General features: G+C 69.0%; 30 protein-coding genes and 6 pseudogenes (2 of these 36 only partly in view). 13 read left to right on the forward strand and 23 right to left on the reverse strand.

Going from position 1 to position 57671, the window contains the following annotated elements:
* The 14 genes from OHA11_RS00290 to cysD form a co-directional block, all read right to left on the reverse strand.
* On the reverse strand, positions 1 to 1077 hold the 5' portion of the coding sequence (locus OHA11_RS00290; protein WP_266490762.1) for a tryptophan 7-halogenase. 402 nt of this gene lie to the left of the window's left edge; the window shows 1077 of its 1479 coding nt (coding positions 1–1077); it begins with the start codon at positions 1075 to 1077; the stop codon falls past the left edge of the window.
* A gap of 70 nt (positions 1078 to 1147) precedes the next feature.
* A complete protein-coding gene (locus OHA11_RS00295) occupies positions 1148 to 2368 on the reverse strand; it encodes a cytochrome P450 (protein WP_266490765.1) in 1221 nt (406 codons plus the stop codon).
* Between the two features lie 27 nt (positions 2369 to 2395).
* Complete coding sequence (locus OHA11_RS00300) at positions 2396 to 3229, reverse strand: sulfotransferase domain-containing protein (RefSeq protein WP_266490768.1); 834 nt, start codon at positions 3227 to 3229, stop codon at positions 2396 to 2398.
* Between the two features lie 54 nt (positions 3230 to 3283).
* A complete protein-coding gene (locus OHA11_RS00305) occupies positions 3284 to 4510 on the reverse strand; it encodes a cytochrome P450 (RefSeq protein WP_266490770.1) in 1227 nt (408 codons plus the stop codon).
* Positions 4511 to 4533: 23 nt separating this feature from the next.
* Complete coding sequence (locus OHA11_RS00310; protein WP_266490774.1) at positions 4534 to 5739, reverse strand: cytochrome P450; 1206 nt, start codon at positions 5737 to 5739, stop codon at positions 4534 to 4536.
* 123 nt (positions 5740 to 5862) lie between these two features.
* Positions 5863 to 6072, reverse strand: coding sequence for an MbtH family protein (locus OHA11_RS00315; RefSeq protein WP_266490775.1), 210 nt, complete (start codon positions 6070 to 6072; stop codon positions 5863 to 5865).
* Positions 6069 to 11660, reverse strand: coding sequence for a non-ribosomal peptide synthetase (locus OHA11_RS00320; RefSeq protein WP_266490776.1), 5592 nt, complete (start codon positions 11658 to 11660; stop codon positions 6069 to 6071). The genes OHA11_RS00315 and OHA11_RS00320 overlap by 4 nt, the downstream gene beginning before the upstream one ends.
* 10 nt (positions 11661 to 11670) lie before the next feature.
* Positions 11671 to 23994: a non-ribosomal peptide synthetase gene (locus OHA11_RS00325; RefSeq protein ID WP_266490778.1), complete on the reverse strand. Its 12324-nt coding sequence runs from the start codon at positions 23992 to 23994 to the stop codon at positions 11671 to 11673.
* Between the two features lie 195 nt (positions 23995 to 24189).
* Positions 24190 to 25281 carry a prephenate dehydrogenase gene (locus OHA11_RS00330; RefSeq protein ID WP_266490779.1) on the reverse strand — a complete coding sequence of 364 codons (1092 nt, stop codon included), beginning with the start codon at positions 25279 to 25281 and terminating at the stop codon, positions 24190 to 24192.
* A gap of 45 nt (positions 25282 to 25326) precedes the next feature.
* Positions 25327 to 34809 (reverse strand): non-ribosomal peptide synthetase, encoded by a 9483-nt coding sequence (locus tag OHA11_RS00335; protein WP_266490780.1) that lies wholly within the window; start codon positions 34807 to 34809, stop codon positions 25327 to 25329.
* Positions 34806 to 36764, reverse strand: a complete 1959-nt coding sequence (locus tag OHA11_RS00340; RefSeq protein WP_266506832.1) for an ABC transporter ATP-binding protein — start codon at positions 36762 to 36764, stop codon at positions 34806 to 34808. The genes OHA11_RS00335 and OHA11_RS00340 overlap by 4 nt, the downstream gene beginning before the upstream one ends.
* Before the next feature lie 211 nt (positions 36765 to 36975).
* Positions 36976 to 38061 carry a methyltransferase domain-containing protein gene (locus OHA11_RS00345; protein ID WP_266490781.1) on the reverse strand — a complete coding sequence of 362 codons (1086 nt, stop codon included), beginning with the start codon at positions 38059 to 38061 and terminating at the stop codon, positions 36976 to 36978.
* A 259-nt stretch (positions 38062 to 38320) separates the two neighbouring features.
* Entirely contained in the window at positions 38321 to 39583 is a 1263-nt protein-coding gene (locus tag OHA11_RS00350) for a sulfate adenylyltransferase subunit 1 (protein ID WP_266490782.1), read from the reverse strand.
* A gap of 2 nt (positions 39584 to 39585) precedes the next feature.
* Positions 39586 to 40491: a sulfate adenylyltransferase subunit CysD gene (gene cysD, locus OHA11_RS00355; RefSeq protein ID WP_266490783.1), complete on the reverse strand. Its 906-nt coding sequence runs from the start codon at positions 40489 to 40491 to the stop codon at positions 39586 to 39588.
* Between the two features lie 411 nt (positions 40492 to 40902).
* Between cysD and vanY-N the strand changes: the two genes are divergently transcribed.
* Positions 40903 to 41466 (forward strand): D,D-peptidase/D,D-carboxypeptidase VanY-N, encoded by a 564-nt coding sequence (gene vanY-N, locus OHA11_RS00360; protein ID WP_266490784.1) that lies wholly within the window; start codon positions 40903 to 40905, stop codon positions 41464 to 41466.
* 19 nt (positions 41467 to 41485) lie between these two features.
* Here the strand turns inward: vanY-N and OHA11_RS00365 are convergent, their stop codons facing one another.
* The 5 genes and pseudogenes from OHA11_RS00365 to murF form a co-directional block, all read right to left on the reverse strand.
* Entirely contained in the window at positions 41486 to 42451 is a 966-nt protein-coding gene (locus tag OHA11_RS00365) for a ParB N-terminal domain-containing protein (protein WP_266490785.1), read from the reverse strand.
* A 401-nt stretch (positions 42452 to 42852) separates the two neighbouring features.
* Complete coding sequence (locus OHA11_RS00370; RefSeq protein WP_323186499.1) at positions 42853 to 44073, reverse strand: MAB_1171c family putative transporter; 1221 nt, start codon at positions 44071 to 44073, stop codon at positions 42853 to 42855.
* Positions 44074 to 44111: 38 nt separating this feature from the next.
* A complete protein-coding gene (locus OHA11_RS00375; protein WP_266490787.1) occupies positions 44112 to 44621 on the reverse strand; it encodes an ImmA/IrrE family metallo-endopeptidase in 510 nt (169 codons plus the stop codon).
* A complete protein-coding gene (locus OHA11_RS00380; RefSeq protein ID WP_266490788.1) occupies positions 44618 to 45139 on the reverse strand; it encodes a helix-turn-helix domain-containing protein in 522 nt (173 codons plus the stop codon). Before OHA11_RS00380 ends, OHA11_RS00375 begins: the two co-directional genes overlap by 4 nt.
* A 133-nt stretch (positions 45140 to 45272) precedes the next feature.
* Positions 45273 to 46091: pseudogene (murF, locus tag OHA11_RS00385) on the reverse strand (UDP-N-acetylmuramoyl-tripeptide--D-alanyl-D-alanine ligase); the annotation flags it as partial.
* On the opposite strand from murF, the pseudogene OHA11_RS00390 reads away from it, so the two are divergent.
* Positions 46089 to 46745 (forward strand): annotated as a pseudogene (locus OHA11_RS00390) (enoyl-CoA hydratase/isomerase family protein); the annotation flags it as partial. The pseudogenes murF and OHA11_RS00390 sit on opposite strands and share 3 nt — an antisense overlap.
* Positions 46746 to 47044: 299 nt before the next feature.
* On the opposite strand, the gene OHA11_RS00395 reads toward OHA11_RS00390, so the two are convergent.
* Positions 47045 to 48244, reverse strand: coding sequence for an IS701 family transposase (locus OHA11_RS00395; protein WP_266506834.1), 1200 nt, complete (start codon positions 48242 to 48244; stop codon positions 47045 to 47047).
* Positions 48245 to 48443: 199 nt separating this feature from the next.
* Here OHA11_RS00395 and OHA11_RS00400 point away from each other — a divergent pair.
* Positions 48444 to 48647, forward strand: a pseudogene (locus OHA11_RS00400) (transposase); the annotation flags it as partial.
* A gap of 94 nt (positions 48648 to 48741) precedes the next feature.
* Positions 48742 to 48831: pseudogene (locus OHA11_RS48265) on the forward strand (hypothetical protein); the annotation flags it as partial.
* A 90-nt stretch (positions 48832 to 48921) separates the two neighbouring features.
* Here the strand turns inward: OHA11_RS48265 and OHA11_RS00410 are convergent.
* Positions 48922 to 49323 (reverse strand): DUF6009 family protein, encoded by a 402-nt coding sequence (locus tag OHA11_RS00410; protein ID WP_266506836.1) that lies wholly within the window; start codon positions 49321 to 49323, stop codon positions 48922 to 48924.
* Positions 49324 to 49347: 24 nt separating this feature from the next.
* Positions 49348 to 49770 (reverse strand): annotated as a pseudogene (locus tag OHA11_RS00415) (primase-like DNA-binding domain-containing protein); the annotation flags it as partial.
* A gap of 284 nt (positions 49771 to 50054) precedes the next feature.
* Between OHA11_RS00415 and OHA11_RS00420 the strand changes: the two are divergent.
* Together OHA11_RS00420 and OHA11_RS00425 are read left to right on the forward strand one after the other, a co-directional pair.
* Complete coding sequence (locus tag OHA11_RS00420; protein WP_266490791.1) at positions 50055 to 51158, forward strand: L-dopachrome tautomerase-related protein; 1104 nt, start codon at positions 50055 to 50057, stop codon at positions 51156 to 51158.
* 176 nt (positions 51159 to 51334) lie between these two features.
* Positions 51335 to 52009 carry a YbhB/YbcL family Raf kinase inhibitor-like protein gene (locus tag OHA11_RS00425; protein WP_323186500.1) on the forward strand — a complete coding sequence of 225 codons (675 nt, stop codon included), beginning with the start codon at positions 51335 to 51337 and terminating at the stop codon, positions 52007 to 52009.
* A 129-nt stretch (positions 52010 to 52138) separates the two neighbouring features.
* Here the strand turns inward: OHA11_RS00425 and OHA11_RS00430 are convergent.
* Positions 52139 to 52336: pseudogene (locus OHA11_RS00430) on the reverse strand (transposase); the annotation flags it as partial.
* A 314-nt stretch (positions 52337 to 52650) separates the two neighbouring features.
* On the opposite strand from OHA11_RS00430, the gene OHA11_RS00435 reads away from it, so the two are divergent.
* The 7 genes from OHA11_RS00435 to OHA11_RS00465 form a co-directional block, all read left to right on the forward strand.
* A complete protein-coding gene (locus tag OHA11_RS00435; protein ID WP_266490794.1) occupies positions 52651 to 54099 on the forward strand; it encodes an ATP-binding protein in 1449 nt (482 codons plus the stop codon).
* Positions 54100 to 54230: 131 nt separating this feature from the next.
* Entirely contained in the window at positions 54231 to 54713 is a 483-nt protein-coding gene (locus OHA11_RS00440) for a nuclear transport factor 2 family protein (RefSeq protein ID WP_266490796.1), read from the forward strand.
* Positions 54710 to 54973, forward strand: coding sequence for a hypothetical protein (locus tag OHA11_RS00445; RefSeq protein WP_266490798.1), 264 nt, complete (start codon positions 54710 to 54712; stop codon positions 54971 to 54973). The genes OHA11_RS00440 and OHA11_RS00445 overlap by 4 nt, the downstream gene beginning before the upstream one ends.
* Positions 54974 to 54978: 5 nt before the next feature.
* On the forward strand, positions 54979 to 55608 hold the full coding sequence (locus OHA11_RS00450) for a response regulator transcription factor (protein ID WP_266490800.1): 630 nt from the start codon (positions 54979 to 54981) through the stop codon (positions 55606 to 55608).
* A 127-nt stretch (positions 55609 to 55735) separates the two neighbouring features.
* Positions 55736 to 56059 carry a DUF485 domain-containing protein gene (locus OHA11_RS00455; protein WP_266490802.1) on the forward strand — a complete coding sequence of 108 codons (324 nt, stop codon included), beginning with the start codon at positions 55736 to 55738 and terminating at the stop codon, positions 56057 to 56059.
* 6 nt (positions 56060 to 56065) lie between these two features.
* Positions 56066 to 57580, forward strand: a complete 1515-nt coding sequence (locus OHA11_RS00460) for a cation acetate symporter (protein ID WP_266490804.1) — start codon at positions 56066 to 56068, stop codon at positions 57578 to 57580.
* A 1-nt stretch (position 57581) separates the two neighbouring features.
* A protein-coding gene (locus OHA11_RS00465) for an alpha/beta fold hydrolase (RefSeq protein ID WP_266490805.1) crosses the window boundary here: on the forward strand, positions 57582 to 57671 show its 5' portion. It continues 798 nt past the right edge of the window; the window shows 90 of its 888 coding nt (coding positions 1–90); its start codon is at positions 57582 to 57584; the stop codon falls past the right edge of the window.

Below are 57671 nucleotides of genomic sequence, written 5' to 3' on the forward strand. Positions count from 1 at the left end.
GAACACCTGGTACTCGCGGCGGTACCGGGCCTCGAACTCGGTCAGTACCGTCTTCTCATCCAGCTCGCCCGCGAGGACGCTGTTGATCGACCGGGCCGCGAGCAGCCCGCTGTAGGTCGCCAGATGCACCCCGGAGGAGAACACCGGGTCCACGAAGCACGCGGCGTCGCCGACCAGGACCATCCCCGGCCGCCAGAAGTGCGTCTGCTGGTACGAGTAGTCCTTGCGGATCCGCAGTTCCCCGTACGTGCCGGTCGTCACCCGGGTCGCGTCCGACAGGTATTCCGAGATCATCGGGCACTCGGCGATCAAGGAGTTGAGCGCCTTCTCCCGGTCTCCCTGGACCTTCTCGGCGTCCTCCCTGCGCACGACCGCGCCGACGCTGGTCAGCGTGTCGCTCAGCGGGATGTACCAGAACCAGCCGCTTTCGAAGGCCACGCTCAGGATGTTGCCCGAGACCGGCTCGGGCAGCCGCTTACCGCCTTCGAAGTAGCCGAACAGCGCCAGGCTGCGGAAGAACTCCGAATAGTTCCGCGCGCCGCCGACGTTCCCGTACAGCCGGCTCTTGTTGCCCGACGCGTCTACCACGAAGCGCGCCGACACCGCACGCTCACTGCCGTCGGGATCGGTGTAACGCAGACCGGTGACACGATCGCCGTCTTCCATGACGTCGGTGACCGCGCACCCCTCCCGCACGACCACGCCCTTGCGTCTGGCGTTGTTCAGCAGAATCTCGTCGAATCGCGCCCGCTCGACCTGATAGGCGTACGACGTCGAGCCGGCCATCCGGGCGGAGAGGCCGAAGTGGAACGTCCACGGCTCTGGGCGAGCGCCCCAGCGGAACGTGCCGCCCCGCTTCACCGGGAACCCGGCACCGGCCAGTTCGTCCGCGACGCCGAGCATCCGGCACACGCCGTGCACCGTGGCGGGCAGCAACGACTCACCGATCTGGTACCGGGGGAAGTTCTCCTTCTCCAGCAGCAGCACCCGATGGCCCTGCATGGCCACAAATGTGGCCACGGTCGAACCACCCGGCCCGCCGCCGGCCACCACTACATCGAATTCTTCGACCGACATCTCGCCACCGTTTCCTCTGTTGCGGGTCAATTTGTTGCGACTGATTCTCAAAGCGTGCGCCGCTCGATCGCTACCAAGTGACTGGCACCTGGTCCGGACAGTCGACGAACGCGTTCCGGTACTTCACTTCGCCGATGGGCACTGCCAGCCGCAGCCCGGGGAACCGGCGCCAGAGGGCCTGATAGGAAATGCGCAGTATCGCCCTGGCCAGCGCCGCGCCCAGGCAGTAGTGGATGCCGTGCCCGAATCCGACGTCCGAGACCGGTTCGCGGTTCGCGTCGAGGATGTGGGGATTCGGCGTCAGCGCATCGTCCCGGTTGGCCATGAGAACCGAGCACAGCACATAATCCCCCGCCTTGATCAACTGTCCGTCGATGACCACGTCCTTGATGGCCAGACGGGGATTCGGCCCCTGCACGGGCGACAGATAACGCACCAGTTCGGCGACTACGCGGTCGGCCTTCTCGCGGCCCGCGAAAAGCAACGGTATCTGGTCGGGATTGTCCAGCAGCGCGACAACCCCGAAGCCGATCATCCCCGCGACGGTCTCGACACCACCGAGGATCAGCGCCATGCACAGGCCCTTCAACTCCTCGTCCGTGATGTTGTCCCCGTGCCCTTGCACGACCATGCCGAGGAGCCCCTCGCCGGGGTCCTTGCGCTGCCGGGTGATCAGGTTGTCCAGGTACCGGTTGAACGCAGCGCTGTCGGCGGCCCTCGCCTTGAGCCCGCGGCTCAGATCGACGTTCCGCCGGAGCCGCCGGACGAACTCGCGTCGGTCGTCCCGGGGGATGCCGAGCAGCTCACACAGGACACCCGCGCCGATCGGATCGGCGAAATCCCGCTGGACGTCCGCGGGTGGTCCCGCGGCCTCCATCATCTCGAGCCGGTCGTCGATGAGGCCTTGGATGTTGGGCTCCATCTTGCGTATACGCCGGACCGTGAACTCCGGTGTCAGCATCTTCCGCAGGCGTGTGTGCTCGGGCGGGTCGTACGTCGATATCTGCCCGACGAACTGGGGCTCAATGCGTTCCGCTGAATTCCCCTGGGTGAACCGGGGCCGGGTCGTGAAATTCTCGTGGTCGCCCAGTATCCGGCGCACGACGTCGTACCCGAAGGCCTGCCACACATAGTCCCTGCCCAGCTGCTCGGACGCCTCCCCGGCAATCCGGAACAGCGGGCCATGCGCTCTGAGATCGAAGTTGTCCGTATGCGGATCGCAGTTCGTTCTCATCTTGAAGTTCGGCGGCTCGCTCAGGAGTGGCGCGACCTGATCCGTACCCTGTCCCATACGAGTGGTATCTCCTTCGCTGGCCGACTAGTCGGCGTACCCGTACTGCTTGGCGTAATGGGCGTATGCAGAGTCGCCATGCAGCAGATCCTGATAGGCGGACTCGATCTCCTCGCCCAAGAAGGACAGTGAACGGTCGCCGTACCGGCCCTCGCCCACGAATTTCGGCCCGTCACCGCCGGCCTCTTGGCCGGTGGGTGACGTCCCGCCCCCCACCCGCGCGCTCTCCTGCTCCAGTTCACGCATCCGTTCCAGAGTGCTGGCCTCCACCGCGCGGAGAATGTTGTCGATCTCGACGGGCTCCCCGAGGGCGAGGAATTCCATGATCTCGGCGAACCGTGCCACCGGATCGGCCCGCAGATCCTCGTAACGCACCGTCAGCAGATCCGCGTCGGGGAAGCGGTCACTCGACGACTCGGTCCAGCTCCGCACGTTCTCCGGCCACGACCCGATACCGACCCCCGGCGAGAGTGCCGCCATCTGATGGCCTTCCGTGGCGATGAACTCGCGGACGAAGGCGCGGCTTCTCTCCAGCTCGTCGTGCGGTATCGCGGCCATGCGCAGCGAGCTGAGCAGGATGTCCCTCGGGTTGCGCACGAGATAGAGAACCTTGCCGGTCGACCTCCGCAGCACGTCCAGCACCGGTACATCGGCCCTGAGGTGCGTCTTCAGCAGCACCGGTTCCGTCGGCTCCATCGGCGGCAGATCGCCGTAACGCAGCATTCCCTCCAGCACGGGGGTCGTGGCGTACACGTCGTTCCAGACCTTCGGTGCCTCTCCCGTGATGTAGGCGGCCAGCATGCACCTGAGCCAGGTGTTTCCGGCCTTGGGATACGACGCGATCCATCGGATTCCGTTCATACCTACTCCTCTGTGGTCGTTTGCGTCACCGGTCACAGCAGTCATCCCAGACGATCACCAAGCGACCATCAGCTCCGTCAGTCCGTACGCGGGGGTGGTCAGGCGGAACATGTCCTCATGGGCGGGGTCCGCGAGCCTCAGCCCGGGAAAGCGCCGCCACAGGGCGGTGTAGACCGTCCGCAGTTCGAGGCGGGCCAGAGCGGCTCCCAGGCAGTGATGGACGCCGTGCCCGAACGCGACATGCGGGACGGGCTCACGCATGACGTCAAGACGTTCCGGATCCGGCGTCAGGGCGGGGTCACGGTTGGCCGCCGGAAGCGCGCAGATGACGCTCTCCCCCCTCTTGACCACCTGGTCCCCGATGGTGACGTCCTCCATGGCGATGCGGGGTGTCGGGGAATAGGTGACCGTCAGGTAGCGGATCAGCTCGTCGACCGCCCGTTGCGCCGACCGCTCGTCGCCCCGGAACGCGGCGATCTGCTCGGGGTGCCGCAGCAGCGCCAGCACACCCAGCCCGATCATTCCGGAGATGTTGTCGTCGCCGGCCAGCATCACCTGGACGCAGAAGCCCCTCAGTTCCTCGTCCGTCGCCGCGTCGCCGTGTTCGGCGACGACGGCTCCGATCAGCCCCTCGCCCGGATCCTTCCGTTCCCTGGCGATCATCGCCAACAGGTAGCGGGAGAACGCCTCGCCGGCCGCCGCCCGCCTCTTCCGGCTCCGTGAGGCGTCAAGATGCCCGTGACACAGCTGCATGAACATGACCCGGTCGTCCCGGGGCACGCCGATCAACTCGCACAGCACGGCCCCGGGCACCTCGTCGGCGACGAACCCGATCAGATCCGCGGGGGATCCCGCCTGCTCCATGGCGTCGAGACGCTCGGTCACGATCTGTTCGATGGAGGGCTGCAGACGCCGCATCTTGCGCAGCGTGAAGCCCGGAGTCAGCTTCTGCCGCATCCGGGTGTGCTCCGGCGGGTCGTAGTCCATCAGGTTGCCCACCAGCTCACGCGGCCGGAAGATGCCCTCCCCGCCGATCTCGTCCCGCCGGTCCCAGCGCCGCCGTGTGCTGAACTTCTTGTGATCGCCCATCACCTGCCGGACGACGGCGTGCGTGGTCGCCATCCAGCGGGTCTCGGCGTCCGCTCCGGATCCGACGGTGACTCTCGTCAGCGGTCCCGCCGCGAGCAGTTCGTCCGCCGGATCGAGGCCCTGCCTGCGCACGTGGAGGGGGCGCGGGTCGTGACCACTCGACGCATCAGCGGGAAGCTCCTCCCCTGCCATCGGTTCTCCTCCTAGCCTCGGCGCTACCAGTTGAGCCGCAGGGCTTCCACGTTGAGCGGCGGCCGCCCCAACTTGATCTCGCGATCCGGTTCGGCCAGCCGCAGGGTCGGAAAGCGGTGGGCCAGAGCCGGAATCGCCACCCGGAACACCATCTCGGCCAGCGACCGGCCGAGGCAGTGGTGGATGCCGTGCCCGAACGCGACGTGCGCGGGCTTTTCCCTGGTGATGTCGAACCGGTCGTCCGGGCCGGGGAAGTTCCAGCGGTTCGCGGCCAGGAACGAGGGGGTGACGGTGTCGCCCGCCTTGATGGGGCACCCACTGATGTGCACGTCCTCCAGCGCGACGCGCGGAGTGGTCTTCTCGTCGCTGGTGATGTACCGGACCACCTCGTCCAGCCAATCCGGCGCGGTGTCCGGCCTGTCCCGCAGAACGGCGAACTGCTCGGGCTCCTCGACCATCAGCCATGCCGCCGCCGCGAGGAAGCGGGCCACCTGGTCCCCGCCCGCACCCATGACGAACGCGGCCACTCCGATCAGCTCCGCGTCGGTGATCTCGTCGCCGTGCTCGCGCACCACGACGCCGAACAGGTCGTCACCGGGATCGCGGCGGGTACGCGTCACGACCTGGTTCATGTACGCCCAGAACTTGTTTCCCGCCGCCAGGCGCCGCTTGCCCGACCGTTCGGCCCGGCTGGCGTGCAGGGCACGGGACAGCTCGGCCTGATCATCGCGTGGGATGCCGACGAAGTCACAGGTCACCGTCGTCGCGATGGGCCAGGCGAAATGCGGGACGAAGTCCACCGGGCCACCGGTGGACTCGATGTCGTCAAGGGTGGCCTCGACGGTCTTCTCCACCTGCGGCCGGAATCCCTGTATCCGCCGGATGGCGAACGGGCCCGTCACCATCCGGCGCAGACGCGTGTGCTCCGGTGGATCGTACTGAGTGAGGAAGCCGGGGAATATGAAACCGGCCGCGGTGCCACGGTAGAGCAGCTTGGAGCTGAATTTGTCCGAGCCGAGAACGTGCCGGATCTCGTCGTACCCGGCGGCGAGCCACGCGGTCCGCCCTTCGGGGGCGTCCTCGACGCCCAGCACGGTCATGGGGCCCTCGGCCATCAGGGCACGTAGCTCCGGCACCGGATCGAACCGGTCCCGTCGGTGTATGTCCAAGCCCAGGTCAACGTTGATCTCCTCGAACGAGCCCCGGACAACGTTGTTCTCCTCGAGCACTGCGCAGGTCCTTTCGCCACGTCCAGCCCTCGGATACCGAATGACCGAATGGTTGTCGCGAGCCGGCCGGACGGGCGTCGGGCCCGTCCAACCGTCCGCATTGAGCGGCTGGACACCTTGGTCTCAGGCGCCGGCTTCCTGGATGAGGCTCTTCGGCCGGAGGTCCTGCCAGTTCTCCTCGACGTAGTCGAGGCACTCCTGACGGGTGGCCTCACCGTGCACACGGGACCATCCGGCAGGCACTTCCGCGAAGGTCGGCCAGAGGGAGTGCTGGCCCTCATCGTTGACCAGCACGAAAAAGGAACCGTTGTCGTCGTCGAACGGGTTGGTCATAGTTGCGTCCTTTCGCTCTTCGGCCGGGAATGGAGCTTCTCGGCGACGATGGCTCCAATCTGGGCCAGCGCCGCGGGTTGCACCAAGTCGTAGTGGTTGGACGGGATTTCGTGGGGCTCGACGGTTCCGCTGGTGAAGTCCTTCCAGCTGGCTATCGCCTCCGGCACGGGCAGATGTGCCGGCCGGTCCAGCGAGGCGATGAAGAGCAGGATGTCGCCGGCGAAGGGCGAGGCGGTGTGCCGCGGCCCGACCTCCCAGAGGTTGCGCATCACCGCCTGGATGCGCTTCCTGGTGCCGGGCCCCTGCACCAGTCCACCGGCGAGCTCCAAGTCCTGCTGCTTGCGCTTTTGCACGGCCTCCTCGTCGCGCACGGCTTCTTCACTCACCGTGCCGGTGGCGTTCCGTCCCATGTAGACGGGATAGGCGTCGAGCAGGGCGAGCAGGCCGACCTCCTCCCCTTCCGCCTCGAGCGACGCGGCAATCGCCTGCGCGATCCGCCCGCCGAGGGACCAGCCGAGAAGGTGGTACGGCCCTGTCGGCTGCACGGCCCGGATGTGCGCGAGGTAATCGGCCGCCATCTCCTCGACGCTGCCCGGCAAGGGTTCGGTGCGGGCCAAGCCGCGCGCCTGCACTCCGTAGACCGGCTGGTTCGCCGGAAGATGCCGCAGCAGCGGCTGGTAGTTCCAGCTCAGGCCGCCGCTCGCGTGGAAGCAGAACAGTGGCGGGCGATCACCGCCGGCTCGCAGCGGCAGCAGGATCTCGTAGTCGCCCGTCTTCAACGACGGGGCCGAGCGCCGCCGCTCGCCCACGACGACCAGGGTTTTGGCGGAGGTCTTCCGGGCGAGCAGGCCCGTGCGCAGCATCTGATGTCCCGGAGTTCCGAACGGGCAGCGCACGGTCGGCCGACCGGCCTTGCCCTCGTCCACTGCCGCCCCGGTGACGTAGAGATCGCCCACGGCCCCCGGTGTGACCGGGCGCAGCCGGTCGTCGAGGAGGAGTGCGCCGAGCGGACCGTCCTCGGCCAGGCCGGCGAGCGCCGGGGGCACCGCCCCGTGCCACCGCGCCGGTGCGATGACCGGACGGCTGCGTTCGACGTCGTCCAGGAAGATGTCCAGGTCGCTGATCCGCCGCCGCGGATCCTCCGCCACCTGTTCCAGGACGCGGACCAGCCGCCGGGCCACCGACTCGGCCGTGTCCTGGTCGAACAGGTCGGTGGCGTAGCGGAGGGTGCCTTCGAGGCCGTCCTCGTCGTCGAGGTTGTCGGTGAGCCTGAACGCGAGGTCCAGCTCCATGGCTTCGGCCCCGCCGGGTTCGACTTCGGTGCGCAGGCCCGGCAGTTCCCTCGCGTCCCAGGTGCCGAGCCCCTCCTCCAGCACCTCGAGTCCGACCTGGAACACGGGGTGGCGGGAGAGGGAGGCGGGCAGGTCGAGCAGCTCGGCGAGCCGCTCGAAAGGTACGTCCATGTGCTCCTGCGCGACCTGGACCGCTTCCTGCACGCGGGTGACCACGTCCAGGAAGTCCGGGTCGCCCGAGACTTCCGTGCGCAGGGCGACCGGCCGGGCGAACGGTCCGATCATCGGCTCGAGGTCGATGAGGTCCTCGTCCCGGGGCAGCGCCGTGCCGATCACCAGGTCGTGGCCCGCCCCCAGTTTCGTCAGCAGCATGGCGAGCGCGGCGTGCACCACCTGGAACGCGTCCGCGCCGGCCGGCTCCGCCGCCTCCATCAACCGGGCGTACGGGCCCGCGTCCAGCCGCAGCTCGACCGTGCCTGCCCGACGCGAAGGGACGGCCGGCCGCAGGCGGTCGAACGGCAGCACCGTCTCCCCGTCGATGCCGGCCAGGTTGTCCCGCCAGAAGGCGATCTGCTCGTGGGGCAGGCTGCCCGGCTCGTTCTCGTCCGCGAGCAGCCGCTGCTCCCAGATCGCGTAGTCGGCGAACTGCACAGCCAGGGGCGCGCGCTCCGGGACTCGGCCCTCGCGCCGCGCGCCGTACGCGGCCGCCAGGTCGCGGAAGAACACGTCCAGCGAGTCGTCGTCGGCGAGGATCCGGTGCACCTGCAGGAGCAGTACGTGCTCCTTCTCCGCGAGTCCGAAGAGCTCACATCGCCACGGCACGTCCTTGGTGAGATCGAACACCGACTCGCGCCGCTCGGCGAGCAGCCCGGGCAGGTCCTCCTCGGTGGCCGGGACGGGGGTCAGCTCGACCGCGAGGGCGTCTTGGATGTGCTGGTGGACGCTGTGTGCGTCGCCGGGGAAGGTCGTGCGCAGAATGTCGTGCCGGGCTGCGACGTCGCCGACCGCCGCCGCCAGCGCGGGCACGTCCAGCCGGCCGCGCAGGCGCAGTGCGACGGACGCGTGCAGGCCGGCCGTGTCCTTGCCGGGGTCGGCCAGCAGCCGGGCGCGCAGCTGCCGGGTGGTGACCGGCACCCGGTCCGGCCGCTGGGCGGCTTCCAGTGCGGGGCGTGACTTCGCGGCAAGCACCCTCGCCAGACCCGCGGGGGTCGGCGAGGAGAACAGCTGCCGGATGGGCAGGTCCGCGCCGAGTTCCTCACGGATCCGCGCGATGAGCCGCATGGCCAGCGCCGAACTCCCGCCGAGGTCGTGGAAGGTGTCGTCGCCACCCACGTGGTCGACGCCGAGGATCTCGGAGAACAGCGCGCACAGCATTTTCTCGGTCTCGCTCTCCGGCGCCTTCTCCGACGCGTGTCCGGCGAGATCCGGGGCGGGCAGGGCCCGGCGGTCCACCTTGCCGTGGGCGGTGACCGGCAGGCCGGGCAGGGCGACAATCGCCGTCGGAACCATGTACGCGGGCAGGACCAGGGCCATGTTCCGCCGGATCTGTGCTGCCCCCGCATCGCTGCCGTCGGAGACGAAGTAGCCCACCAGGCGCTTCTCGCCCGGCTGGTCCTCCCGCGCCACGACGACTGCCTCGACCACCCCGGGCTGGGCCGCCAGCACGGCCTCCACCTCGCCCAGCTCCACCCGGTAGCCGCGGATCTTCACCTGGTCGTCGGCGCGGCCGAGGAAGACGACCTCGCCGTGCTGGTTCCAGCGCGCCAGGTCGCCGGTGCGGTACATCGGTTCCCCGGCGAGGAACGGGCACGCCACGAACCGCTCGGCAGTCAGGCCGGGGCTGGTGAGGTACCCGCGGGCCAGCCCCGTACCGGCGATGTACAACTCGCCGGCGACTCCCGGCGCGACCGGGCGCAGGAAGGCATCGAGGATGTAGACCTTGCGGTTGGTCATGGGGCGGCCGATCGGCAGCTCCCGCCCGAGCTCCTCCCCTGGCTCGATCGGCTTCCACGTCGCGCACAGGGTGGTCTCGGTCGGTCCGTAGGTGTTGCGCACCCGCAGGCCGGGCTGGGCCCGTCGCAGGTTCTGCACCGACTGTGCGGGGACCACGTCGCCGCCGGTCCCGATCTCGACCAGACCCGCGAAACACTCCGGGGACGTCTCCGCCAGGGCGCGGAAGGTACCGGCGGTGAGGTGGACGGCGGTCGCGCCGCGTTCGACGGCCCGGCGTACCCCGGCCGCGTCCAGCACACCCGGCTCGGTGAGCAGGACGCGGCCGCCCATGGCGAGCGGCACCCACATCGCGTAGAGCGAGGGGTCGAAGACGTGTGTCGCGTGCATCAGCACGCCGTCGCCCGGACCGATCTGCCAGCCCTCGTCACCGGCCAGGCCGGCCACGCCTCCGTGGGGGATGCCCACGCCCTTCGGGAGGCCGGTGGATCCGGAGGTGTACATCACGTACGCCAGGTCGTCGGCGCTCGGCAGGCTCTCCGGCGCCGTGGCGGCACAGCCGTCGACGGCCGCCCGCGTACTGGGGGCGTCGAGGACGATCGCGTCCTGCGGCGCGACGGCGCTGGTGGCCTCGGTGCACAGGACGGTGGAGACCGCGGAGTCTTCGAGAATGAACGCGATCCGCTCGGCCGGGTACTCGATGTCCACCGGGACGTACGCCGCACCTGTCTTCCAGATCGCCAGGAACGCGATCAGCAGGTCCGGCGACCTGTCCATGGCCACACCGACCCGGTCGCCGCGGCCTGTGCCACGACCGGCGAGGTAGCCGGCCAGCCGGTTCGAGGCCCGGTCGACCTCGGCGTAGGTCTGATCCGCGCCGTCGGCGTCGGTGATCGCCACCGCGTCCGGCGCCTCGGCCACCCGCCGCGCGAACATCGCGACCACGGATGTGCCGGGCACGGGGCCCGTGGTCGCGTTCCATTCGTCCACCACCAGGGCGCGCTCGGTCTCGCTCAGCAGCGTCAGGCGGCCGACCAGCACATCGGGCTCGGCGACCAGCCGCTCCAGCACGCGGGCCAGCGCGCCCACGACGGATTCGGCGATCGCGCGGTCGAACAGACCCCGGTCGTAGTCGAGGATGAGCGGCATCTGCTCGCCGGGTCCGGTGATCAGGGTGAACGGGTAGTGCGAGGAGTTGCGCCCCCGCTTCACCGGGTGCAGGACCAGGCCGTCGTCGTCCTGCGCCCGGCCGGGTCGCCTGCGAGGGAAGTTCTCGTAGATGACGAGTGTGTCGAAGACCGCTCCGGGGCCGGCGACGGCCTGCACGTCCTGCAGGCCGAGATGGTGGTGGGCCATGAGAGCCGACTGGTCGCGCTGCAGCTCGGCGAAGAGCTCGACGGCCCGCCGCCCGCCGTCGAGCCGGACCCGCACCGGCAGGGTGTTGAGCAGCTGGCCGACCATCGACTCCACTCCGGCGAGGTCGCCGGGCCGTCCCGAAGCGGTCGCGCCGAACACCACGTCGGTACGGCCGGCCAGTTGCGAGAGCACGACGGCCCACGCGCCCTGCACGACGCTGTTCAGGGTGAGGTCGTGACGGCGCGCCAGTGCGGCCAGGTCTGCCGTCAGTCGCGTGGACAGCTCGAGCAGCACCGTGTCGATGTCCGGCACGCGGGTCGGATCGGCCGGGGCGACCGTGGTGGGCGTGTCCAGCCCCGCGAACTCCGCTCGCCAGGCTGCCCTGGCCGCCTCCTTGTCCTGCCGGCCCAGCCACGCGAGATAGTCCCGGTAGGACCCGGTGGGCGGGAGCCCGGACGCGTCCCCGTCCGCCGCGTAGACGGCTGCCAGTTCGCGGTGGATGACCGGCATCGACCAGCCGTCCACCAGCACGTGGTGAAGGGTGTGCACAAGCCGGTGGCGCTGCGGGCCGAGCCGGATCAGGTGCAGTTTCATCAGCGGTGCCGTCTCGATGTGCAGCCGCTCGGCCACCTCGTCCGCGGCCAGCCGGTCCACCTCGCTGTCGGCGACGTCTTCCGGCAGCCCCGACAGATCCGTCTCGCGCCAGGGGATCTCGGCGTCCCGCGCGATGACCTGCACCATCTGCGCGCCGCTGACGTAGCGGAAACACGCCCGCAGCGCGGCATGCCGGTCCACGACGGCCTGCCATGACGCCCTCAACCGGGCAGCGTCCAGCGGGCCGTCGATGCCGTAGACGGTCTGCACGGTGTAGGTGTCGGGACCGTCGTGGTCGAGTGCGGTGTGATACAGCATCCCTTCCTGCAACGGCGAAAGGGGCCAGACGTCCTCCACGCTGGAGCGGGGCTTCGGGCGGGTGCCGTCAACTGTCACGGTCTGCTCCTTACAGCGCTTGTTCATCGGCCAGTCCGGCCTCGAGTTGGTGCATCTGCTCGGACGAGAGATCGACGAGCGTGCCCGCCGAGGGCTCCGACGCCGTGGTGGCATCGCCGTCGGCGGGGAGTTCCGCGACAAGCACCGCCAGCCGTTCCGGCGTCCTTTCCTCGAACACCTGCCACGCGCTCAGTTCCAGCCCCTTGCGGCGGGCTCGGGCCGAGAGCTGCATCGAGATGATCGAATCGCCGCCGAGTTCGAAGAAGCTGTCGTCGGCACCCACCCGGTCCAGGCCGAGTACCTCCGCGAACAGCTCGCACAGCCTCGCTTCCATCGCCGTGCGCGGATCCCGCCCTGAAGACATTCCGACGAAGTCGGGGGTCTGCAGCGCCCGGTGGTCGAGCTTGCCGTTCGGGGTGAGCGGCATGTGGTCCAGCGACACGAACGCCGCAGGCATCATGTACTCCGGCAGGCGTACGGCGGCCAGCTCGCGCAGCGCGGAGGTCAGCGTGCCGTTCGCGCCGGAAGCCTCGGCCGACGGCACGACATACGCCACCAGCTGCTTGTCGCCGGGTCCGTCCCTGCGGACCGCGACCGCCACCTGGCCGACCCCGGGATGCTCCGCGAGCACGGCCTCGATCTCAGCCGGCTCGACCCGGTATCCGCGCACCTTGACCTGCGCGTCGACCCGGCCCGCGAAGATCAGCTGGCCCTCCCGGCTCCAGCGGAACCGGTCGCCCGAGCGGTACATCCGCTCACCGGGGGCGAACGGACTCGCGACGAACCGCTCCGCCGTCAGACCGGGGCGTCCCAGGTAGCCACGAGCCAGTCCGACGCCCGTGATGTAGAGCTCGCCGACCACCCCCGGCGGTACCGGCTGGAGGAAGGCGTCGAGCACGTAGTGCCGCACGTTGCGGATCGGGCCGCCGAGCGGGACCACATCGTGCCCCGGAGCCAGCGGGGCGCTCATCGTCGAGCAGATGGTCGTCTCGGTCGGCCCGTAGGCCTGGATCACCCGGCGGCCCGGCGACCAGCGGTCCACCAGCGCGGCCGGCAGCGCCTCGCCGCCCGTCAGCACTGTCCGCAGGGTGTCCGGCAGGTCGTCCTCGCTCGCCAGCACACTGGGCGACACGGTCAGGTGGGTGATGTCCGCCCTGCGGATCGCGTCGCCCAGGGTAACGCGGGGCGGCATGCTCGCCGCGTCCGGCAGTACCAGGGTCGCACCGGCCAGCAGGGTCATGTAGAGCTCGGAGACGATGGCGTCGAATCCGATCGCGGACAACTGCAGGACCCGCGAGGACGACGTCACGGCCATCCGCTCGATGTGCGCGTACCCCAGGTTGACGAGTCCGGAGTGGGCGACCAGGACGCCCTTGGGCACCCCTGTCGACCCCGACGTGTAGATCACGTACGCCGCGTCCTCGGGTGCCACTCGCGGCAGCTCGGCATCCGGATCGGCGGCGGGCAGCTCATCCAGCACCAGCACCGTGCCCGTGAACTCCGCGGGTACGACCGCTCGGGTCGTCCTCGTGCACACCAGCACCTGCGGCGCCGAGTTCGCCAGGATGAACTCGATGCGCTCGCGGGGATAGTCCGGATCGACCGGCACGAACGCCCCGCCGGCGAACGTCACCCCCAGCAGGGTCACCGCCAGCTCGGCCGAGCGCTCGACCAGTACTCCCACCCGGGCCTCACGCCGCACGCCCAGGCCCACGAGCAGTCGCGCCAGCGCTTCGGCCTCGCCAAGCAACTCGCTGTACGAAAGGCTCCGCGCCGCGTCCTGCACCGCGGGCGCTTCCGGTGTCCGCGCGGCCTGCCTGCGGAACAGCACCGGCAGTGTCTCCGCCGCGAGCGGTTCGTCGGTCCTGTTCCACTCGTCCACCACCAGGCGGCGTTGCTCGGGTCCGATCAGGCCGACCCGTCCCACCGGCGTCCGCGGATCGGCCACGACCTGTTCGAGAGCCCGGAGGAGCGACGCGAGAAGGTCCTCGACCTGGGTCCTCTCGAACGCGTCCGGGCGGAAGATGACTTCGCCGTGGACGGGGCCCGCTACGGACGCGCGCATGGACAGTGGGTAGTGCCCGGTGTCGTTCGGGATTCCCGCGGGGCGCATGACGAGTGCGTCGGGTTCGTCGGACACGGGCGGCGGGGGCGGGTAGTTCTCGAACACCACGATCGTGTCGAATGCCGCGCCGGGCCCGGCATGCTGCTTGATCTCGGTCAGCCCGACGTGCTGGTGCGGTATCAACGCGACCTGCCGTTCCTGCAGGTCCGCCAGCATGTCGAGGAAGGGTTCGGCGCCGACCAGGCGGGCCCGGACGGGCAGCATGTTCATGAACAGGCCGACCGCGGACTCGACACCGGGGATCTCGGGCGGACGACCGGCCACCGCGGCGCCGAAGACCACGTCGTCGCGACCGGTCAGCCGGGCCAGCAGCAGTGCCCAGACCCCTTGGAAGAGCGTGTTCGCCGTCACACCGTGCCGGCGGGTGAACTCCACCAGGCGTCGGCTCAGGTCGTCGTCGAGTGCGAATGCGACCCGGTCCGGCTCGACGGGCGCGATGATCGTTTCCGGTGGCACGACGTGGGTGGCCTCGTCGAGCCCCGCGAGTTCGGCCCGCCACGCCTCCCGGGCAGCTGCCTTGTCCTGGTGCACGGTCCAGGCGAGATAGTCGCGGTACGACGTCGGGGCCGGCAACGCCCGGCCCTCACCGCCGGCGTAGTACGCCGCGAGCACCTCACCGGTGATGAGCGGCAGGGACCAGCCGTCCGCCGCGATGTGATGCGACGTGAAGACGAGCCGGTGCCGGCGGTCACCGAGTCGCAGCAGGTGCAGACGCAGCTGCGGCGCCCGGGTCAGATCGAACCGCTCGGCGTGCAGCTCCGCCGCGAGACGGTCAACTTCCGCCAGCGCCTCGTCCTCGGGCAGATGGGACAGGTCGGTCTCCTGCCAGGGCGGCGTCACCTCGCCAGCGACCGCCTGCACCACCGCACTCGACCCGAGCTGGTGAAAACTCGCCCGCAGGGCGGGGTGCCGGTCCAGCAGCACCTGCCACGACCTGCGGAAGCAGGCGACGTCCAGCGGTCCTTCGATGACGAGGGTGCGCATGCTCGCGTAGACGTCCGGGCCGCGCTCGTCGGCGGCGTGGAACAGCAGGCCCTCCTGGAGCGGAGACAGCGGCCAGATGTCGAGCAGGCCCGGCACGGCGGCCTCGACCTCCGCCACGTCCCGCTGCGTCAGCACGGTGAGCGGGAAGTCGGATGGCGTGTGCCCTCCGGCGCCGCCGGCCTCGATGTGGGCGGCGAGGCCGGTCAGCATGGACAGCCAGCCCTGCCCGAGCGACTCCGCCTCGGCTTCGCCGAGTATGCGCCCGGCCCAGGTCACGGTCAGCTCGAGCTCGGGTCCTTCGGCGGTGTCCAGCACGACCGCGTCGATCTCCAGGACGTGGCGCAACGCCGTGTCCTGGTCCGTCGTACCGCCGATGGTCCCCACCGTCTGCCAGGGCTCCGCGGCACCGCCGGGCCGGGACGGGAAGCGGCCGAGGTAGTTGAACCCGATCCCCGGCTTCGGCAGCGCCGCCAGGACCGGCCCGGTCTCTGCGTTGAGGTGACGCAGCATCCCGTAGCCGAGCCCGCCGTCGGGCACGGCGCGCACGCTCTCCTTGACGCTCTTCAGCAGCCTGCCTGCCGCGTCGCCGCCCGAGAGGGCTTCGGCCGTGTCGATCCCGGTCACGTCCAGCCGGAGCGGATGTATGTCGGTGAACCAGCCGACAGTCCGGGACAGGTCCAGGTCACCGATGGGCTGGCGGCCGTGACCCTCGACGTCCACCACGACGGCCGGGTCGCCGCGCCACCGGGCCACCGCGCCCGCCAGGGTGGCCAGCAACACCTCGTGAACCCCGCAGTGGAAGGCCGAGGTCGCCTTCGCCACGAGCACGCCCGCCTTGTCCCGCGGCAACCGCCAGGACCTGCGTCCCGCGGTCGACATGGTGTCGCGCGTGGGGTCGAACTCGCCCGGCCACGACGGCGCTCCGTCGAGGATCGCTGTCCACGTCTCCAGCTCCGCGGACCGGATCGCCGCCTGATCGGCCAGTGTGCGCGCCCAGCGCCGGTACGAGACGCCGACCGGATCGAGCGCCGGTTCCCGGCCCGCGGCCACGGCCGCACACGCCGCCTGCAGGTCCGCCAGCAGGACGCGCCACGACACGACGTCGGCCAGGAGATGGTGCGCCACCACCACGAGCCGTCCGAGGCGGCCGGGTCCGGCGTCCACCCACACCGCCCTGATCATCACGCCGGCGGCGGGATCCAGCCGGGTGGCGGTCTCGCCGGCGCAGCGCTCCGCGATCTCGTCCACGTCACCGGCACCGGCCTCGACCCGCTCGACCAGCGTCGCCGCGGCCACCGCCGCCCGGTCGGCCACGACCAGCCGGGGCTGCTCCCCGTCGGTCTCCACGATCCGGCTGCGCAGCATGTCATGGGTGTCGATCACCGCGGCGAGTCCGGCCGCCAGCACGTCCACGGACAGGTCGTCGGGCGCCCCCACGGTCACCCACTGCGCCGGTGCGCGCCGGGTCATCGCGCGGGGGTCGCGTTCGAGCTGTGCCCGCACCACTGGCGTCCACGGGACCTCGCCGACGCCGTCGGCGAGGTCGGCCCGCGCCGGTCCGCCCCGCTCGGCGACCGCCGCGATCCCCGCGGGCGTCTTCCGCTCGAAGACCTGCTTCGCCCCGAAGACGAGGCCCTCGCGACGTGCGCGGGCGGCCAATCGCATCGACAGGATCGAGTCGCCGCCCAGCTCGAAGAAGCCGTCGTCGGCGCCGACCCTGTCCAGCCCGAGTATCTCGGCGAACAGGTCGCACAACACCCGCTCGGCCTCGGTACGCGGCTCGCGGCCGGCGGCCTTCGCGGTGAACTCCGGAGCCGGCAGGGCCGCAGTGTCGATCTTTCCGTTGAGCGTCAGCGGGAAGCCGTCCAGCGCCACCACCGCCGCGGGCACCATGAACTCCGGCAACAGCGCCGCGAGGTGCTCGCGGACCGCGTCGGTGTCCGGTTCCACATCCCCTTGCGTGGTCACATACGCGATCAGCCGCTTCTCGCCGGGCTGGTCCTCCCGCGCCACCACGACCGCCTGCGCGATCTGCGCAACCTCGGCCAGGGCCGCCTCGATCTCCCCGGGCTCCACGCGGTAGCCCCGGATCTTCACCTGGGAGTCGGCCCTTCCGGCGAACAGCAGCTCCCCCTGATCCGTCCAGCGCGCCAGGTCACCGGTGCGGTACATCCGCCCGCCCGTCGCCCGGCCACCACCTGCTGAGGCGCTGCGCGCCACCGCGTCGCCGGGGACGAACGGATCGGCGACGAACCGCTCCGCGGTCTGCCCGCTCGCGCCCGGATAACCGTGCGCGAGGCCGTCGCCGGCGAGGTAGAGCTCGCCGGTCACGTTGGGCGCCACCGGCTGGAGGAACGCATCGAGCACATAGGCCCGCCGTCCGGCCAGCGGTCGGCCGATCGGCAGGGTGCCGCCCGTTTCGTCCCACGGTTCGAGGAGGTGCCACGTGGCGCAGAGGGTGGTCTCGGTGGGGCCGTAGAGCTGCCGGACCCGAACCTCTGGGCACGCCCGGCGCACCCGCGCGACGGACGCGAGGGGTACCGCGTCCCCGCCGGTCAGGATCTCGCGCAGCCCGCGGAAGGACTCCGGCGCTTCCTCGGCCACCACCCGGAAACTTCCGGCCGTCAGATGGGCGGTGGTCACGCCTCGTTCGATCGCTTCGCGCAGCCGCTGCGCGTCGACCACGCCCGGTTCCGCGACCAGCACGCGGGCGCCGCTGACCAGTGGCACCCAGATCTCCATCAACGACGCGTCGAACGCGTGCGACGCGTGCAGCAGCACGCAGTCGCCCGGGCCCTGCGACCAGCCGGGCTCGCTGGCCAGAGCCGCCACGCTTCCGTGCGGCACCGCGACGCCCTTCGGGACCCCGGTCGATCCCGACGTGTACATCACGTAGGCCACGTCGTGCGCCCCGACCGTGAGCGCCGGCGCCTCGTGCGGCGCTTCCTCGAGCGCCGGTACGTCCATGACCACCGGCTCGACCCCGTCCGGCACCGCGTCGCGGGTCGCTGCGACGCAGAGCGCCATCCGTGCGCCGGCATCGGCCAGCATCCGTTCGATCCGTTCGGCGGGGTGGTCCACGTTCACCGGTACCTGCGCGGCCCCCGCCTTCCAGACCGCGAGCAGGGCGACGAACAGGTCCGCGCCGCGTTCCATCACCACGCCGACACGGTCGCCGCGCCGCACGCCCAGCCCGGCGAGGTGCCCCGCCAGCCCATCCGATCTCCGGTCGAGGTCGGCGTAGGTCAGGGTGCGTCCCCCGTCCATGACCGCCACCGCGTCCGGGGACCTGTCGGCCTGCTGCCGGAACAGCTCCAGCGCCGAAGACCGGGCGGCCGCTTCGCCGGTCGCGTTGCCGTGCTCCAGCATCGACGCGCGCGTCGATGCGTGCGTCACGGCCAGACGGCCCACCGGAAGCGAGGGCACCGCCACCATTCGTTCGATGACCCGTACGACCTGCCCGGCGACCTCGGCGGCCGTTTCCCGGTCTATCCGATCGGGCCGGTAGGCCACATCGATCCGCAGCCGGTTTCCGGGAGAGACGCTCATCGTCAGCGGATAATGGGTACCGGTCCGGGTGCGGAGCGAGCTGATCGCGAAGCCACCGTCGTCTCCGGGACCGGCGGCGTCGTCCGGGTAGTTCGCGACCATCACGATGGTGTCGAAGATCGCGCCCGTCCCCGCCAGCCGCTGGATCTCCGACAGCCCGAGGTACTGGTGTTCCGTCAACGCCGACTGGCGCCTCTGCAAGTCCCGCAGCATCTCCAGCACCGGCCGGCCGCCTTCGAGCCGCACACGGACCGGGACGGTGTTGATGAACATCCCCACCATCCGCTCGACATCCGGCACCTCCGCGGGACGCCCCGACACCACCGTCCCGAACACCACGTCCGTCCGGCCCGCCAGCCGCGCCAGCACCAGCGCCCATGCGCCCTGCACGATCGTGCTCAGCGTCAGTCCATGGCCACGCGCGAAGTCGGTGAGCGCCTGCGTCGTCTCCTCGGGCAGCCATGCGGCATGCCCGTCCGGCATGACCATCGTCTTGTCCGCGTCGGCGTCCGTCAGGGTCGGTTCGTCCGCCCCGGCGAGCTCGGACCGCCACGCCGCTCGTGGCGCCTCCACGTCCTGACGGCGGAGCCACGCCAGGTAGTCCCGATAGGACGGTGACGTCGACGGGCCCTGCCCACCCGCGTACTCCGTCGACATCTCATCCAGGACGATCGGTGTGGACCAGCCGTCCAGGACGACATGGTGCGACGTCACGATGAGCCGGTGCCTGCTCTCACCGAGACGGATCAGCAACAGCCGGAGCAGCGGCGCCCTGGTCACGTCGAACCGCTCGGCCTGATCCTGCGCGAGCAGGCGGTCGGCCTCCGCGGCCGCGGCCGCCTCATCGAGGTGCGACAGATCGGCCTCGCGCCATGGGACAGCGACCTCGTCCGCGACGGCCTGCACCGTTTCGCCGGATCCGAGCTGGTGGAAGCTTGTCCGCAGCGATGCGTGCCGGGCGACCAGCCGTTGCCACGCCGCACGCAGCCGTGGCGCGTCGAGCGGTCCTTCGAGGTCCAGGATCCGCTGGCTCTGGTAGACGTCGACGCCGTCCGCGTCGATGGCCCGCTCGAAGAGCATGCCTTCCTGCAGCGGTGACAGCGGCCAGACGTCCGTCAGCCCCGGCACCGCGGCCTCCAGCTCCGCCACGTCCCGCTGCGTCAGCTCTACGAGGTCGAAGTCGGACGGTGTGTGCCCGCCGGCGCCGGGATCCTCGGCCAGTGCCGCGAAACCGGTCAGCATCTCCAGCCATGCCTCGCCGAGCCGCTCCACCGTGGCGGGGTCGAGGTGCCTGCCGTCGATGGCCAGTCTCAGCCGGGGTCCTGCGGGCGTGTCCTGGACATCCGCAGCGACCTCCACCGGGTGGGCCGCGGACATCTCCGGACCGCCGCCGAGCGACTCCTCGCTCGCCTGCCACGGGATGTCCTCGGCGGCGAGGCCGGACCGGCCGAAGTAGTTGAATCCGATCTGCGGGGACGGCAACTCGGCCAGCCTCGCCCCGGTTTCGGGGTTGAGATGGCGCAACAGCCCATAGCCGAGGCCATCGCCGGGGACGGCGCGGGCCTGTTCCTTCACGGCCTTCAGCAACTGCCCGGCGGCGGCGTTCCCCGCTGCCGCAGCAGAAAGGTCGACGTCGGAGACATCGAGGCGGACCGGATGGACGCTGGTGAACCAGCCGACGGTGCGCAACAGATCCATCCCGTCGGCGCCGTGGCGACCATGGCCCTCCACGTCCACCAGGATCCCGGCGCCGGTACCGCGCCAGCGCGCCACCGCACCTCCGAGACCCGCCAGCAGGACTTCGTGGATCCCGCAGTGGAAAGCGCCCGGCAGCCGGGCCACCAGACTGCGCGCCGTGGTTCCGGACAGCGTCCGTGACCAGGAGTGCGACTGCCCGGTCTGCTTTCCGGTCTGCTTCACTATGGACGAATCCGCACCGTCCAGTACGGCGACCCAGTGATCGACTTCAGTGATCGTGCTCGCGCTGAACGCCTGCTCGGTCAGCCGCCGCGCCCAGTGCCGGTACGAGGTCGACGCGGGCTCCAGGGCAGGGGTCCTGCCGGAGACCACCTCGTCGTACGCCGAACGCAAATCCGGCAACAGGATGCCCCAGGAGACCGCGTCGACCGACAGGTGATGCGCCACCAGAGCCAGCCGGCCCGGCCGGTCGCTTCCGGCGTCGACCCATACGGCCCGCACCATGATTCCCGCCGACGGGTCCAGCGTGCCTGCCGCCGCCCTGGCCTCGTGCGCGGCGAGTTCATCGAGGTTCCCGGTCCCGGCCGGCACCCGCGTGAGCAGGCCGGCCGCGTCCACCGCGCCGCGCTCGGCCACGAACAGCCGTCCGTCGGGCGCCACCCGTGCCCGCAGCAGATCGTGCACATCCAGCACCGCCTGCAGGGCGCCCACCAGGGCATCCGGATTCAGGCGTGCCGGGGTGACGACGACTTTCGCCTGCACGAAGCCAGGGCGTACCGCGGCATCCCCAAGGGCACGCATCACCGGCGTCCAGGGGATGTCTCCCACGCCTGTGACCGCCTCGGAGCGATCCCGTGCCGGTGTCGTCGGGGCCTCTTGTGCCAGTCCCGCGAGCCGCTCAGGGGTCCGGTGCTCAAAGATCTGCCGCGGGGTGAGGGAGATCCCCTCGCGCCGCGCACGGGCGGCCACCTGCATCGACGAGATCGAGTCCCCGCCCAGTTCGAAGAAGCTGTCCTCGACCCCGACCCGTTCCAGGCCGAGGACTTCGGCGAACACCGCGCACAGGATGCGCTCAGCCTCCGTGTCCGGCCCCCGGCCGACCGCCTTCGTGGCGAAGTCCGGTGCGGGCAGGGCCTGCCGGTCCACCTTTCCGTTGACCGTCAACGGCAGTTGGTCCAGCACCAGCACCACGGCCGGAACCATGAATTCGGGCAGCGTCGCGGCGAGCTGTTCGCGCAACCGCTCCGGGTCGGCGTCGTGCCCCGTTTCGGCGACCACATAACCGATCAGGTGCTCGTCCCGTACGGACACCACCGCCTGGCCGACACCGGGCAGGCCGGCGAGGACCACCTCGATCTCGCCGGGCTCCACCCGATACCCGCGGATCTTGACCTGGTCATCGGCGCGTCCGGCGAACACCAACGCACCCTGGTCCGTCCAGTACGCCAGGTCCCCGGTCCGGTACATCCGCTCACCCGGCACGGAGGCGCTGCCCACAGCCGTGTCGCCGGGAACGAACGGGTCAGCGACGAACCGCTCCGCCGTCAATGCCGCACGGCCGAGATAGCCCTGCGCCACACCGGCTCCGGCGACATACAGCTCGCCCACCACGCCCGGCGGCACAGGTCGCAGGAACGCATCGAGGACGTAGGTTCGCCGCCCCGGGAGCGGTCGTCCGATCGGCAGCACCGTTCCCGTCGCGTCGCCGGGTTCGAGCATCCACCACGTCGCGCACAGCGTGGCCTCCGTCGGGCCGTAGAGATGCCGCACCCGCACGCCAGGACTGCCGCGCCGCACCCGCTCCACCGCCGCGGGCGGCACCGCGTCCCCACCGGTCAGCACCTCGCGCAGACCGACGAGCGACTCCGGTGACTCCTCGGCCACCACCCGGAAGGTTCCCGCGGTCAGGTGGGCGGCCGTGACACCGCCGGCCACATGTCCGGCCAGAGCCTCGCCGTCCACCGCACCCGGTCCGGCCAGCACCACCCTGGCACCCGACAGCAGCGGCACCCACAGCTCGAACAGGGATATGTCGAAGGCGTGCGAGGCATGCATCAGCACGGCGTCATCGGGGCCGATCGCCCATCCCGGCTCGCCGACCAGCGCCGCGACGCTGCCGTGCGACACCACGACGCCCTTCGGTGTTCCCGTCGACCCCGACGTGTACATCACGTACGCGAGGTCGTCCGCATGTACGGCTGCGGACAGGCGGGTGCACTCCGCCACCGCCTGCCGCGTCCGGACATCGTCCAGGACGATCGGATCGAGCCCTCCGACCAGCACGACATCTCGGTACGCTTCCGCGCAGATCACCGCCGCCGGCTCCGCATCCGCGAGCATGAACTTCAGGCGTTCCGCCGGATAGGCGGGATCCAGGGGGACGTACGCCGCTCCTGCCTTCCACACCGCGAGCAACGTCGCGATCAGCTCTGGCGACCGGCCCAGCACCACGGCCACCCGGTCCCCACGCCGCACTCCCCTGGCGCGCAGATAGCCGGCGAGCCGCTCCGCGTGCTCAGCCAGTTCCCCGAACGACATCGCCCGATCGCCCTCGACGACCGCCACCCTGTCGCGGCGGCGCTCCACCTGACGGTCGAACAGTTCCGAGGCCGGCCGGCCCTGCGTCAGGGCGGCTGCCGCACCCCATGTGTCCACCACCAGTTCACGCTCGGCCGCACTCGTCACGTCGATCTCGGCCACCGTCAGGTCGCCCGCACCCGTCAGCTGACGCAGAACCTCCTTCAACCGCTCAGCGATGGAGAACGCTGTGGTCCGGTCGAAGAGCTCCGTCAGATAGTCGAGTTTGAGGAGCATCTTTTCGCCGGGGACGCACACCAGCGTCAGGGGATAATGGGCGGCTGCCCGGCCCTGATGTATGCGAATACCGAAGTTCCCTGCGGAGTCCGATTCGGCGGGCTTATTGGGGAACTTCTCGAAGACAATCATGGTGTCGAATACCGCGCCGGGGCCGGCCGCCTGCTGTATGTCCACCAACCCCACGAACTGGTCAGGTATGAGCGCCGACTGCTGTTTCTGTAATTGCGCAAGCAACTCCATGACGGGCGTCGAGCCGCAAAGCCGCACGCGCACCGGAACGGTGTTGAGGAACAGCCCCGCCATCTCCTCCACGCCGGGCAGATCCGGCGGGCGCGCCGACACCGCCGCCCCGAACACCACGTCCGTCCGGCCCGCCAGTCGCGCCAGCACCATCGCCCACGCGCCTTGCACCACCGTGTTCAGCGTCAGCCCATGGCTACGAGCCAGCTCGTCCAGCGAGCGCGTGAGGGTCTCGGACAGCTCGACCTCGACGCTCTCCGGCACACCGGGCGCTCGCCCCGGATCGGCGGGCGCCACCAGCGTCGGCTCCTCGGCACCGCGCAGCTGCGCCACCCATGCCGACAGCGCCCTCTCCTTGTCCTGCCTGCTCAGCCACGCGAGGTAGTTCCGGTACGACGTCACCGCGGGCAGGGCCTGCGGATCGCCGTGGGCCGGGTACAGCTTCGACAGCTCGTTGACCACGACCGGCAACGACCAGCCGTCCATGATCGTGTGATGACAGGTCATCACCAGCCGGTGCGTACGGTCGCCGAGACGGATCAAGGTCAACCGCAGCAACGGCGCCCGCGCGAGGTCGAACCTCGTCGTCCGATCCTCCTCGGCCAGCTCTCGCACGGCCGCCTCGGGGTCCTCGAGGTGCGAAAGGTCGACCTCCCGCCACGGCAGTTCCACCTCTTTGAGGACGATCTGCACTGTCTCACCCGATTTACGCTGCCGGAAGCAGGCCCGAAGTGGCGCATGCCGAGTCAGCAGCGCCTCCCACGACGCGCGCAGCCTGGCCGCGTCCAGCGGCCCGTCCAGGTCCAGGATCCAATGGCCTATGTAGACGTCGGGTCCTTCGCCGTCGTAAACCGCATGGAAGAGCAACCCAGCCTGCAGTGGCGACAGCGGCCAGATGTCCTCGATACGCGACTGGGCCATCAATGTCTCCCTCGGTCAGCTGTGGGATTGACGTGCGTCGTCGAACTCAGCCATGAATTCCTCAACTCGCCCTGTTCCAGGTCGAGGAGGTCGACGTCGAATGCGAATGCGGAACGTGCCGCACAGAAGAATCATCACCTGACGGGGCGAGCCCGGACAACATGTCCAGTCGCACCTGACGCGGTCGCTCGGTCTTCACCGCTCGTGCCAGCCACCCGTCCGCAGAGCTTCCCGCAGCGGTGCCGTCATGCCGGGAGCGACGCTGACATGGACCAGGCCGGCCTGCCGGCCGTTGGCATGTTCAATGCGGATGTCCTCGATGTTGACGTCCGCGCGGTCCGCGTCCGTCAGCAGCCGTGCCAGTTCGCCCTGCTGGTCCCCGATCATCACGGTCACCGATTCGAACCGCTCGGGCCGGCTCCCGTGCTTGCCGGAGATGCGGCTGCGGCCCGACACCCCCCTGCGCAGCATGGTCCCGACCGTCTTCATGCCGCTGCTGCGCTTGGCTTCGTCCGTCGCCGCCATGGCGCGCAGCCCGGCGACGATCTCGCTCAGATCGGTGCCCAGTTCGTCCAGGAGGTCCGCCACGACCGAGGCGTTGCCGCCCAGTATGTCCAGCCAGAGCTGGGGGTCGGCCTCCGCGATCCGGGTCAGGTCCCGCAGGCCCGGGCCCGCCAGACTCACCTCACGTTCCCCGGCGCTCTCCAGGCGCATCGCGACCAGGCTCGCCACCACATGGGGCGCGTGGGACACCAGCGCCACCGCACGGTCGTGCACCGCCGCCTCCATCAGCACGGGAACAGCACCGCACAGCGTCACCAGTTCCAGTGCCGTGTTGAGCGTCTCCGTATCGGTGTCCGCCGTCGGCGTCAGCACCCAGGTGCGGCCCTCGAAGAGGTCGCCCCGGGCCTTCAGCGGACCGCTGCGCGACGCGCCCGCCATGGGATGTCCGCCGATGTAGCACGAGGTGTCGCAGGCGAGGTCGATGATGTCGTGCTGCGTTTCCGCCTTCACGCTCGCCACGTCCGTGTAGTGCCGCGCCAGGTGTCTGCCCTGTGCGTCCGCCAGCACCTTGCCGACCAGTGGCGGCGGCACCGCGACGATCGCCAGGTCGACGGTTTCCGTGGGCGGCTGCACCGTACCGGCGCCCAGCGACGCGGCCGTCCGGGCGGCCGCCGAGTCGACGTCCTCGAGGTACACGGTCACGCCACGCGCCCGCAGCGCCAACGCCGCCGACGTACCCATCAGTCCTGTGCCGATCACCAGCGCGGAGTGCATCACGGCCACGTCCATTCCTTCGGTTGCCCCGCATGAGCGGCGGGATCGGCGGTCCTACTGGTGGTCGAACTCGGCCTCGAATGCATCGATCTCCGACTGGTCCAAGTCGAGGAGGTCGACGTCAGCTGTGATGTCTCCACCCGCAACGGGGTCGTCCGCGCCCAGCTCCACGATCGTCGCGATGCCCGCGGGCGTGCGATGCTCGAACACCTCCCGCGAGCCGAAGACCATGCCGTCACGGCGGGCCCGCGCTGCCAGTTGCATCGAGAGAAGCGAATCCCCGCCCAGCTCGAAGAAGCTGTCGTCCGCACCGACACGTGGCAGACCGAGCACCTCGGCGAACAGATCGCACAGCATCCGTTCGACCTCCGTGACCGGCTCCCTGTCCGAGACGCGTCCGCTGAAGTCGGGTTCCGGCAACGCCTTGCGGTCGACCTTCCCGTTCGCCGTCAAGGGCAGCGCATCGAGCACCACCACCGCCGCCGGCACCATGTATTCCGGCAACCGGGCCGCCACGCCCTCGCGCACCGCGACGGCATCCACCGCGCTCTCCCCGGCGGCGGTCACATACGCCACCAGCCGTTCGCCGGCGCGGCTGGCGCGGACCACCGCCACCGCCTGCCCCACCGACTCCTGCGCCAGCAGGGCCGCCTCGACCTCACCGGGTTCGATGCGGAACCCCCGCACCTTCACCTGGTCATCCACACGGCCGACGAAGACCAATTCCCCTTCCGGGTTCCAGCGGACCAGGTCCCCGGTCCGGTACATCCGCTCACCGGAACCGAACGGATCGGCTACGAAGCGTGCCGCGGTCAGCCCCGCCCGTCCCAGATACCCCCGCGCCACACCCACGCCGGCTATGTACAACTCGCCCACCGCACCCGGTGGCACCGGACGCAGCCACGAGTCCAACACGAACGCCCGCGCGTTCGCGGTCGGATGGCCGACCGGCGGTATCTCATCACCGGGCGGTATGTCCGGGCCGATGGTCATGGCGATGGTGGCCTCGGTCGGCCCATAGGTGTTGATCATCCGTCGCCCGGGCGACCACCGGTGCACGAGTTCAGGAGGACACGCCGCCACACCCAGTACCAGGCACGGCAGTACCGTCTCGGGTACTGCGGGCACGGTGGCCAGCACGGGGGGCGGGATCAACGCATGGCTGATCTCCTGGCCGGCCAGTACCTCGGCCAGCTCTCCACCGGCCACAACACCCTCGGGCGGAACCACCAGTGCCGCGCCGCCACCGATCGCCATGAGCAGCTCCAGCACCGAGACATCGAAACTCGGCGATGCCAGCGCCAGGACCCGGCTCCGCGCGCTCAGATCCAGCCGCTCGGCCAGGCTGCGGGCCAGACTGGCCAGACCGGTGTGAGTGACCACAACGCCTTTGGGCTGCCCAGTGGAGCCGGAGGTGTAGATGACGTAGGCCGCGTTCTCGGGCACTGCCCGCGACCGCACAGCACCAGTGGGGTATTGGCTGACCTCGCGCACCACCGACTCGTCCACCACGACCGCCGGCCGCGCGTCGGCGAGGATGTAGTCGATGCGCGCCTGGGGGTAGTTCGCGTCGATGGGCAGCCAGGCCGCGCCGGCTTTGGTGACACCCAGCACGGCGACCACCAGTTCCAGGCAGCGAGGCAACATGATCGCGACCCGGTCCTCGGGTCCGACACCGTGATCGATGAGCCAGTGGGCGAACTGGTCTGCGCGGGCGTCGAGCTGGGCGTAGGTCAGCGACTGGTTCTCGAAGACTGCCGCAGTCGCCTCGGGGGTGGCGGCGACCTGCGCGGCGAACAACTCCGGCAGCGTCTGTGCGGGCACCTCCGCCGCAGTGTCGTTCCACGCCCCCAGCTGTTGCCGTTCGGAGTCCGTCAAGACCGGCACCATGGACAGCGGTAACTGCGGCGCGGCGATCAGGGTTTCGAGCACCTGCGTGAACCGGTCCAGCACGGCATCGGCTTGCGCGGCGGTGACCAGCGCCGGCTGGCGTTCCAGCCGCAGCCGCAGGCCGTTGTCCGGGATGGCCGTCAGAGCCAGGGGGTAGTGGGTGGAATCGGCGTCGGTCACACCCTGCACACGCAGCCGGTCCGGTTCCGCATCGGCAGCTCCGTCACCGATCGTGGCGGGCTTGGGGTAGTTCTCGTAGACGAAGAGGGTGTCGAACAGCTGCCCAAGTCCGGCGGCCTGCTGAATGTCGGTGAGCCCCAGGTGGTGATGGGGAAGCACCGCTGTCTGCTCGTCCTGCAAGCGCCGCACCAGCTCGGTGAAGGTGTGCTGCGGCCGCATCCGTACCCGGACCGGGACGGTGTTGATGAAGAGTCCGACCATGGTCTCGCTCCCGTCGAGCCCGGCCGAGCGTCCGGACACCACCGAGCCGAACACCACATCGTCGCGACCGGTCATCGCCGCCAGCACCACTCCCCACACCGCCTGCAGCAGTGTGCTGACCGTGACGCCGAACTCACGGGCCCGCGCCGTCAACGCCTCGAAGCACGCCTCGTCCAGTGCGGCCCAGATCTGTTCGGACATCTGGACCGGCATCGGCCGGTCCGCCGCGATCAGAGTCGGCTCCGGCAGGCCGGCCAGAGCGTTGCGCCACGCGGCCGTCGCGGCGTCCCGATCGGTCCGGCTCAGCCAGGCCAGGTACTGCCGGTACGGCGTCACCGGCGCCAGCGCGAGCGGATCCGCTCCGTTGCCGTACAGCTTGAACAGTTCATCCAGCAGCAGGTGTATCGACCAGCCGTCGAGCAGGATGTGATGAGAGGTCAGCACCAGCTGGTAACGGTCCGGTCCCACCGAGATCAGCACGAACCGCAGCAGCGGGGGGCGGGCCAGCTCGAACGGCCGTGCCCGTTCGGCCGCGGCCACCGCCACCGCCTCGGCCTGCGGATCCACCGATTGATCCACGTCCACCTGGGTCCATGGCACCTCCACGGTGCCAGCGATCACCTGGTGGGGGACCCCGGCGGCGCTGTGCCGGAATCCGGCCCGGAGATTGGCATGCCGGTCCAGCAGTCCGCGCACCGACTTCCGCAGCAGCTGTATGTCCAGCGGACCGGTCAGGTCCAGCACCGCCTGTGCGGTGTAGACATCGACGCCGTCGCCCACGTAGCCGGCGTGGAAGGCCAGCCCGTGCTGCAACGGGGAGAGCGGCAGCACCTCGGCCAGCCCACCGGTGCCCGCGTGTTCGGCCTCGAGGGCCTCGATCTCGTCCTGCTCCAGGTCGACGAGGCCGAAGTCGGACGCGGTGTGTCCGCCCGCGGCCGGATCGTCCGCCTGACGGGCCAACCCGGACAACATGTCCAGCCATTCCTGGCCCAGTCGTTCGATCTCGGCCTCGTCGAGCAGACCGTCCGGCCATTCCAGCGTGAGCGTCAGCTCCGGACCGTCCGGCCGGTCCTGGACGATCGCGTTGGCGTCCACCGCGTGCGGCAGATCCGTGCTCGCATCCATCGAACTGCCGATGTCCTCGGCCAACCGCCACGCCCGCACACCGTTGTGGTCACCGACAGCGAACCGGCCCAGGTAGTTGAACCCGATCCGGGGTGACGGCAATGCCGCCAGAATCGGCCCGGTCTCACCGTTGAGATAGCGCAGCAACCCGTAGCCGAGCCCGTCGCCGGGCACCGCCCGCGACTGCTCCTTGACCACCTTCAGCAGGCGTCCGGCCGCCGAACCACCGCACAGCACATCCGCCAGGTCGATCCCCGTCACATCCAGCCGCACCGGATGCACGCTGGTGAACCAGCCCACTGTCCTGGACACATCCATGCCGTCGACGGGATGACGGCCATGGCTCTCCACATCCACCAACAGCGCGTCCTCGCCGTGCCACCGCGCGACCGCGCCGGCCAGCCCGGCCAGCAGGACTTCATGCGCCCCGCAGTGGAACTCCCTGGGAGCCCGCCCGAGCAGCACCGATGTCTCCGCCTTCGGCGCGACCCACGACCGCGAGCGCACGGTACCGCCCGCGTCCCGGCCTGGGGTCAGCCCACGCGCACCGACCGGCCGGTCCTCCTGACCGACGATCGCCTTCCATGCCGCCAACTCGCCGACCCGCTCAGCGGAGAGAGCCCACTCCTCCAACAGGCCTGCCCACCGCCTGAACGACATCGCCACGGGTTCCACTTCCGGAGCCCGTCCGGCGGCCACCGCCTCGCAGGCGGCCTGCAGATCCGGCAGCAGGATGCGCCACGACACCCCGTCGACGGCCAGGTGATGTACCGCCACCACCACCCGTCCCGGCCGATCCGGCCCGCCGTCCACCCACACCGCCTGTACCACCACACCCGCCGCGGGATCGAGCCGTTCCACCGCCCCCCGGGCCGCGTCCTGCACGACCTCGTCCAGCCGACGTCCGGCAGCCGCTACGCGCGTGACCAAGGCGGACGGATCCACCGACCCTGGTTCACCCACCACCAACCGCCCCGGCTCCACCCGCACACGCAACATGTCATGCGCGTCCACCAGCGCCGCCAGCCCCGCCGCCAGCACGTCCTGCGTCAGATCCGGTGGCGCACCCACCACCGCCCACTGGGCAAACCCCGCCCCCACCACCCCGTTTCCCAGCATCCGCATGACCGGCGTCCATGCGACACCGCCCACACCATCGGCAGCGGGGGATGGATCGCTGTACGGCAGCGGCGATTGCGCCGCCAGCCGGGCGAGCCGCTCCGGCGTCCTGCACGCGAAGACATCCCGCGAGGTGAACGTCAGACCGGCATGCCGCGCCCGCGACGCCAGCTGCATCGAGAGGATCGAATCCCCACCCAGCTCGAAGAAGCTGTCGTCCGCACCGACCCGGTCGAGACCAAGCACCTCGGCGAAGAGGTCGCACAGCACCTGCTCGGCCTCCGTGGCCGGCTCCCGTCCCGCGGTCGCGGCGGCGAAATCGGGATCGGGCAGCGCACCCCGGTCGATCTTCCCGTTCGCCGTCACTGGCAGCGCGTCCAGCGCCATCACCGCCGCAGGCACCATGTGCTGAGGCAACCGGGAGGCAAGCCTTTCGCGCACCGCCCGCGGATCGACATCGCTCGGTGAAACGTAGGCAAGGAGTCGGTCCGCGCGGACGGTCACCGCGGCTTGGGAGACCCGTGGGTCGTCGGACAGGACAGACTCGATCTCGCCGGGTTCGATCCGGAACCCACGGACTTTGACCTGGTCATCGGCGCGCCCGGCGAACACCAACTCACCCTGGCTCGTCCAGTACGCCAGATCCCCCGTCCGGTACATCCGCTCACCAGGGGCGAACGGATCGGCCAGGAACCGCTCGGCCGTCAGCCCCGCGCGGCCCAGGTAGCCGCGTGCCAGCCCGACCCCGGCCACGTACAGCTCACCAGCGATCCCCGGCGGCAACGGAAGCAGGAACGCGTCGAGCACATAACAACGGCCCCCCGGGATCGGCGTCCCGACCGGGACCACATCCCGGCCCGCCGCCAACGGCGTACTCATCGCCGCGCATACCGTGGCCTCGGCCGGGCCATAGGCGTCGATCAGCCGCCGCCCCCGGGACCAGCGATCCACCAGGCTCGGCGGACAGGCCTCCCCCGCCACCACCACCGTCTGCAGCGCGTCCGGCAAGGCGTCGGCCGTGCCCAGCACCGACGGCGGAACCGTCACATGTGTGACCTGCCACCGTTCCAGCGCCTCCGCCAACGACACCTGCGGCGGCAGGTCCCGCGCCGGCGCCATGACCAGCGTCGCCCCCGACAACAATGCCATCAACACCTCCGACACCATGGCGTCGAAGCCCAGCGCCGCGAACTGCAGGACCCGTGACGAGGGCGACACACCGAACCGGTCGATCTGCGCCGCCGCCAGATTGCCGAGCCCCGCGTGGGAGACGACGACCCCCTTCGGAGCGCCCGTCGAGCCCGACGTATACATCACATACGCCGCGTCACCCGGACCCGCCTGCGGCAGCCCCGCCTCCGAGCCCCCCGCCAGATCGACCTCGTCGACCATCACCAGCCGGTCCACGAACTCCTCCGGCACCGCCGGCCGCGTCGTTCCCACACACACCACCGACACCGGATCGGCGTCGTCCAGCATCCACTTCACACGTTCGGCCGGATACGCCGGATCCACCGGAACGAAGGCACCGCCCGCCAATGACACGCCCAGTATTCCGACCAGCCACCACGACGACCGCTCCACCACCACGCCCACCCGGCGCTCCGGCCCGACCCCGCGAGCCCGCAGCACAGCGGCCAGTCCCACCGCCCGGTCCCACAACCCCCCGAACGACAGCTCACCCGCACCGTCCACTACCGCCACGTCGTTCGACCGCTCCTTCACCACCCGCCTCACCAAGGCCGGCAACGACTGCCCCGCCACCAACGCCGGGCCCGCGTCATGCGCATGGCCCGCGGCCACACCGACCCGCCCCACCAGTCCGGACGGATCGGCGACCAACGCGGCGAGCGCATCGACGAACCACTGCAGAGCCGACTCGGCAACGCTCTCCCGGATCTGCCCGCGCCAGTAGCTGAGCTGGATCCGGAAATGATCTCCCGGAATGATGCCGAGGGTCAGCGGATAGTGGGTCCCCTCGACCGTGCCCAGATACGTGAACCGGCCCGCGAAGTCGCGCGGATAGTTCTCGAACACCAGCAACGTGTCGAACGCCGCGCCGGAGCCGGCCGCCTTCTGGATCTCCGGCAGCCCCAGATGCTGATGCGGGATCAGGGCCGCCTGCCGGTGCTGCAACGCGGCGAGCATGTCCACAACCGACTGCCCGCCGTCCAGTGGCACCCGGACCGGCACCGTGTTCATCATGAGGCCCGGCATCGACTCCACACCCGGGAGCACCGCGGGACGGCAGGCGACCGTGGCGCCGAAGACCACATCGGTCCGCCGCAGAAGTCGCGCCAGGACCATCGCCCACGCACCCTGTACCACCGTGTTCAGCGTCAGCCCGTGGTCGCGGGCCAACCGCGTCAGCCGGGTGTGCAGATCCGTCGACAGATGGACGACGCGGTGGTCGTACTCCGCCGCAGGGGCCGCTGTCGCGACCAGCGCCGGCTCGTCCGTACCGGACAGCTCCGCCCGCCAGGCCGCACGTGCCGCATCCTTGTCCTGCCGGTCCAGCCAAGCCAGGTAATCCCGGTAGGAGGCCGAACCCGCCCGTTCGGGGAGCTGCCCGCCGGCCGTGTACGCCTCGGCCACCTCGTTGAGGATGACCGCCACCGACCAACCGTCGATCAGGGTGTGGTGAATGACGACCAGCAGGCGGTGCCGGTCCTCCGCGATCCGCACCAGCACCAGCCGGGCCAGCGGAGCCTCGGCGAGATCGAACCGCTTCTCCTGTTCCCGTTCGACCAGGGCGTCGACAGCCGCATCGACATCGCTCGCGCCCGTCAGATCCACCTCCTGCCACGGCAGGGTGACGTTCCGGTGGACGACCTGCACCGTCTTGCCCGACGGGAGTCGATGGAAGCTCGGTCGCAGCTGGGGGTGCCGGGCGAAAACCGCTTCCCACGTGGCCCGCAGCCGGGCCGCGTCCAGCGGTCCGTTCAGCTCCACGAGCCAGTGCACCTGGTAGATGTCGCGACCCTGATCACCGAGACCGTGACCATCGGGACCCTGATCATCGAGGGTCGACTGGAAGACCAGCCCCTCCTGGAGCGGTGCCAGCGGCCAGACCTCCTCCGCCTCCGGATCGGCGATCGCGGGCTCCGCCTCGTCCTGCGCGGTCAGAGCGATCAGCGGCCGGTCGACGGGGCGATCAGCCTGTACGGCACGCGCCACGGCCGCCAGCCGTGCGGGGGTCTGCTCCTTGAGGATCTGGGCGGGTGTCACCAGCAGCCCGGCTTTGAACGCACGTGCCGCCATGCGCATCGCGACGATCGAGTCCCCGCCCAACTGGATCAAGCCGTCGTCGACACCGACCCGCTCCTGGCCGAGCATCTCGGCGAAGAGATCGCACAGGACACGCTCCGCCTCGGTCACGGGTTCACGGCCGGTAGCGCTCGCCGCGAACTCGGGCGCGGGCAACGCCGCTCGGTCCACCTTGCCGTTGCCGGTAAGCGGCAGCGCGTCCATCACGATCACGGCGGTCGGCACCATGTACTCCGGCAGTTGCGCCGCGAGGCGCTCGCGGATGAGTTCGGGGTCCACGTCCCCATCCGCCACCACATAACCGATCGGGCGCCCGTCGACCGCCACGAGCACGGCGTCGTGGACGCCCGGCTGAGCCGTCAGCGCGGCCTCGATCTCGCCGGGCTCGATCCGGTACCCACGGATCTTCACCTGGTGATCGACCCGGCCCGCGAACAGCAGTTCACCGTCCACGGTCCACTGGGCGAGGTCCCCGGTCCGGTACATCCGCCTGCCCGTCACCTGGTCACCTCCCCCCTCGGAGGCGCTGTCGGGTGCGTACGGATCCGCCACGAACCGCTCCGCCGTCAGACCCGGCCGGTTCAGGTAGCCGTCCGCCAGACCGGCACCGGAGAGGTACAGCTCCCCGACCACACCCGGCCCCACGGGCCGAAGGAACTCGTCGAGCACCTGAGCCCGGCGGCCCGACAGCGACCGTCCGATCGGCAGCGTCGGACCCATCACGTCACCTGGTTCGAGCACATGCCACGTCGCCCACACGGTCGCTTCGGTCGGGCCGTACAGGTGCCGGATCCGCGCCCGGGGACAGGCCTCCCGCACCCTGTGCACCGCGTGCGCGGGCACCAGGTCGCCACCGGTCTGCACCTCACGGAGCCCCGCGAACGACTCCGGCGACTCCTCCGCCACCGCGCGGAAGTTCCCGGCGGTCAGATACGCCCTCGTCAACCCGGCCGCGACCAACTCCCGCAGGCGCCGGGCATCCACCGGCCCCGGCCCGGCGATCATCACACGGGCGCCCCACGCCAGCGGCACCCAGATCTCGAACATGGAAGCGTCGAAGGCGTACGGCGCGTGCATGAGGACCGCATCGCCGGGCTCCATCGCCCAGCCGGAACTCTCCACCAGCTCCACCAGGCTCCGATGCGGGACGGCCACCCCCTTCGGGGTGCCCGTCGAGCCGGAGGTGTACATCACGTAGGCCAGATCGCCCGGGCGCACCGTGACCGCCGCCGCATCGCACGCGCCCTCGTCCGTGCCAGCGTCCGCCTCGATGGGCTCGGTCCGCTCGGTCGGCTCGGTCCGCTCGGTCGGCTCGATCGACTCGATCCCGTCCGGTACGCCGTCGCGCGCCGCGGCTGAGCACACCATCAGGGAGACCCCTGCATCCGCCACCATGAACGCCACCCGCCGCGCCGGGTAGGCGGCGTCCACGGGCACGTACACCGCCCCCGCCTTCCATGCCGCGAGCAGCGCCACCAGCAGGTCGGCGGAACGGTCCATCATGACCGCGACGCGGTCGCCGCGGCGGACGCCCCGACGGACAAGGCGCCCGGCCAGCCGGCCCGCGTGCTGATCGAGTTGCCGGTACGTCAGAACCCGATCACCGTCGACGACGGCCACCGCATCGGGGGTCCGGTCCACGTGCGAGGCGAACAGCTCCAGCACCGTCGGTGTGGCTTGCGCTGTGGAATTCATCGTTCTCCTTCACGAACCGCCTGAGGCACCAGCCGGAGTGCGTTGTCCGGTCCGAGCCCGGTCCCGAGTCCGGCGGGCTCGGCGCCGTTGCCTGCCGGCTTGGCGAACTGCGTGCGATAGAGGTCGGCGTACAGGCCATCTGCGGCCAGCAACTCCTCGTGCGTCCCGTGTTCGCGGACTTGTCCGTTGTCGATCACGAGAATCTGGTCGGCCTCGCGGATCGTGGACAACCGGTGGGCGATCACCAGCGAGGTACGGCTGCGCAGGGCGACCTTGAGGGCCCGCTGGACGGCGGCCTCCGACTCGGAGTCCAGGTGCGCGGTGGCTTCGTCCAGCACGACGATCGAGGGTGCCTTCAGCAGCAGCCGGGCGATGGACAGCCGTTGCTTCTCCCCGCCCGACATGCGGTAGCCGCGATCGCCCGAGACGGTGTCGAGCCCACTGGGGAGGGAGGCGATCAGATCCCAGATCTGGGCCCCTTTGCATGCCTCGATCAGCTCGTCCTCGGTGGCGGTCGGGCGAGCGTAGAGAAGGTTCTCCCGGATCGTGTCGTGGAACAGGTAGGCATCCTGGCTGACCACCCCCACCGCTTCGCGGAGCGAGTCGAAGGTGAGGTCCCGCAGGTCGTGTCCGCCGACGCGAACGGTCCCGGAGTTCACGTCGTACAGCCGGGACACCAGGTGCGTGATGGTGCTCTTCCCCGCGCCGGACGGGCCGACCAGCGCGGTGAGGGTTCCGGCCCGCACGTGAAAGCTCACGTCGCGCAGGACGTCCGGCGTCACTTCCCCGCGCTCGCGATCGGTCCGCAGATGTTCCAAGGACGCCAGTGAGACCTCGTCCGCGGTGGGATAGCGGAACGACACATGCTCGAACTCGATGTCCGGCGGCACGTCTTTCGCGAGCGCGACCGCATCGGGGCTTTCCTGGATCAACGGCTTCAAGTCGAGCAGTTCGAAGACCCGGGAAAAGCTCACCACGATGGCCTGCGCGGTCTGCTGCATCCCGGACAGCTGGGTGATCGGCCCGAACAGTCGCTGGAGCAGGGTGGCGAGGGCGATCAGCGTGCCGAGCTGGAAAGTCCCGGCGAGCACGAGCCCGCCACCGACCCCGTAGACGAGCGCCGTGGCGAGCGAGGCCATCAGCGTCATCATGACGAAGGCACCCCGGCCCCAGACGGAGAGGTTCACGCCGATCGTGCGGATCTTCTTGGCACGATCGGCGAATTCGGCCATCTCCTCGTCCGGACGGCCGAAGAGCTTGGAGAGCATCGCCCCTTGTACGTTGAACCGCTCCTGGAGCCGTCCGCCGAGGCCGGCGTTCTCGTCCATCTGCCGTCGGGTGCGCCGCTGTATCTGCCGCCCCACGTGCACCCAGGGCACGATGAACAGCGGAACCAGCGCCAGCGTCATGAGGCCGACGAGCCACGACAGGTAGAACAGCTCGGCCAGCACCACCAGGGCCATGACCGCACTGGTGGCCGCCATCAGCAAGCCGGTGAACTGCTGCTGCACCATGACCAGTTCGGTGTGCAGCCGACCGACCAGCACCCCCGTCTGGGTGCGGGTGAAGAACGCGAGCGGCTGCCGCCGGACGTGGTCGAGCGCCTGCACCCGGAGGTCGTGGGTGACCCCCTGCCCGATCCGCCCGGAGATGTAGGCGGACACCAGCGACAACACCGCGCCCAGCACGGCGAGCCCCGCGGCCAGGCACGCCGTCGAGATCACGACCCCGCGGTCGTTCTTGACGATGCCGTTGTCGACGAGCTCCCTCAAGAGCAAAGGAGTGGTGGCGACGGCGAACGCCTCCAATGCGGCGACAGCAATGAAGAGCGCCACCGTGCGGATGTGCGGGCGAAAGTAGGCGAGGACTCTGCGCACCGTCCCCGGGTGTATGTCGGTGTGCCAGGGATCGGGGTCCTCATCACTCTTCTTCATGCCCTGGAAGCGCAACACCATCTCCACGCAGGTGCCCCTCTCATACAACGCACGAAGTCAGCGAATCCCAATCGTGCTGAATCACGTCGATGTCCACGAGTGAGTCCAACTGAGGACTTCGGGCACTTGGACGCAGCGACCGGCGTCTGTGCCGCACGACCGCCGCGGCGCGAGGGACCACTGCGATCACCCTCTCGACCCAGGGCTCGTCGGCTTGCCGCCCGGTCGGGCCTCACTTCCTTGCGACGACGCAACTGGCCACAGGGTAGGCCGGGTGGTAGGTGCTCAATTCCAGGGCGTCGAGTTCCTCGGCCGCGACACCCATGAGCGACGCGATGACACTCATCGGATTTCCGTACTGGTACACGGTCTGTTCGGACCAGGCGCCGAACATCTCCCGCAACGCTGCCGGGAATGGTCGCCAGTAGTCCTCGGGCGCGCCGTGCAGTCGTTGGGCGCTGGGAACCATGCAGTACGCTCTTCCGCCCTTTCGCAGCCATTGCCACATGTTGTCGACCACCTGCCACGGGCGCGCGGTGTGCTCCAGAACGTTGAAGGCGATGATGGCGTCAAGGGAGTCCGCCGGGATGATTCCTGGGTCCGCCGCGTCACCGACCAGAGAGACTCCCGGGGCCTCTCTGATGTCCAGACCGCGGTATCCGGAAGTACGGGTGAAACCGTAGACGTCCTTATTTCCGTCATTTCCGCCGATCTCCACAACATTTCCTTGAACGAGATCACGGATTTCGGCGATGAACTGGTTCAGGTAGTGACGGTCGATGGGGGTGCCCCGGGATATTCCGAAATCCGGGCAGATCGGCGTCAGCCTGCGCAGCTGGCCCCAGTCGAGCTCACCGACCGACGGCACCAGGAGGCCACGTTCCTGCAGTTCCGTGAAGAGCCCGCGAAAATTCGCGGTTTCGAGATCGTGGCTCAGGTTTCGCCGCATTCCCAGCGCCCGCAGCACCTGCCGGGTCGAACGGCTCTGTGCGGTCAGGTCCGCCGCCGGGGCCATCTTCCGATCATCGCGCACGATGACAGAGCCACGCTGGGCGCGTATCGAGCAGGTGTTCCCGCTGTAGCTGAGCTCATCCACAGCGGCTTGCGCGTCGACCGCCAGCGGGGCCCTCCGCACCGCGGTGAACTGGGCTTCCGCCGCTGCGACATCATGCTCGTGGAGCATGATGTCCAGGATGAGCAGCATATCCAGGGAGAGTGGAAAGCCCTCCTCCCCGTTGGCCGCACCCCCCTTTACGCACATCCGGTCGGGTTGGGCGGACAGCGTCACTGTGGAGGTGAACAGTCCGTTCTCTGACATTGTGCATCCGCTCCTCGCTGTTTTTCCGACACCGTTTCTCCGGACGAGCGAATGAACGCATAGGAACGTCGCCCCGCAGGAAAATTACCCGTCCCGAGTTCATGGTACTTTCGTCATACACTGATCCACAAAGACGCATTCTTGGTCCAACTGCTGAATCAGGTCAATGGCCACGAGTGAGTCCAACTGAAGAATTCTGCCACTTGGACGCGGCCGGCCCGCGGTGGCCTTCCCTGCGCCTCCGCCGACGTCACCGTCTTCACCCGAGGGTGTGGGCCGCCATGCCGGCGGTGAGCGTGGCGCCGTCGGCCGGGTCTATCAGGATGAACGATCCGGTGCGGCGGGAAGCGGCGTAGTCGTCGACCGGCACCGGCTCCGCGGTGCGGAGCACCACCTCACCGATGTCATTGACCACGAGTCGTCCCGGGTCCGGCTGCTGGGACAGGTCGGCCAGGGTGAGCCGGGAGTCGATGGCCTTGACCTTGGCGGTGACCGTACGCGTGCCGTGTCGCAGCAGTACCCGGTCGCCCTCGGTGAGCGGTGTGTCCGCGAGGTGGCACACCGTTGCGGTGATCTCGTTGGTCAGCGTGGGCGGCTGGTCGGACGGGGCGATCACGTCGCCGCGGGAGACGTCCAGGTCGTCTGCGAGGCGCATCGTGATCGACTGCGGAGCCCAGGCGATCTCGGCGGCCTCGCCGAGGACGTCGATCGCGGCGATCGTGGTGGTACGTCCCGAGGGCAGAACGGTGACCTGCTGCCCGACGTGGAAGAGGCCGGATGCGATCTTTCCGGCGTAGCCGCGGTAGTCCGGGTGCTCCGCGGTCTGCGGTCGGATGACGTACTGCACGGGGAAACGGGCCACTCGACGGCGCGGGTCGTGGTCGATGTGCACGGACTCCAGGTGCTCCAGCACGGTGGGGCCGGCGAACCAGCTCATCCGGGCGCTGGGCTCGACGACGTTGTCGCCGTGGAGTGCGGAGATGGGGATGGCCGTCACCGCGGGCACACCCAGGCGGGTGGCGTAGTCGACGAAGTCCGCGGCGACCGTGGCGAAGACGTCCTCGTCGTACGCGACCAGGTCCATCTTGTTGACGGCGAGGACCACGTGCGGGACGCGCAGGAGGCCGGCGATGGCGGCGTGCCGGCGGGTCTGCTCCACCACGCCTGTACGGGCGTCGATCAGGATGATCGCGAGTTCGGCCGTAGAGGCTCCGGTGACCATGTTGCGGGTGTACTGCACGTGGCCGGGGGTGTCGGCGAGGATGAAGCGCCTGGCAGCGGTGCCGAAGTAGCGGTAGGCGACATCGATGGTGATGCCCTGTTCGCGCTCGGCGCGCAGGCCGTCCGTAAGCAGCGCCAGGTCCAGTCCCTCCTTTCCGCGGCTCCTCGATGCGCGCTCAATGGTGCGGAGTTGGTCGGCGAGGACCGACTTGGAATCGTGCAGCAGCCGGCCGACCAGCGTGGACTTGCCGTCGTCCACGCTTCCGGCGGTGGCCAGGCGCAGAAGTGAGATGCCGTTCATGGTCAGAAGTAGCCTTCGCGCTTGCGGTCTTCCATCGCGGTCTCCGAGAGGCGGTCGTCGGCGCGGGTGGCTCCGCGCTCGGTCAGCCGGGAGGCGGCGATCTCGGTCACGATCTTTTCGACGGTGTCGGCACGGGAGTCGACGGCACCGGTGCAGGACATGTCGCCGACAGTGCGGTAGCGGACGAGGCGGGTCTCGGCGGTCTCGCCGCGTCTCGGGCCGCCCCAGTCGCCGGCGGCCAGCCACATCCCGTCGCGACGGAACACCTCACGCTTGTGCGCGTAGTAGATCGACGGGAGTTCGATCTTCTCGCGGGCGATGTACTGCCAGATGTCCAGCTCGGTGAAGTTGGACAGTGGGAAGACGCGGACATGTTCGCCGGGGGCGTGCCGGCCGTTGTACAGGTGCCACAGCTCCGGACGCTGCCGGCGCGGGTCCCAGCCGCCGAACTCGTCCCGCAGGCTGAACACCCGTTCCTTCGCGCGGGCCTTCTCCTCGTCCCGTCGCCCACCGCCGAAGACGGCGTCGAACCGCGCGGTCTCGATGGCGTTCAGAAGCGGCACCGTCTGCAGCAGGTTGCGGCTGCCGTCCGGGCGCTCGCGCAGCCTGCCACTGTCGATGAACTTCTGCACCGAGGCCACGTCCAGGCGGAGGTTGTGCTCCGCCACCACTCGGTCGCGATACCTCAGCACCTCCGGGAAGTTGTGCCCGGTGTCGACGTGCAGGAGCGCGAACGGCAGCGGGGCCGGGGCCATGGCCTTCAGTGCCAGGTGCAGCATGACGATGGAGTCCTTGCCGCCGGAGAACAGCAGCACCGGCCGTGCGAACTCCCCTGCCACTTCCCGGAATACGTGCACCGCTTCCGACTCCAGGACATCGAGGTGCTCCAGGTCGAACGCGTCACTCATGCCGGCCCCCGTCCAGGGTCTCCGGTCAGCCACCCGGTGGCACCGTGGTCCAACGGGGCGGTGCGGGTTCGTCGTTCGGTATCGGACATGAAGACTCCCAGGGGGTGGCACGGTCATGCGCGCATCCGGCAGTCGGACCCGCCTCCAGGGGGAGTGAACGGCGCCTCCCACTGCGGCCGTACGGTTCCGGGCGTCTACGCGGTGCGGGCGGTCTGCAGTGCGGCGGCCCGATCGGCGCGTTCGAGCCGGCCATCGTTGTCCTGGGTGCGGCCATTGGCCGGCCCTCGAAGCGCGAACAGAGCATATCCATTGCTGCCTCATGGAGCTTCTTGTCCAGCGGAGCCGTGCATTTCGTCGGCATATCGAAAACTGGATACGGGCCGACAACATCGCGCCCGCTCAACTGGAGGCATGAAGGAATCGCACATCATCCCGCATAGGCCCCGTGACCGGCTGTTCGCCGTACTTGCCGTGGTGCTCGCCGTGCTCCTGCTGCCCGTCGCGTTCGTCCGCCATCCCGGCCGGGCCCGCGAATGGGCCTGCCACTGGGCGTTGGGGATCCGGTTTCCGGCCGAAAATCTCACCGGGCTCACCTACGGTGCCAGGGCGGCGTTCACCGCTGCACGCGCTGAGGCGTTCTGGCGTCACGGGCAGCTCATTGGCCTCACCTCCGGATACCGCGACCCCCTCGTCCAGCAGCGGCTGTTCGACGAGGAGGTGAGTCGCGTCGGCTCACCGGCCGCGGCCCGGATGCTTGTGCTGCCACCGGCGGAATCCAGGCACGTCAAAGGCACCGCGCTGGATGTGCGCCCGTACGAAGGCGCGCGCTGGCTCGAGGAGCACGGTGCCCGCTACGGCCTCCACCTCATCTACGACAACGAGTGGTGGCACTTCGAGTACCGCCCGGACGTCGGCTTGCAGGCTACGGAGGGGATCGATGCTCTCCCGAATCCGCAAGCGGCATCAACGTGCTGAATCGCGCCGTAAGACGCGATTATTCTGCGGCCAAACTGGTCGCCCAGTTCTCCAGGCATTCCGCGAACCCGGTCCAGACCTGCGCGTGCTCTCTGGCGAACTCGGCGATCACGTTGTACAAGTGCGGCGGGACGCGGTGCAGGATCCTTTCCCACTCCTGCCCGTCGATGGAGTGCATGGCGAGCATGCGCAACAGAATGCGGCCGGTCTCGCTCAGCCGCAACGCCGGATCGGCCTTGAGGCGCTCCAGCGTCACGAGGCGGTCTCGATCCACGGCGCGGCCGAAGCCCGTTTCCGTGCGATGCAGTGGACGCGACTCGGTTCGTAACTTCAGGCTTCCGTCCGGGACCGGGCTCTCACCACGCTCGAGCCGGCCGCGCACGTCCCGGACCGTCTCCGGGGAGATGCCGACCTGATGGGCGACCTGCCGGAGCGAAAGACCCGGGTCGCTGCGGATGAGCTCGGCAGCGTGTCTCCTGCGCCCCGAGCCGTCGGCCGGACGGATGCGTCCATCCCTGCCGATCCTTGCTTCGGTTCCATTGTCGCCGCCGCGTCTGCGCAGGTCCGCCACGGTACCGGCGGAGATGCCGGTCGCCGAGGCCACCCGCCGGTCGGACCACTGCGGATGCGTCCCGATGATGTGCACGGCAGCACGCTTGCGATCAGCGAGCGAGAGCGGCAGACCGTGCCGTATGTTCGCCTCGACGGCCAGGACGAAGGCGTCCGCTTCAGTGCCGTCGACGAGCCTTGCCACGATCTTTGTATCGCCTCTGAGTCGCGCCACCTTCAACCGGTGCAGGCCGTCGACCACCCGCATCGTCGGTCGGTGGACGAGAATGGGCGGCAGTGCTCCCTCTGTCGACAACAATGTCTCGACGTGCTCCGGATCCTCTCCTGAGGTTCGAGGCGAGGATACGGAAGACAGCCGGGACAACTCGATTTCGACGACAGGGAGAGCGACCATGTCAACGCTTGTCGGATCCACCTGAACTCTCCCTTTCGGGTCTCTACTTCGTCGGCGATGTTGCGGTGCGGTACGGAATTCGCCATTGCCACTATTTACCCGTTCGGTGCCTGTGGTGCAGACGGAGTTTCCTGCCTCAAAGCCCGGGCCGAAGCGCGAGGGCGCGGCCGGACGAGCTGCCGAGCTGAAGCGGACCGATGGGCCTCCCAGGTCCCGGGCCCGCTGGAGATGGGCCCGCTGATGTGGGTGTCAACGCGCCTTCGGCGCCCCAGTGGAACGCTGGTGACAGTAGCAGCGCCGCGCGACGGCAGTCAACGGAGATATAAATGTAAACTCCCTCTACTCTTACGTGAGTTGATGGTCACTACGCTCGGCAGCCCACAGCCCGGGGCAACGCAGCGGCATCACGCGCACGGACCGCGCTAACTGCGGCTGCAGCCACCGTTCACCGATGCGGCGACGACCGGTGAATACGCGAAGGCTCGTGCGATCTGTGACAGCCAAACGGCCTCGCTGACCAGATCGTCGCCCCCGTACAGTTCGGAGGGGACGGGGTGGCCAGTACTGGCACCTGAAGCCGGAACGGGGGCTCCGTTCGTTTTGGCCCTGAGCGCCGCCTTCAGCTGGGCTGCCTCAACCACCGCCCGAAGGTCGTTGCCGGTGAGGCCGGCCTCTTCGCCCAGTTCGGCTGTCCGCATTGCTGTTTCAGGACTCATGTAGGGGCGCAGCGCGATCTGTCCATCACGGATCTCGATGGTCCGGCGATACAGACGGTAGTTCAGATTGGCCATGACCGAAGCCGGAGAATGCAATACGATCTCGGGCAGTTCTTGATGCATCGCCAGCCATAGGGGGGAAAGGCTGCGGTAGGTGCGGTAGTTGTTCCACCAGGTATTCAGGGTCGACAGGCGGGGGCCCCAGGACGGCATGGTGAGACCACCGACCACGAGTGGTATGCCGATCCCTGCACCAAGCACCGTCACCAGCTCCCACTCCAACGGGTGGAGGCCGAATTGCACGCTGACCACGGCCGACGCTCGACTGACGAAATTGACCGAATAGACCACTGCGCCTACAGCGGTCAGGCGCAGGCCGCGGCGCAGCCATGGCTCTTCCGCGACCACGGCATATCTCCAGCACAGGCGGACGATCTCGACGAGCGCCACCAGCAGGGCGCCTACGTAGATGAGCGAGTAGGCAGCTACCACGGGCCGGTGAACGTTCTGCAGAAGAAAGTGCGCCGAGCGTTCCTGCGACTCGGCCGAGGCCATGATCCACAGCGCCAGCATGGCCAGCATCATGAGCGCGGCGATACCGAGCCGCCATTGAGCCCTCGGCCATGCCTGTTCGGGTGGGTGCGCCCAGAACAGGAGGACAACGAGTAGTGCGGCACTGAAGGCCACGCCACCGAGGACGTGTATGGCCAGCGCCGTCACGTCGGATATGCCTAGATGCTCGTCGACGGCCAGGGAGACCGCGGGGGTCGCGAGCGCGAAGGCCAACCCCTTCAGGAAGAGAGCGGCCAGTAACGCGAGCAGCCCTGGATCACATCGACCCGATCTCAGGGAGCGGCACCTGTAGAAGAACGCCGCCCAGCACAATAAGGCAAGTAAAGGGTATAAGACACTCTTGGCTCCGGTCACAGCAACTCCGAGGCAGGTAAATTAGCGGCCGGTCGCCTTCAGTCCACCAATAAGCGTTGCACCCTTCGCACGGCCTCGTCGACCTCCGGCACGGCCTGGTTCAGTCCTGACGGCGACCGGTGGACACCCTGGAGAATCAGTGAGGCGATCATTTCGGCCTCCTTTTCTTCCGGGGTGTTGTAATAGGTGCGCTGCAGCACTCGCTCGATCATATTCGGGCTCAAGGTCGGCATGAGCCGGCGCGTTATATCGTTGTTCACATCCGTGAGGCGGACATGGCCACACAGAAGATGGCCGAGCTCGTGGACAATGATGTGCTCCTGGTGGAGCGGACTGGCCTGTTTCTCATAGAAGATGTAGTCGGTGCTGGCCGTGGATATCCACAGCCCGCAGGGACTGCCTGCCGGCATCGCGATGGCCATCAACTGAATGGGACGGCCCTGCCGTTGTGCAACGCTCTGAATCAACGTGTGCACGTCGAACGGGCTCGGTATCTCCAACTTGCGGATGAGAGCCTTGCACCGCCGCTGTAAGCCGCCCAGTTTCACGCACCCTCTCCGTTTCTCTCGTCAGGCACTGCACCACCAGGTAAGGACGGCAAGTTTCCGTCCTGGTGGCCTCGTTCTGCTGAGCGGTGATCCGGCGCGTCCTGCTGCAGGCCCTCCAGTTCACGGACCCGCTCGATCACCTCGCCGATCGAGCGCAGACTCTTGGACGACAAGCCGGCCGCTCTGAGCGCGACGCTCTGCACGCCTGCATCCTTGAGCGCGACGAGCAGCCCCAGGTCCGCGTCGACGTCCGCTGCCACCTGGTCATCGAAGAAGTACGCGGCGGGCACTCCGAAGAAATCCGCGATCGCCTGCAGATGACGGATGGTGGGGTTGTCCCGCTGGCCTTTACGCAGCAGCCAGACGTAGCTGCCGGAGATCGACACCCCGCTTGCCGTGATGGCCTGGGCCACTTCCTCCGTGCCGTAAGGCTCACGTCCGGGTGGGACGACCGTCCGGAACAAGTGCTCCAGTTTGTCGGCCAGCGTGCGCCCCGCCGGACCGCGCCCGCTGTCCATGTCCGTCTCCCTTCTGGTGTTTCTCGCCCGCACCGCCGATCCTCAACTAGCGTAGGGGAAGCCCCCTTTGTGGTCCATCGTGAGTCGAACGAGCCCGGGCGGACCGCGAGAGTCGGCGTAGCCGCCCGCCGAACTACGCGAGCGCGGCGGCGACCTCGTCGAGGCACGCCCCGCGGGAAGCCTTGACGAGTACCACGTCGCCGGTGTCGAGATGACCGCGCAGCCAGTCGACGGCCGCGTCGTTGCCGGCCAGCACCACTGACCGTTCGCCCGCGCCGTCGGCGATCGGCCGGGCGGCTTCGCCGACCGCGACCACCGTGTCGGCCCGGGCGCCGGCGTACGCCCCGACGGCGCGGTGCTCCGCCTCGCTGCCGTCGCCGAGTTCGAGCATCGCGCCGAGGACGGCGATACGACGCCCGCCCTCGATCACCTCCAGCGCGTCCAGGGCGGCGCGCGCCGAGGTGTCGGCGGTGCGCAGTGTGAAGGACGGCCGGCCGAGCCGGTCAAGGGTCCGGTCGAGCACGCGTACGTCGGCGTGCTCGGCACGCCCGAAGGTGAGCACCGGGCCGTCGGTGAGCGCGCGCATCGCGACCACCCGGGGATCGTCGGCGTTGAGAACGGCGGTGCCGCCGGGCGCCGGCCCCCGCACCAGTTCGCTCTTGGCCTCGGCGATGGCGGCGCGCGACCCGAACTCGCCGAGATGGGCCAGACCGACGTTGAGGACGACAGCGATATCGGGCGCGACGAGGCCGGTGAGGGCGGCGATGTCGCCGACATGACGGGCTCCCATCTCAAGGACGAGGAACTGGGTGCCCATCTCGGCGCGCACCATGGTGAGCGGTACGCCGAGCTCGTTGTTGAGCGAGCCGGCCGTGGCAACCGTCGGCGCGGCGCTCGACAGCACGGCCGTCAGCAGGTCCTTGGTGCTGGTCTTACCCTGCGAGCCGGTCAGGCAACCGACCGCAACGACGTGCGAGCCGTGATCCTCTACGGCGGCGAGAAGGTCTTCGCGGCCGGCGCGGACATCAAAGAGATGCAGGTCATGGACCACACGGCCATGGTCAAGCGGTCCCGCCCGCTCCAGGACTCCTACACTGCGGTCGCCCGCATCCCCAAGCCGGTCGTCGCCGCGATCACCGGCTAAGCGCTCGGCGGCGGCTGCGAACTCGCGCTCTGCGCCGACTACCGGATCGCCGCGGACAACGCCAAGCTCGGCCAGCCCGAGATCCTGCTCGGCCTCATCCCCGGCGCGGGTGGCACCCAGCGCCTCTCCCGCCTCATCGGCCCTTCCAAGGCCAAGGACCTCATCTTCACCGGCCGCATGGTGAAGGCGGACGAAGCGCTCCGGCTCGGCCTCGTCGACCGTGTCGTCCCGGCCGACGAGGTGTACGAGCAGGCACACGCCTGGGCTGCCAAGCTCGCCCAAGGCCCCGCGATCGCACTGCGCGCGGCGAAGGAGTCGATCGACCAGGGGCTGGAGACGGACATGGACACCGGCCTCGCCATCGAACGCACCTGGTTCACGGGCCTGTTCGCGACGGAGGACCACGAGCGCGGCATACGCGGCTTCGTCGAGGAGGGCCCAGGCAACGCGACGTTCCGCTGAGAGCTCCTCGTGCACGCGACTGGAAGGACAAACGCCCACAGGCAGCGGCAGACAAGTCGAGCTGCACACAGGGGTCCGTTCCCCGGGGTCCTCACGAACCCCAGCCTGACGGCCATCCATCTAGTACTCCAGCAGTACTTCGTGGCTTGACCTGGGGAAACGTCGAGCGGTGGGAGTGTAGCGGGCGGGAAGTCGTCACGGACGGCTTCGGCCCGCACGCCCCTCGAAGGAGTGCCCCCGACGTCGGTAGTGGCAGCGGCGGGCCACCGCTTGGCGTCGTCGGCGCCAGTGCGACCAGCTCAACACGTGAGTGAGGGTGTGAAGGTCTCGGGGTGTGTGAGCTGCCAGGAGTCGCCGCACTTCTGCCACGGTGAGCTCGATGACCACGGCATCCTCACCGGAGGATCCCCTTTTTCGGCTGCTCGCGAGCTCATCGCAACGAGGAAGGTGTGGGCGAGCATGGCCAGGGTGATGTGCCGGTACCAGCCGACGTAGCGGCGGACTTCGTACTCGTCCAGGCCGCACTCGTTCTTCGCTGCCTGGAAACACTCTTCGATCGCCCACCGGGCGCCGGCGACGCGCACCAGTTCGTCCACGCCGACATCCAGCGGTGCGTAGCCGAGGTAGTAGGCGATCTCGTCCGGACGACTCAAGCTGCGCCGTGCCAGCGCCCACCGTCGACGGATCAACACGCCGTCCTGGTGGTCGTACTCGGACACTGGGCGCAACTGGACGGCTGCCCAGTCGTATTCGCGCTGTCCCTTCGCGCCCGCGCCGCAGGAACGGCGTTCCCATGCCTGGTCGGGGGCCTGCTCGAAGGCCTTGTCGATGCGTGGGCCGGCCAGGGAGAACTGGGACTTGGGGACGGCGAGGACGTAGCCGACGCCGGATGTTTCCAGCATCCGGCGGAAGCGGTTGTCCTGTCCGTAGGCGGCGTCCGCCGTGACCCAGGCGATCGGCAGCGGCGAGGCCAGAGCTCTGCGGACGATCGTTGCCGCGAGGGTGTTCTTGGTGGCGAACTCCCGCTCGTCGGGGATCTTGGCGGCGCGGCATCGGTCACGGTCGTCCGTCCAGGACTTGGGCAGGTAGAGCTCCCGGTCCACCAGGGCGCGGCCGGCTGTGCTGGTGTAGGCGGCGAAGACGCCGATCTGGCAGTTCTCGGTGCGGCCGGCGGTGCCGGAGTACTGCCGTTGGACTCCGGCGGAGGTGGTGCCCTTCTTCAGGAACCCGGTGTCGTCGATGATCAGTACACCGTCGGGGCGGCCGAGGTGTTCGGCGACGTAGGTCTGCAGGTCGTCGCGGATGTCGTCGGGGTTCCAGCGGGCTCGGGAGAGCAGGTGCTGCAGTCCGTCTGGGGTGGCGTGGCCGGCGTGTTCGGCAAGTTGCCAGCTGTTTTTTCGGGCCACCGGGGCGAGCAGTGCGCGCACGTAGTCCCGCATGCGGCGGCGTGGTTCGACACGGCCGAAGTGGCGCCCGATGGTGGTGAAGAGGTGGTCCAGGTCGCGGTCCCAGGTCTCGGCTGCCTGTTCGGTGATCACGACCCGAGGCTTCCCAGGCCCGGGGCGACCTTGCCATCGGGGGCACTCCTTCGAGGGGCGTGCGGGCCGAAGCCGTCCGTGACGACTTCCCGCCCGCTACACTCCCACCGCTCGACGTTTCCCCAGGTCAAGCCACGAAGTACTGCTGGAGTACTAGTAGCTCAACCGGATCGAGTGGAACGCCGACGAGGTCCTGGACGACGTACGCGGCTACGTGGTCGAACACCTCGGAGACCCGGGCGCTGTTCTGATCGTCGATGACACCGGCTTCCTCAAGAAGGGCATCCGCTCGGCCGGCGTGCAAAGGCAGTACTCCGGCGCTGCCGGACGCACCGAGAACAGCCAGATCGGAGTGTTCCTCGCCAAGACGGACAAGCCGCAGAATCGGCAGACACGCGCGTTCGTCCTGCCCATGGAGCGTTACACCATCACCTCGAGATTCGGGGTAGGCGAGCGAGTTGTGGTCGTCCGGCCATCACACCGGGCTCGATTTCGCGGCTCCGAAGGGCACCCCGGTCCGTGCCGTCCACGACGGCACGATCACGGAGGTCTCCTCGGGCGGGCCGCTCGGCAACCACACGGTCCCTGAAGGTGTGACGGCGGGCCGACTCGGCATCACCGGCCGCAGACGGCAGTGATCAGAGCGGGATGGAGATGCCGAGTTCCTGCATGACACCGGAGAGCGGGTCACCCTCGGAGCGTTCGGTCCTGGAGCCCTTGACGCCTGCGGTGAGCGTACGGGGGTCCACCGCCTCGGCGGGGGCTCCCATCGCGTAGAGGCCATCGGGCGCGTTGTCGCGGTGGTGCGGCAGGAGCCAGAAGACGCGGCGGCGGAACGTGTCCGAGACGCGGGAGGGCTTGGCAGTGGGTCCCAGGACGGCATAGCCGACGAGACGGCCGTCGCGGTGGTATGCGGGACGGCCTGCCCGGGTGAGCAGCCGGTCCAGGCTCTGGCGTACGTAGTCGAGGCCGCTGATGTCCTCCAGCCATACGAGGCCGGTCTCGTGGCTGATCTCGTCCGCGCTGATCAGGGAACTCATGCCCCGGTGTCCCCTTCCTCGTGTGAGCAGTCCGATACCCGGGCAGAGCTTGCGCTGGTTGGACAGGATCATCTCCTTGGTCGAGGCCAGACTCACCAGTTCCCGGGTGCGGGCGGCGAACGCCCGCGAGGACGTGGCGGGGGCACCCTCGTTCCGGCACCACGCCCTGTACGCGGCGTAGAGGGCGGCCTGCTCGGCGCGCAGGTCGGAGCCGAGACGGCAGCGTTCTTCGTAGAAACGGCCGGTGTGGTCCTCGGTCTGCGCGTAGGCGGTGGTGGCGATACGGACCTGTTCAGGGCCTGTGAGATCACGGTTCCCGGCGAGGTAGCGGCGTGCGCCGTCGATCGACCAGCCCAGAATGCCTGGGCCTTCCTCGGTGACGAGGAGGTCGGCGAGGTTGTCGATCTTGCGGTCGTTGGGAACCACGCGTTCGAAGGGGATCAGGCGAAACGCCGTGCTCCCAGCGGGTTCGCCCGAATCGAAGACGTCATCGACGCCGCCATGGCTGTCAGCAAGACAGGTTTTCGCCGGATGGCACTCCGATAATTCCGGTGAACCGGGTGCAGCAACCACAGTTGTGTACTTCTGCTTACCTCCCTCATGGTCTCTTGTTGGAGCACCGACACCTCCTGACGGAGCTCATATCGACGCTTTCCTTCGGGTTACTAGCTTTCTTTCTGGATACTAATTTCCCTTGCGGGTAACTAGCGCATGCCGGATACGGTCGTGCCATGTCGATCACCAGGCGCACATTCGGTGCGTTAGCCGCCGTCACGCTCGCTGCCGGATCCGTCACACTGGCCACCCCGGCCGCCGCCAGGACCGAGCCGCTTCAGCTGGTCGCGCAGAGCGAGGGCATGGTCTGGAACGCTGTGGCCGCCGACCACGGCCGGATCTTCGTGGCCGGCCCGCGCTGGTCAGGGTCGACGGGGCCGGCGCTGGGCCTGGTAACCGCGGACGGCGGGGTCGCGCCTTACCCGGACGCCGCCTGGAACGCCTGGCGTCCGGGAACTGCGGCGGACACCGCGTTCGTCAACGTCAACTCGATCAATCTGGACGGTCACGGCGGCCTGTGGGTGGTCGACACCGGCGCGCCCAGCTTCGGCGGCGACCCGCTGCCCGGCGGCGCCAAGCTGGTGCGCGTGGACGTGGCCGGCAACCGCGTCACGAGGGTGTACCCCTTCAGCAGCGACGTGGCCCTGCCGCGCAGCTACGTCGACGATGTCCGGTTCAACGGCCACACCGCCTATCTGACCGATGCCGGGCGCCCCGGGCTGATCGTGCTGGACCTTCGCGCCGGCGCCGCCCGGCGGGTGCTCGACGGCCACCCGTCCACCACAGCCCCCACGGACCGGCCGATCGTGGTCGACGGCACCGTGGTGCGCGGCACCGACGGCAACACGCTGAAGGTCAACGCCGACCCGCTCGAACTGTCGCCGGACCGGCGGTGGCTGTACTACGGCCCGCTGTCAGGGCCTTGGTCACGCGTGCCCACTCAGGCGCTGGACGACCCCGGACTGAGCCCGGCCCAACTGGCCGCCCAGGTGCGGCCATGGGCGGACCTGCCGCCGACCGGCGGCACCGCCATGGACCACAAGGGCAACCTCTATTTCTCCGACCTGGCTCACAACTCGATCGCACGCAGGAGCCCGGACGGCCGGATCGCCCAGGTAGTCCAGGACCCGCGCCTGCACTGGACGGACGCGCTGTTCCTGGACGCCCACAACACCCTGTGGCTGCCAGTGCCCCAATTGGACCGGGCGGCTCCCTTCAACGGTGGGATCTCTCGGATCCACTTTCCAGTGCAGCTGTTCCGACTGACGCTGGAACGCTGACCCGAATTCGACTTTACCGACACAAAGAGGAATGTTCGACACGGACTTTTCTCGCGGCATCGGCGGTACAGAAAAAAACCGTCCGATCCGTTCGGGCGTTTTGCCGGCGTGATCCCGTGTGCCGAAAAAGCGCCATCAAATCCCCTGATAATAATGACGAAAAGGAAGAAATCAAAGTGAGGAAAATCAAGCATCAGAAGTGGGTCCTGGCTGCGCTCGGCCTGGGGCTGACCGCGGCGGTCGCTTGTGCTCCCGCAGCGACCGGTGCCACTTCCGCGCCGACATCCGCCAAGCAGAGCGTCGCCACCCACGCCAACCCGGGCGGTCGCCTGGACCCTTACGCCTTCCTGCCGAAGGTGCCCTCGTTCACCCTGACCAGCACCACGGTCAAGAACGGTCGGCCGCTGCCCACCGACCAGCGGTCCGGAATCTTCGGGGCACCGGGCGGAAAGGACATCTCCCCGCAGTTGTCCTGGCGCGGCTTCCCCGCCAAGACCAAGAGCTTCGTGGTGTCGATGTATGACCCCGAGGCTCCGACCGGTAGCGGTTTCTGGCACTGGGCGGTGGCCAACATCCCCGCCACCACCAAGTCCCTGCCGCTCAACGCCGGAGCCCTCAACAGCCGCAAGTTGCCCGCCGGGGCCATCCAGCTCAACGGTGACGCGGGTACGGCCCGCTACATCGGCGGCGCGCCCCCGGCCGACTCGACCCACCACTACTACATCACGGTCACCGCGCTGGACGTGCCGAGCGTCGACGTTACGGCGACCACCAGTGGTGCTCTGCTCGGTTTCACCATCGGCAGCCACACGATTGGGCGAGCCACGCTGATCGCCCCTACCCGCGGCTGAACCCTGGTGGTGCAGTGCTGAATCCAGCGGAGCGGTTGGCCTAGAGTGATGCCCGCCCTGGGGTTTGGGGGTCTTGAAGACCCCCAAACCCCAGGGCGGTTTCAAAGTCCCGGACGCGGTCAGTACAGCGTCAAGTTCACCGCAGATCCGCGACACCTCCGACTTGGAGATCCCGCTGTCCGCGCCCAGGGCTTGGACCAGGTCATCGACCGAGCGGGTCGAGACCCCGTGCACGTATGCCTCCATCACCACGGCGAACAGCGCCCGGTCGATGCGCCCTCGCCGCTCCAGCAGCGAGGGGAAGAACGACCCGGTCCGCACCTTCGGCCTTTCATCAGCCGCCCGCCCAGAGAAAGCGGGCGATCAGACACGTCGTAGTACCTCTCCCAGGCCCCGCCAGCCCTTCGGACTCGACTGTCAGCTACAACCCCGACGCGGAAGATGCAGTACAGGACGCCGCACCAACCACCCCGCGGCGCATCGGCGACGCACGGACCTGGCGGCTGCGGGTTCCCTCGACGGTGACACCGGGTGTGTGACAGGGTCCGATCAGCGAGGCAGCATAAGACCCATCAAGCCTCGATCCAAGGCCGCCGCGTCGCCCCCCGTCTGCGGTTGTGCCCGCTGTGCCGGGAGTGCCAATGAAAGATCTTGAACTGGCCGACTACCGGGATCTCGTCCAGTCCCTGAAGTACTGCGTGCTGATCCACGACGCCGCCACGTACGAGATCCTGTGGGCCAACCACGCGGCCTGCGCACTGCTCGGCTGGACCGTCGACGAGTTGAAACCGCTCAAGGCGCCCGACATGAGCAAGAACGCCCAGCAGTACAGCCGTGAGCTGGGACATCGCTGGTTGCACGGGGCCGTCGAGCACGGAGTCAGCGCCACCGAGTGGTGCTACCGCTCCAAGCGCGGCGAAGAGGTCCTCACCGAGGCCATCGCCATCCGGGTCGACCTCCCGTCCCGGCAGGTCATCATGGTCCAGTTCCGGGACATCGAGGAGGAGAAGGCCGTCCGGCGTGACCTCTTCCGCACCGAGGGAAGGCTTCGGGCCTTCCTGGCGAGCCTCGCCGAGGGCATCGTCGTGCTGGACGACGACGGGCGGGTCATCTTCGCCAGCGAGTCGGCCACCAAGCAGCTCGGTCCCCACCTGCACGGGGCCGACTTCACGGAGTACTGCCGTGACGGGGCCGTACCGGCCGAGGCAGGCCGCTATCGCTTCGCCGAACCGGGCCATGCGCCCCGCTGGTACGCGGTCACCCGTCAGTACATCGACATCGAGAGTGACCTCCGAGGCCATCTGCTGCTCTTCTACGACATCACCGACCGGGTGCTGGAAGAGGAGGAGCACCGCCGGGACACCCAGCGCCTGAACCATCTGGCCCGGTACAACGCCATGGGTGACATGGCAATGGCCATCGCGCACGAGGTCAGCCAGCCGATCGCCGCCGCCTACAACTTCGTGGAAGGCACACGTGGACGGCTTCTCGCGCAGCACCCCGGGACCGATGCCGACACCGATTCCGTCGTCTGGGGACTGGACAACGCCAAAAGACAGATCGAACGGGCGAGCAGGATCCTCGACAGCCTGCGGCAGTACGTCGGCAGACTGGAACATGCCGACCAGCTGACCGATCTGGCGGCGATCGTCGAGGACTGCCGGTACTTCATCGAGCTGCGCGCCCAAGCTGACTCCGTTCGTCTCGACTTCGATCTGACCACCGAGCCCCTGCCGGTGCGCTGCGAGAACGTCCTCATCGGTCAGGTCGTCATGAATCTCGCCTTCAACGGCATCGAGGAGATGGCCAACTGGCCGCCCGAGCGGCGCAGCGTGGAGCTGGCCACCCGGCTGTCCCAGGACGGGGCGTGGGCCGAACTCGTCGTACGGGATCACGGGCAAGGCCTCGGGGGAATCCCAGGGGACCGGATCTTCGACGGGGTGTTCACCGGCAAGGTGAACGGCAGCGGGATCGGTCTGGCGCTCAGCCACCGGATCATCACCCGGCACGGCGGGCGTATCTCCGCCGCGGAGGGAGAACCCGCCGGAGCCGTGTTCTCCTTCGCACTTCCGGTGGCCCGGCCGCAATAAGGGAATCCTTTACATTGGGAAGGGAAATACCGGCCCATCCGCCTGGAAACCCGGCTTGTCCGGGTCCGTGCGAAGCGCCTAGCCTGCTGCGAAAGATTCCCGCGGCATTCGAGACGTTCGAGGTATCGCCCATGGGGAGCCAGCGAGAACAAGTGATGAACACCCTCGACCGGTACCTGCGACTGTGTGACGTTCCCGTCCGGGGCGAGGGCATGGTCGAACTCGGTGAGCTGTTCACCGACGACGCCGTCTGGGAGGGCGTGGGCCCGGAGTACTCCGGCGAATTCGGCCGCCGGGAGGGCAGGCAAGCCATCCTGGAGATGCTCGCCGGGTACCTGCCGCCCAATCCGCACTTCCGGGAGAACGTCCATCTGCTCTTCCCCGGAACCATCGACCTCAGCGACACCACCGCTCGTGGAACCTGGCTGATGCAGCAGCTGTCGCGCTATGCGTCGGGCACGGCCGAGGTCAGGGTTGCGAGGCTGGACGTGACCTTCCGCCTCGATCCGGTTCGGCCGGCCCTGATCTCGCTGTTCCGCACCGAGCGGCTCTTCAGCGCCCCGCTGGCGAGCGCCTCGCCGTTGAGTGCCCCGCCGCCGAAGGAGGCCGTGTGAGCGCCGACCGCAGGACCATGCTCCTGACCTGCTACGCCGACACTCACGGCTACGGTTGGCACCATGTGGACCTGTTCACCCACGACCACACGGGCCGAGAGGTCAACTGGGTGCACTGGCAGGTCGACGAGGACGGCCCGGCCGGAGCGGACAAGGCCACCGCCCGGGTCGAGCCGGCCCTGCGGCGGACCGGCGACTGGCAGCACGGGATCAGCGCCGACGGCAGCGAGTACTGGACCGCCCGAGCCACCTGGGGATGACCGGGATGAACACCCAGACCCAGAGCATCGTCTACATCGTCGACGACGACCGTGAGCTGTGCACGTCCCTGGCCTGGCTGCTGGAGTCGGTCCGGATCCAGTCGGTGAGCTTCACCGACGTCGGCTCCTTCCTGGAGTCCTACGACCCGGACCGGCCCGCCTGCATGGTCCTGGACGTGCGGATGCCCGAGGTAGGTGGCTTCCAGCTGCAGGAGATCCTGAACCGGGCCGGCTCGGAGATCCCGGTCATCTTCGTCTCCGCGCACGGCGATATCCGAATGTCGGTACGCGCCCTGCAGAACGGCGCGGTGGACTTCCTGGAGAAGCCCTACGACCCACAGCACATGCTGGAGGTCGTCCAGCAGGCGCTGCGCACTGCGCAGGAACGGTTCGCGCAGGCAGCGCGGAAACGGGTACTGCTCACGCGTCTGAGCCAGCTCAGTCCGCGTGAGCTGGAGATTCTGCGCATGGTGATCGACGGCGTGCCCAGCAAGAACATCGCGACCCGGCTGGGGATCAGCGTCAAGACCGTCGATGTGCACCGCACCCGTATCCGGGAGAAGGCCGACGCCGAGAGCATGGCCACACTCGTCCGCGACGTGCTCCAGCACGGGGTCGTACTGCCCTCCCCGTGACGCCTGTAAAGGAATCCTTACCTCGGTAGGGAAAACACTGGGAACAAACTCCGAACACACTGATTGCGCCGCATTCCCCGGCCCATATACGCTCCCGCCCAATCCTCAACGGAGACGGGAGTCGGATATGACTCAGGAAGTCCAGCAAGAAAAGCCGGACGTGATATCTGCCGGGGCGATGACGTCCCTCGACACCATAGCGGCACAACGGATCGGTATCGCTCTCCGCTTTTCCGCGGTGATGTGCCTCTTCTTCTTCCCGCTGCCCATCCTCGGCCTGTTCACCTCGACGCTCGACGGTGTCGTCGTCGGGGGCCTGACCTGGGCCTGGATCTACGCGTTCGCACAGTTCGCCGTCGCCCTCATACTCGCCACCCGATACACGGCGAGCGCCGGGCGGCTGGACGCGAAGATCGCCGAAGTCCTGCGGCAATCATCGAAGAAAGGCTGACATTCAATGGACGCTGTCTCAGCGGTAATATTCACCGTCCTGGTTCTGATCACCCTCGGAATCACCTACATGGCTGCCCGGCGCAGCAAGTCCGCCGCAGACCACTTCGTCGCCGGAGGCCAGCTCTCCGGACGTCAGAACGGTCTCGCCATCGCCGGCGACTACATTTCCGCCGCGTCGTTCCTCGGCGTCACGGGCGCCATCGCACTGGGCGGATTCAATGGCTTCTACCTGGCCGTGTTCGTCCCCGTCGCCTATCTGCTGACGCTGCTCCTGGTCGCCGAACCACTGCGCAACCTCGGACGCTTCACGCTGGCCGATGTCCTGGCCTCCCGATTCCGGGGACAGACCGTCCGCAGCGCCATGGCCATCACCACCGTCGTCGTGAGCACGGTCTACCTGATCGCCCAGTTCGTGGGCGCCGCCCTGCTGGTGACCGCCCTCTTCGACATCGACTACACCGTCGCCGTCCTCGTCATCGGCGGCCTCACCACGGTCTACACCCTGCTCGGCGGCATGCTCGCGACGAGTTGGATCCAGATCGTCAAGACCGGCCTCATGCTGGCGTGCACCGTCACCCTGTTCGTGCTGATCCTCAACAAGTACGACTTCAACCCGCTCGGCGCGTTCAACGACGCCCTGCACACGGTGGGGCAGCAGGCGGTGGCACCGAGCCGGACCACCGCGCTCGCCGGCTTCGACCAGCTGTCCATGGTGGTCGGTCTGGTACTCGGCGTACTCGGACTGCCCCATGTCATGATCCGGTTCCTCACCGTCCCGGACGCCCGGGCGGCGCGGTCGTCGGCCGTCACCGCCATCTGGGTCTTCGCCGCGTTCTACCTGATGATCCCCGTGATCGGCTACGGCGCCGGCCAGCTCGTCGGCCGGGACGGGATCGCCGCGAAGCACCCGGCCGGCAACCTGGCGGTCGTACAGCTCGCGGAGTCGCTCGGTGGCAATCTGCTGCTCGCGGTGGTGGCGGCGGTAGCCTTCGTCACCATCCTCGCCGTGCTGTCCGGGCTGGTGATGGCCGTCTCCGGTGCCGTCGCGCACGACGTCTACGGCCAGGTCCTCAAACGCGGTGCCGCAACCGCCCGCGGCGAGCTGACCGCGGCCCGCTTCGCGACCCTCGCGACCTGTGCCGTCGGGGTGGTGATCGCTCTCGCCGCGGAGCGCCAGAACATCGCCTTCCTGGCCTCGCTCGCCTTCGCCGTGGCGGCCAGCGCCAACCTCCCGGCGCTGCTGCTGACGATCTACTGGCGGCGGATGACCGCGCGCGCGGTGATCAGCGGGATGGCGGTCGGGCTCGTCACCTCCCTCACCATCATCCTGCTCGGTCCCGCCGTGAACGGCCCCGACGCGGTGCTCGGCTTCTCCAACCCCGCTCTGGTCTCGCTGCCGCTCAGCCTGCTCGTCTCGGTGCTGGTCGCCCTGGTCCTCCCCGACCGCGGCGAGGCGGCCGACACCGGACAGTCCACCTTCCGATCCCTGCGGCTCAAAGCCCTGACCGGAGTCAGCTGACATGACAACAGAGGACAGTGCGGACATCGGCGTGGCAACGGACTCGCTCGCCGAAGACGGCGTCAGATCGGTCACGGTCACGGGAGCGGGC

The sequence above is a fragment of the Streptomyces sp. NBC_00878 genome, assembly GCF_026341515.1.
Lineage (GTDB): Bacteria > Actinomycetota > Actinomycetes > Streptomycetales > Streptomycetaceae > Streptomyces.

Excerpts from the sequence above, each read along its gene's own strand:
- OHA11_RS00295 (WP_266490765.1), bottom strand. The coding sequence starts at position 2,368 with ATGGGACAGGGTACGGATCAGGTCGCGCCACTCCTGAGCGAGCCGCCG.
- OHA11_RS00300 (WP_266490768.1), bottom strand. The coding sequence starts at position 3,229 with ATGAACGGAATCCGATGGATCGCGTCGTATCCCAAGGCCGGAAACACC.
- OHA11_RS00305 (WP_266490770.1), bottom strand. The coding sequence starts at position 4,510 with ATGGCAGGGGAGGAGCTTCCCGCTGATGCGTCGAGTGGTCACGACCCG.
- OHA11_RS00315 (WP_266490775.1), bottom strand. The coding sequence starts at position 6,072 with ATGACCAACCCGTTCGACGACGACAACGGTTCCTTTTTCGTGCTGGTC.
- OHA11_RS00325 (WP_266490778.1), bottom strand. The coding sequence starts at position 23,994 with ATGGCCCAGTCGCGTATCGAGGACATCTGGCCGCTGTCGCCACTGCAG.
- OHA11_RS00335 (WP_266490780.1), bottom strand. The coding sequence starts at position 34,809 with ATGAATTCCACAGCGCAAGCCACACCGACGGTGCTGGAGCTGTTCGCC.
- OHA11_RS00340 (WP_266506832.1), bottom strand. The coding sequence starts at position 36,764 with ATGGTGTTGCGCTTCCAGGGCATGAAGAAGAGTGATGAGGACCCCGAT.
- OHA11_RS00345 (WP_266490781.1), bottom strand. The coding sequence starts at position 38,061 with ATGTCAGAGAACGGACTGTTCACCTCCACAGTGACGCTGTCCGCCCAA.
- OHA11_RS00350 (WP_266490782.1), bottom strand. The coding sequence starts at position 39,583 with ATGAACGGCATCTCACTTCTGCGCCTGGCCACCGCCGGAAGCGTGGAC.
- cysD (WP_266490783.1), bottom strand. The coding sequence starts at position 40,491 with ATGAGTGACGCGTTCGACCTGGAGCACCTCGATGTCCTGGAGTCGGAA.
- vanY-N (WP_266490784.1), top strand. The coding sequence starts at position 40,903 with ATGAAGGAATCGCACATCATCCCGCATAGGCCCCGTGACCGGCTGTTC.
- OHA11_RS00380 (WP_266490788.1), bottom strand. The coding sequence starts at position 45,139 with ATGGACAGCGGGCGCGGTCCGGCGGGGCGCACGCTGGCCGACAAACTG.
- OHA11_RS00410 (WP_266506836.1), bottom strand. The coding sequence starts at position 49,323 with ATGAGTTCCCTGATCAGCGCGGACGAGATCAGCCACGAGACCGGCCTC.
- OHA11_RS00420 (WP_266490791.1), top strand. The coding sequence starts at position 50,055 with ATGTCGATCACCAGGCGCACATTCGGTGCGTTAGCCGCCGTCACGCTC.
- OHA11_RS00435 (WP_266490794.1), top strand. The coding sequence starts at position 52,651 with ATGAAAGATCTTGAACTGGCCGACTACCGGGATCTCGTCCAGTCCCTG.
- OHA11_RS00440 (WP_266490796.1), top strand. The coding sequence starts at position 54,231 with ATGGGGAGCCAGCGAGAACAAGTGATGAACACCCTCGACCGGTACCTG.
- OHA11_RS00450 (WP_266490800.1), top strand. The coding sequence starts at position 54,979 with ATGAACACCCAGACCCAGAGCATCGTCTACATCGTCGACGACGACCGT.
- OHA11_RS00455 (WP_266490802.1), top strand. The coding sequence starts at position 55,736 with ATGACTCAGGAAGTCCAGCAAGAAAAGCCGGACGTGATATCTGCCGGG.
- OHA11_RS00460 (WP_266490804.1), top strand. The coding sequence starts at position 56,066 with ATGGACGCTGTCTCAGCGGTAATATTCACCGTCCTGGTTCTGATCACC.